58 protein-coding genes and 1 pseudogene (1 of these 59 running past the window's edge) are annotated in these 55,106 nt (G+C 68.3%); 41 read left to right on the forward strand and 18 right to left on the reverse strand.

Annotated features, from left to right (window positions below; all coding sequences use genetic code 11):
• Positions 1 to 202 (reverse strand): annotated as a pseudogene (locus ACWDTP_RS00005) (hypothetical protein); the annotation flags it as partial.
• A gap of 23 nt (positions 203 to 225) precedes the next feature.
• Here ACWDTP_RS00005 and hisN point away from each other — a divergent pair.
• From hisN to ACWDTP_RS00025, 4 genes are all read left to right on the forward strand, one after another.
• Positions 226 to 1,008 (forward strand): histidinol-phosphatase, encoded by a 783-nt coding sequence (gene hisN, locus ACWDTP_RS00010; RefSeq protein ID WP_450015283.1) that lies wholly within the window; start codon positions 226 to 228, stop codon positions 1,006 to 1,008.
• 99 nt (positions 1,009 to 1,107) lie between these two features.
• Positions 1,108 to 2,514 carry an acyl-CoA dehydrogenase family protein gene (locus ACWDTP_RS00015; RefSeq protein ID WP_450015285.1) on the forward strand — a complete coding sequence of 469 codons (1,407 nt, stop codon included), beginning with the start codon at positions 1,108 to 1,110 and terminating at the stop codon, positions 2,512 to 2,514.
• A 39-nt stretch (positions 2,515 to 2,553) separates the two neighbouring features.
• The gene (locus tag ACWDTP_RS00020; RefSeq protein ID WP_450015287.1) at positions 2,554 to 3,771 is read left to right on the forward strand and encodes an acyl-CoA dehydrogenase family protein; all 1,218 of its coding nucleotides are present in this window, start codon (positions 2,554 to 2,556) and stop codon (positions 3,769 to 3,771) included.
• Between the two features lie 103 nt (positions 3,772 to 3,874).
• Entirely contained in the window at positions 3,875 to 4,873 is a 999-nt protein-coding gene (locus tag ACWDTP_RS00025) for an oxidoreductase (protein ID WP_450015288.1), read from the forward strand.
• 89 nt (positions 4,874 to 4,962) lie between these two features.
• On the opposite strand, the gene ACWDTP_RS00030 is transcribed toward ACWDTP_RS00025, so the two are convergent.
• Positions 4,963 to 5,940 (reverse strand): esterase family protein, encoded by a 978-nt coding sequence (locus tag ACWDTP_RS00030; RefSeq protein ID WP_450015290.1) that lies wholly within the window; start codon positions 5,938 to 5,940, stop codon positions 4,963 to 4,965.
• A gap of 447 nt (positions 5,941 to 6,387) precedes the next feature.
• On the opposite strand from ACWDTP_RS00030, the gene ACWDTP_RS00035 reads away from it, so the two are divergent.
• The 9 genes from ACWDTP_RS00035 to ACWDTP_RS00075 all read left to right on the forward strand — a co-directional run bounded on the left by ACWDTP_RS00035 (position 6,388) and on the right by ACWDTP_RS00075 (position 15,017).
• The gene (locus tag ACWDTP_RS00035; protein ID WP_450015292.1) at positions 6,388 to 7,563 is read left to right on the forward strand and encodes an acyl-CoA dehydrogenase family protein; all 1,176 of its coding nucleotides are present in this window, start codon (positions 6,388 to 6,390) and stop codon (positions 7,561 to 7,563) included.
• 19 nt (positions 7,564 to 7,582) lie between these two features.
• Positions 7,583 to 8,170 carry a GrpB family protein gene (locus ACWDTP_RS00040; protein ID WP_450015294.1) on the forward strand — a complete coding sequence of 196 codons (588 nt, stop codon included), beginning with the start codon at positions 7,583 to 7,585 and terminating at the stop codon, positions 8,168 to 8,170.
• An 84-nt stretch (positions 8,171 to 8,254) separates the two neighbouring features.
• Entirely contained in the window at positions 8,255 to 9,355 is a 1,101-nt protein-coding gene (locus ACWDTP_RS00045) for a homogentisate 1,2-dioxygenase (RefSeq protein ID WP_450015296.1), read from the forward strand.
• On the forward strand, positions 9,355 to 10,545 hold the full coding sequence (locus tag ACWDTP_RS00050) for an alpha/beta fold hydrolase (RefSeq protein ID WP_450015298.1): 1,191 nt from the start codon (positions 9,355 to 9,357) through the stop codon (positions 10,543 to 10,545). Before ACWDTP_RS00045 ends, ACWDTP_RS00050 begins: the two co-directional genes overlap by 1 nt.
• 88 nt (positions 10,546 to 10,633) lie before the next feature.
• Entirely contained in the window at positions 10,634 to 11,836 is a 1,203-nt protein-coding gene (locus ACWDTP_RS00055; RefSeq protein WP_450015300.1) for a CaiB/BaiF CoA transferase family protein, read from the forward strand.
• Positions 11,833 to 12,450, forward strand: coding sequence for a TetR/AcrR family transcriptional regulator (locus ACWDTP_RS00060; RefSeq protein ID WP_450015302.1), 618 nt, complete (start codon positions 11,833 to 11,835; stop codon positions 12,448 to 12,450). The genes ACWDTP_RS00055 and ACWDTP_RS00060 overlap by 4 nt, the downstream gene beginning before the upstream one ends.
• A gap of 19 nt (positions 12,451 to 12,469) precedes the next feature.
• The gene (locus tag ACWDTP_RS00065; protein WP_450015304.1) at positions 12,470 to 13,714 is read left to right on the forward strand and encodes an acyl-CoA dehydrogenase family protein; all 1,245 of its coding nucleotides are present in this window, start codon (positions 12,470 to 12,472) and stop codon (positions 13,712 to 13,714) included.
• Positions 13,711 to 14,676 (forward strand): phosphotransferase family protein, encoded by a 966-nt coding sequence (locus ACWDTP_RS00070; protein WP_450015306.1) that lies wholly within the window; start codon positions 13,711 to 13,713, stop codon positions 14,674 to 14,676. Before ACWDTP_RS00065 ends, ACWDTP_RS00070 begins: the two co-directional genes overlap by 4 nt.
• A complete protein-coding gene (locus ACWDTP_RS00075) occupies positions 14,673 to 15,017 on the forward strand; it encodes a DUF6285 domain-containing protein (RefSeq protein WP_450015307.1) in 345 nt (114 codons plus the stop codon). Before ACWDTP_RS00070 ends, ACWDTP_RS00075 begins: the two co-directional genes overlap by 4 nt.
• A gap of 5 nt (positions 15,018 to 15,022) precedes the next feature.
• Here ACWDTP_RS00075 and ACWDTP_RS00080 read toward each other — a convergent pair whose 3' ends face one another.
• Positions 15,023 to 15,592 carry a helix-turn-helix domain-containing protein gene (locus ACWDTP_RS00080; protein ID WP_450015309.1) on the reverse strand — a complete coding sequence of 190 codons (570 nt, stop codon included), beginning with the start codon at positions 15,590 to 15,592 and terminating at the stop codon, positions 15,023 to 15,025.
• 188 nt (positions 15,593 to 15,780) lie between these two features.
• Between ACWDTP_RS00080 and ACWDTP_RS00085 the strand changes: the two genes are divergently transcribed.
• Genes ACWDTP_RS00085 through ACWDTP_RS00095 form a run of 3 tightly spaced genes read left to right on the forward strand, consistent with a single transcriptional unit; the run spans position 15,781 to position 20,077 of the window.
• Positions 15,781 to 16,950: an FAD-dependent monooxygenase gene (locus ACWDTP_RS00085; protein ID WP_450015311.1), complete on the forward strand. Its 1,170-nt coding sequence runs from the start codon at positions 15,781 to 15,783 to the stop codon at positions 16,948 to 16,950.
• A gap of 1 nt (position 16,951) precedes the next feature.
• Positions 16,952 to 18,607, forward strand: a complete 1,656-nt coding sequence (locus ACWDTP_RS00090) for an amidohydrolase (protein WP_450015313.1) — start codon at positions 16,952 to 16,954, stop codon at positions 18,605 to 18,607.
• 45 nt (positions 18,608 to 18,652) lie between these two features.
• Positions 18,653 to 20,077 carry a purine-cytosine permease family protein gene (locus ACWDTP_RS00095; RefSeq protein WP_450015315.1) on the forward strand — a complete coding sequence of 475 codons (1,425 nt, stop codon included), beginning with the start codon at positions 18,653 to 18,655 and terminating at the stop codon, positions 20,075 to 20,077.
• Positions 20,078 to 20,084: 7 nt separating this feature from the next.
• Here ACWDTP_RS00095 and ACWDTP_RS00100 read toward each other — a convergent pair whose 3' ends face one another.
• Positions 20,085 to 20,714 carry a class I SAM-dependent methyltransferase gene (locus ACWDTP_RS00100; RefSeq protein WP_450015317.1) on the reverse strand — a complete coding sequence of 210 codons (630 nt, stop codon included), beginning with the start codon at positions 20,712 to 20,714 and terminating at the stop codon, positions 20,085 to 20,087.
• A gap of 61 nt (positions 20,715 to 20,775) precedes the next feature.
• On the opposite strand from ACWDTP_RS00100, the gene ACWDTP_RS00105 reads away from it, so the two are divergent.
• From ACWDTP_RS00105 to nuoN, 17 genes are all read left to right on the forward strand, one after another.
• Positions 20,776 to 21,186 carry a nuclear transport factor 2 family protein gene (locus ACWDTP_RS00105; RefSeq protein ID WP_450015319.1) on the forward strand — a complete coding sequence of 137 codons (411 nt, stop codon included), beginning with the start codon at positions 20,776 to 20,778 and terminating at the stop codon, positions 21,184 to 21,186.
• Entirely contained in the window at positions 21,183 to 21,308 is a 126-nt protein-coding gene (locus tag ACWDTP_RS00110; protein ID WP_450015321.1) for a hypothetical protein, read from the forward strand. The genes ACWDTP_RS00105 and ACWDTP_RS00110 overlap by 4 nt, the downstream gene beginning before the upstream one ends.
• A gap of 64 nt (positions 21,309 to 21,372) precedes the next feature.
• Complete coding sequence (locus tag ACWDTP_RS00115; RefSeq protein ID WP_450015323.1) at positions 21,373 to 21,771, forward strand: Rv3143 family two-component system response regulator; 399 nt, start codon at positions 21,373 to 21,375, stop codon at positions 21,769 to 21,771.
• Between the two features lie 174 nt (positions 21,772 to 21,945).
• Entirely contained in the window at positions 21,946 to 22,314 is a 369-nt protein-coding gene (locus ACWDTP_RS00120; RefSeq protein WP_450015325.1) for an NADH-quinone oxidoreductase subunit A, read from the forward strand.
• Positions 22,305 to 22,859, forward strand: coding sequence for a NuoB/complex I 20 kDa subunit family protein (locus tag ACWDTP_RS00125; protein WP_450015327.1), 555 nt, complete (start codon positions 22,305 to 22,307; stop codon positions 22,857 to 22,859). Before ACWDTP_RS00120 ends, ACWDTP_RS00125 begins: the two co-directional genes overlap by 10 nt.
• Entirely contained in the window at positions 22,856 to 23,551 is a 696-nt protein-coding gene (locus ACWDTP_RS00130; RefSeq protein WP_450015329.1) for an NADH-quinone oxidoreductase subunit C, read from the forward strand. The genes ACWDTP_RS00125 and ACWDTP_RS00130 overlap by 4 nt, the downstream gene beginning before the upstream one ends.
• Positions 23,551 to 24,888, forward strand: coding sequence for an NADH dehydrogenase (quinone) subunit D (nuoD, locus tag ACWDTP_RS00135; protein WP_450015331.1), 1,338 nt, complete (start codon positions 23,551 to 23,553; stop codon positions 24,886 to 24,888). Before ACWDTP_RS00130 ends, nuoD begins: the two co-directional genes overlap by 1 nt.
• A 10-nt stretch (positions 24,889 to 24,898) precedes the next feature.
• Complete coding sequence (nuoE, locus tag ACWDTP_RS00140; RefSeq protein WP_450015333.1) at positions 24,899 to 25,807, forward strand: NADH-quinone oxidoreductase subunit NuoE; 909 nt, start codon at positions 24,899 to 24,901, stop codon at positions 25,805 to 25,807.
• Positions 25,804 to 27,153, forward strand: coding sequence for an NADH-quinone oxidoreductase subunit NuoF (gene nuoF / locus ACWDTP_RS00145; protein ID WP_450015335.1), 1,350 nt, complete (start codon positions 25,804 to 25,806; stop codon positions 27,151 to 27,153). Before nuoE ends, nuoF begins: the two co-directional genes overlap by 4 nt.
• A 92-nt stretch (positions 27,154 to 27,245) precedes the next feature.
• Positions 27,246 to 29,636: an NADH-quinone oxidoreductase subunit G gene (locus ACWDTP_RS00150; RefSeq protein ID WP_450015337.1), complete on the forward strand. Its 2,391-nt coding sequence runs from the start codon at positions 27,246 to 27,248 to the stop codon at positions 29,634 to 29,636.
• Positions 29,633 to 30,856, forward strand: a complete 1,224-nt coding sequence (nuoH, locus tag ACWDTP_RS00155) for an NADH-quinone oxidoreductase subunit NuoH (protein WP_450015339.1) — start codon at positions 29,633 to 29,635, stop codon at positions 30,854 to 30,856. The genes ACWDTP_RS00150 and nuoH overlap by 4 nt, the downstream gene beginning before the upstream one ends.
• The gene (gene nuoI, locus ACWDTP_RS00160) at positions 30,849 to 31,373 is read left to right on the forward strand and encodes an NADH-quinone oxidoreductase subunit NuoI (protein ID WP_450015341.1); all 525 of its coding nucleotides are present in this window, start codon (positions 30,849 to 30,851) and stop codon (positions 31,371 to 31,373) included. The genes nuoH and nuoI overlap by 8 nt, the downstream gene beginning before the upstream one ends.
• Positions 31,370 to 32,137, forward strand: coding sequence for an NADH-quinone oxidoreductase subunit J (locus ACWDTP_RS00165; protein ID WP_450015343.1), 768 nt, complete (start codon positions 31,370 to 31,372; stop codon positions 32,135 to 32,137). Before nuoI ends, ACWDTP_RS00165 begins: the two co-directional genes overlap by 4 nt.
• A complete protein-coding gene (nuoK, locus tag ACWDTP_RS00170) occupies positions 32,127 to 32,426 on the forward strand; it encodes an NADH-quinone oxidoreductase subunit NuoK (protein WP_450015345.1) in 300 nt (99 codons plus the stop codon). The genes ACWDTP_RS00165 and nuoK overlap by 11 nt, the downstream gene beginning before the upstream one ends.
• A 10-nt stretch (positions 32,427 to 32,436) precedes the next feature.
• Positions 32,437 to 34,347, forward strand: a complete 1,911-nt coding sequence (gene nuoL / locus ACWDTP_RS00175) for an NADH-quinone oxidoreductase subunit L (protein WP_450015347.1) — start codon at positions 32,437 to 32,439, stop codon at positions 34,345 to 34,347.
• Positions 34,341 to 35,930 (forward strand): NADH-quinone oxidoreductase subunit M, encoded by a 1,590-nt coding sequence (locus ACWDTP_RS00180; protein WP_450015349.1) that lies wholly within the window; start codon positions 34,341 to 34,343, stop codon positions 35,928 to 35,930. Before nuoL ends, ACWDTP_RS00180 begins: the two co-directional genes overlap by 7 nt.
• Positions 35,930 to 37,495 (forward strand): NADH-quinone oxidoreductase subunit NuoN, encoded by a 1,566-nt coding sequence (nuoN, locus tag ACWDTP_RS00185; protein WP_450015350.1) that lies wholly within the window; start codon positions 35,930 to 35,932, stop codon positions 37,493 to 37,495. The genes ACWDTP_RS00180 and nuoN overlap by 1 nt, the downstream gene beginning before the upstream one ends.
• Before the next feature lie 73 nt (positions 37,496 to 37,568).
• Here the strand turns inward: nuoN and ACWDTP_RS00190 are convergent, their stop codons facing one another.
• From ACWDTP_RS00190 to ACWDTP_RS00200, 3 genes are read right to left on the reverse strand one after another with little or no spacing between them, the layout of a single operon-like run.
• On the reverse strand, positions 37,569 to 38,612 hold the full coding sequence (locus ACWDTP_RS00190) for a zinc-dependent alcohol dehydrogenase family protein (RefSeq protein WP_450015352.1): 1,044 nt from the start codon (positions 38,610 to 38,612) through the stop codon (positions 37,569 to 37,571).
• A gap of 46 nt (positions 38,613 to 38,658) precedes the next feature.
• Positions 38,659 to 39,348 carry a PIG-L deacetylase family protein gene (locus tag ACWDTP_RS00195; protein WP_450015354.1) on the reverse strand — a complete coding sequence of 230 codons (690 nt, stop codon included), beginning with the start codon at positions 39,346 to 39,348 and terminating at the stop codon, positions 38,659 to 38,661.
• 33 nt (positions 39,349 to 39,381) lie between these two features.
• Positions 39,382 to 39,987: a TetR/AcrR family transcriptional regulator gene (locus ACWDTP_RS00200; protein ID WP_450015356.1), complete on the reverse strand. Its 606-nt coding sequence runs from the start codon at positions 39,985 to 39,987 to the stop codon at positions 39,382 to 39,384.
• A gap of 45 nt (positions 39,988 to 40,032) precedes the next feature.
• On the opposite strand from ACWDTP_RS00200, the gene ACWDTP_RS00205 reads away from it, so the two are divergent.
• On the forward strand, positions 40,033 to 41,172 hold the full coding sequence (locus ACWDTP_RS00205) for a phosphotransferase family protein (protein WP_450015358.1): 1,140 nt from the start codon (positions 40,033 to 40,035) through the stop codon (positions 41,170 to 41,172).
• A 1-nt stretch (position 41,173) separates the two neighbouring features.
• A complete protein-coding gene (locus tag ACWDTP_RS00210) occupies positions 41,174 to 42,289 on the forward strand; it encodes a hypothetical protein (protein ID WP_450015360.1) in 1,116 nt (371 codons plus the stop codon).
• Between the two features lie 97 nt (positions 42,290 to 42,386).
• Here ACWDTP_RS00210 and ACWDTP_RS00215 read toward each other — a convergent pair whose 3' ends face one another.
• Positions 42,387 to 42,749 (reverse strand): DUF4345 domain-containing protein, encoded by a 363-nt coding sequence (locus ACWDTP_RS00215; protein ID WP_450015362.1) that lies wholly within the window; start codon positions 42,747 to 42,749, stop codon positions 42,387 to 42,389.
• A 35-nt stretch (positions 42,750 to 42,784) separates the two neighbouring features.
• Between ACWDTP_RS00215 and ACWDTP_RS00220 the strand changes: the two genes are divergently transcribed.
• Positions 42,785 to 43,540 carry a helix-turn-helix domain-containing protein gene (locus ACWDTP_RS00220; RefSeq protein WP_450015364.1) on the forward strand — a complete coding sequence of 252 codons (756 nt, stop codon included), beginning with the start codon at positions 42,785 to 42,787 and terminating at the stop codon, positions 43,538 to 43,540.
• A gap of 123 nt (positions 43,541 to 43,663) precedes the next feature.
• Here the strand turns inward: ACWDTP_RS00220 and ACWDTP_RS00225 are convergent, their stop codons facing one another.
• Both ACWDTP_RS00225 and ACWDTP_RS00230 read right to left on the reverse strand, forming a co-directional pair.
• On the reverse strand, positions 43,664 to 45,181 hold the full coding sequence (locus ACWDTP_RS00225) for a flavin-containing monooxygenase (RefSeq protein WP_450015366.1): 1,518 nt from the start codon (positions 45,179 to 45,181) through the stop codon (positions 43,664 to 43,666).
• Between the two features lie 44 nt (positions 45,182 to 45,225).
• Positions 45,226 to 46,197: a TIGR03617 family F420-dependent LLM class oxidoreductase gene (locus ACWDTP_RS00230; RefSeq protein ID WP_450015557.1), complete on the reverse strand. Its 972-nt coding sequence runs from the start codon at positions 46,195 to 46,197 to the stop codon at positions 45,226 to 45,228.
• Positions 46,198 to 46,225: 28 nt separating this feature from the next.
• Here ACWDTP_RS00230 and ACWDTP_RS00235 point away from each other — a divergent pair, with 28 nt between their 5' ends.
• Positions 46,226 to 47,578, forward strand: a complete 1,353-nt coding sequence (locus tag ACWDTP_RS00235; RefSeq protein ID WP_450015368.1) for a flavin monoamine oxidase family protein — start codon at positions 46,226 to 46,228, stop codon at positions 47,576 to 47,578.
• Here ACWDTP_RS00235 and ACWDTP_RS00240 read toward each other — a convergent pair.
• Together ACWDTP_RS00240 and ACWDTP_RS00245 are read right to left on the reverse strand one after the other, a co-directional pair.
• Complete coding sequence (locus ACWDTP_RS00240) at positions 47,571 to 48,494, reverse strand: alpha/beta fold hydrolase (protein WP_450015370.1); 924 nt, start codon at positions 48,492 to 48,494, stop codon at positions 47,571 to 47,573. The genes ACWDTP_RS00235 and ACWDTP_RS00240 overlap by 8 nt on opposite strands.
• 51 nt (positions 48,495 to 48,545) lie before the next feature.
• Complete coding sequence (locus ACWDTP_RS00245) at positions 48,546 to 49,634, reverse strand: NAD(P)-dependent alcohol dehydrogenase (RefSeq protein WP_450015372.1); 1,089 nt, start codon at positions 49,632 to 49,634, stop codon at positions 48,546 to 48,548.
• A gap of 133 nt (positions 49,635 to 49,767) precedes the next feature.
• Here ACWDTP_RS00245 and ACWDTP_RS00250 point away from each other — a divergent pair, with 133 nt between their 5' ends.
• Positions 49,768 to 50,739 carry an NADPH:quinone oxidoreductase family protein gene (locus ACWDTP_RS00250; RefSeq protein ID WP_450015374.1) on the forward strand — a complete coding sequence of 324 codons (972 nt, stop codon included), beginning with the start codon at positions 49,768 to 49,770 and terminating at the stop codon, positions 50,737 to 50,739.
• Here ACWDTP_RS00250 and ACWDTP_RS00255 read toward each other — a convergent pair whose 3' ends face one another.
• The gene (locus ACWDTP_RS00255) at positions 50,740 to 51,603 is read right to left on the reverse strand and encodes an SAM-dependent methyltransferase (RefSeq protein ID WP_450015376.1); all 864 of its coding nucleotides are present in this window, start codon (positions 51,601 to 51,603) and stop codon (positions 50,740 to 50,742) included. It abuts the gene before it with no gap.
• 99 nt (positions 51,604 to 51,702) lie between these two features.
• Between ACWDTP_RS00255 and ACWDTP_RS00260 the strand changes: the two genes are divergently transcribed.
• Positions 51,703 to 52,257, forward strand: a complete 555-nt coding sequence (locus ACWDTP_RS00260; RefSeq protein ID WP_450015378.1) for a TetR/AcrR family transcriptional regulator — start codon at positions 51,703 to 51,705, stop codon at positions 52,255 to 52,257.
• A 4-nt stretch (positions 52,258 to 52,261) separates the two neighbouring features.
• Here the strand turns inward: ACWDTP_RS00260 and ACWDTP_RS00265 are convergent, their stop codons facing one another.
• Entirely contained in the window at positions 52,262 to 52,462 is a 201-nt protein-coding gene (locus tag ACWDTP_RS00265) for a hypothetical protein (protein ID WP_450015380.1), read from the reverse strand.
• Here ACWDTP_RS00265 and ACWDTP_RS00270 point away from each other — a divergent pair.
• Both ACWDTP_RS00270 and ACWDTP_RS00275 read left to right on the forward strand, forming a co-directional pair.
• The gene (locus tag ACWDTP_RS00270) at positions 52,425 to 52,715 is read left to right on the forward strand and encodes an SDR family oxidoreductase (RefSeq protein ID WP_450015381.1); all 291 of its coding nucleotides are present in this window, start codon (positions 52,425 to 52,427) and stop codon (positions 52,713 to 52,715) included. The genes ACWDTP_RS00265 and ACWDTP_RS00270 overlap by 38 nt on opposite strands.
• A gap of 156 nt (positions 52,716 to 52,871) precedes the next feature.
• Complete coding sequence (locus ACWDTP_RS00275) at positions 52,872 to 53,294, forward strand: nitroreductase family deazaflavin-dependent oxidoreductase (RefSeq protein WP_450015383.1); 423 nt, start codon at positions 52,872 to 52,874, stop codon at positions 53,292 to 53,294.
• 52 nt (positions 53,295 to 53,346) lie between these two features.
• Here ACWDTP_RS00275 and ACWDTP_RS00280 read toward each other — a convergent pair whose 3' ends face one another.
• From ACWDTP_RS00280 to ACWDTP_RS00295, 4 genes are all read right to left on the reverse strand, one after another.
• Entirely contained in the window at positions 53,347 to 53,562 is a 216-nt protein-coding gene (locus tag ACWDTP_RS00280) for a CsbD family protein (RefSeq protein ID WP_450015385.1), read from the reverse strand.
• A gap of 89 nt (positions 53,563 to 53,651) precedes the next feature.
• Positions 53,652 to 54,206: a hypothetical protein gene (locus ACWDTP_RS00285; RefSeq protein ID WP_450015387.1), complete on the reverse strand. Its 555-nt coding sequence runs from the start codon at positions 54,204 to 54,206 to the stop codon at positions 53,652 to 53,654.
• Entirely contained in the window at positions 54,203 to 54,967 is a 765-nt protein-coding gene (locus tag ACWDTP_RS00290) for a hypothetical protein (RefSeq protein WP_450015389.1), read from the reverse strand. The genes ACWDTP_RS00285 and ACWDTP_RS00290 overlap by 4 nt, the downstream gene beginning before the upstream one ends.
• Before the next feature lie 2 nt (positions 54,968 to 54,969).
• Positions 54,970 to 55,106, reverse strand: partial view of a DUF2273 domain-containing protein gene (locus ACWDTP_RS00295; RefSeq protein WP_450015391.1) — the 3' portion only. The gene runs 46 nt beyond the window's last position; 137 of the gene's 183 nt are visible here — the last part of the coding sequence; its start codon lies beyond the right edge, outside the window; the stop codon is at positions 54,970 to 54,972.

The raw sequence follows: 55,106 nt of genomic DNA on the forward strand, positions 1-55,106 counted from the left end.
GTTCGTTGACCGTCGGCCCGTTGATCACGCCCGTGATGGTGACGAACTGCTCCCCCTCCACATCGGGCCGCGGGCTCACGCCGGTCACCAGGAGCGTGCCGTGGACCACGTCGTTGCCGACGCCGCGGCGCCGCATGATCCGCGGGGCCAGCACCAACACCAGGGCGCCCACCATCAACAGAAGTATGCCGAGTTCCCACACCCTGTCATGGTAGGACTGCTGCCATGACGACCCACGCAGAAGACTTGACATTGGCACTGGCGCTGGCCGATCAGGCCGACGCGTTGACCATGGACCGGTTCGGGGCGATGGATCTGCGGGTCGAGACCAAACCAGACCTCACCCCGGTCACCGACGCCGACCGCGGCACCGAGGAGGCGCTGCGCTCCGCGCTGGCGAAAGCCCGCCCCGGCGACTCGGTGTTCGGTGAAGAGTTCGGCGGGACAACGGCTTCCAGCGGCAGACAGTGGATCATCGACCCGATCGATGGAACCAAGAACTTCGTCCGAGGGGTGCCGGTGTGGTGCACGCTGATCGCGCTGCTCGAGGACGGCGAGCCGGTGGTCGGCGTGGTGAGCGCACCCGCGCTGGCGCGGCGCTGGTGGGCCGGGCTGGGCCAGGGCTCCTACGGCTCGTTCGGTGCGGCGACCCGCAGGCTCGCGGTGTCGGGGGTGGGCGATCTGGCGTCGGCCAGCCTGTCGTACTCCGATCTGACCACCGGGTGGGAGGACCGTCGGGAACGCTTCGTGGAGCTGACCGACGCGGTGTGGCGGGTCCGCGCCTACGGCGACTTCTGGTCCTACTGCATGGTTGCCGAGGGCGCCGTCGACATCGCCTGCGAGCCCGAGGTGAAGGTGTGGGACATCGCGCCCCTCGACATCCTGGTCCGTGAGGCCGGGGGCCGGTTCACCAGCATCGACGGCACGGCCGGACCGCACGGCGGGAGCGCGCTCGCCACCAACGGCCGGCTCCACGAAACCGTGCTGACCAGGCTTTCCGCCGGCTGAGCCGGGCTAGGACGGATGTGAAGTTGATTACACCCGCTGCTGATCTTACTCCGGAGTAAGATACGGTCAGATCGTCGCCACGACCAACAGAGGCAGCTGATGACCAACACTTTGCCGTCCAAGAATGGCTCCGAAAACCGTCCCTCGCGCCCCGGCCGGGAAAGCGCCGTGGGCCTGCACAAGCACAAGCGGTCAGCGACCGATATCGGGTTGGCGCTGATCACCCCGATCGTCGGCCAGGAGTTCCTGGATCGCTACGGCCTGCGTGACCCGCTCAATCGCGGCCTGAAATACGGTGTCAAGCAAGTCTTTTCGACCGCGGGCGCGGCCACCCGGCAGTTCCAGCGGGTCCAGGGCCTCGGTAAGGCCCCGACCCGCCTGAAGGCCAGCGGTGCCGACTACTTCGACCTGACCCTCGACGACGACCAGAAGATGATCGTCGAGACCGTCAACGAGTTCGCCGAGGAGATCCTGCGGCCGGCCGCCCATGACGCCGACGCCGCCGCGGCCCACCCCGCCGACCTGATCGCCAAGGCCGCCGAGCTGGGTATCACCGCGGTCAACGTCCCCGAGGATTTCGACGGCATCGCCGAACACCGCAGCACCGTCACGAATGCGCTGGTCGCCGAGGCCCTGGCGTACGGCGACATGGGTCTGGCGTTGCCGATCCTGGCGCCCGGCGGGGTCGCGTCGGCGCTGACCCACTGGGGCAGCGCCGATCAGCAGGCCACCTATCTCAAAGAATTCGCGAGCGAGAACGTCCCGCAGGGTTGTGTGGCGATCGCCGAACCGCACGCGCTGTTCGACCCCACGGCACTCAAGACCACCGCGGTACGCACCCCGAGCGGCTACCGGCTGTCCGGGGTGAAATCGCTGGTGCCCGCCGCCGCCGATGCCGAACTGTTCATCGTGGCGGCACAGCTCAACGGCAGGCCGGCGCTGTTCATCGTCGAGGCTTCGTCGCAGGGACTGACCGTCAAGGCCGACCCGTCCATGGGTGTCCGCGCGGCCGCGCTCGGCCAGGTCGAACTCGACAATGTGGCGGTTGCGCTGCACGCCCGGCTCGGCGAAGACGTCACCGACCAGGAGCACGCGCAGAACTATTCGGAGGCCATCGCGCTGTCCCGGCTCGGCTGGGCCGCGCTGGCCGTGGGCACCTCACACGCGGTGCTCGACTACGTCATCCCCTACATCAAGGAGCGCGAGGCGTTCGGCGAGCCCATCGCCCACCGGCAGTCGGTCGCGTTCATGGCCGCCAACATCGCCATCGAACTGGACGGTCTGCGGCTGATCACCTGGCGCGGCGCGGCGCGCGCCGAACAGGGTCTGCCGTTCACCCGTGAGGCCGCGCTGGCCCGCAGGCTCGGCACCGACAAGGGCATGCAGATCGGCCTGGACGGCGTGCAGCTGCTGGGCGGTCACGGCTACACCAAGGAACACCCGGTGGAGCGCTGGTACCGCGATCTGCGGGCCATCGGCGTCGCCGAGGGTGTCGTAGTCATCTAGTCCAGCGGTCAATCCTTTATCCGAGCTGAAAGACTAATCATGGCAATCAATCTGGAAATGCCCCGCAAGCTCGCGGCGGTCATCGAGAAGGGCCACCAGGGCGCCGCCGAGATGCTCCGCCCGATCTCGCGCAAATACGACCTGGCCGAGCACGCCTACCCCGTCGAGCTCGACACACTGGCCAACCTGTTCGAAGGCATCTCGGGCGCCAAGACCATCTCGTTCGCGGGCGCGGAGGCGTTCGCCGGCGCGGCCGACGACGGCAAGAAGGCAAACGTCAACGGCGGCAACATGTCGGCGCTGCTGAACGCGCTGGAGATCAGCTGGGGCGACGTCGCGCTCATGCTGTCGGTCCCCCGCCAGGGCCTCGGCAACGCCGCGATCTCCTCGGTGGCCACCCCCGAACAGCTCGAACGGCTCGGCAAGGACGTGTGGGCCGCGATGGCCATCACCGAGCCCAGCTTCGGCAGCGACTCGGCGGCCGTGTCGACGACCGCCGTGCTCGACGGCGACGAGTACGTGATCAACGGCGAGAAGATCTTCGTCACCGCGGGTTCGCGGGCCACCCACATCGTGGTGTGGGCGACGCTGGACAAGTCGCTGGGCCGGGCGGCGATCAAATCGTTCATCGTGCCCCGCGAGCATCCCGGCGTCACCGTGGAACGCCTCGAGCACAAGCTCGGCATCAAGGCCTCCGACACCGCGGTGATCCGGTTCGACAACGCCCGCATCCCCAAGGACAACCTGCTGGGCGATCCGGAGATCCACGTGGAGAAGGGTTTTGCCGGGGTCATGGAGACCTTCGACAACACCCGGCCGATCGTGGCCGCCATGGCCGTCGGCATCGCCCGCGCCGCCCTGGAGGACCTGCGCACGATCCTCACCGAGGCGGGCGTCGAGATCTCCTACGACAAGCCGGCGCACGCGCAGAGCGCCCCTGCGGCGGAGTTCCTGCGCATGGAGGCCGACTGGGAGGCCGGCTACCTGCTCACGGTGCGTTCGGCGTGGCAGGCCGACAATCGGATTCCCAACTCCAAGGAAGCCTCGATGGGTAAGGCCAAGGCCGCCAGGGTGGCCAGCGACATCACCCTGAAGGCGGTCGAGATGGCCGGAACCGTGGGCTACTCGGAGCAGACACTGCTGGAGAAGTGGGCCAGGGACTCGAAGATCCTCGACATCTTCGAGGGCACCCAGCAGATCCAGCAGCTGGTGGTGGCGCGGCGCCTGCTCGGCCTGTCCTCGGCCCAGCTGAAGTAGCGCGCTTCCTGCCGCGAGTTCTCTCGCCGAGCAGACGCCGAGGTACCCCGGAATGCCCGTTCCGGGGTGCTTTGGCGTCTGCTCGCGCAACTAGGGTGAGCGGGTGGATACCTTTCGGGCGCTGGTGGCGCGACAGCACGACGACCGCATCGAGGCGACGGTCGAGACCCTCGACGAATCGGCGCTCCCGCCCGGTGACGTGACCATCCGGGTGCTGTACTCCAGCGTCAACTTCAAGGACGCGCTCGCGGTGACTCCCAAAGGCGGCGTGGTGCGCGACTATCCGATCGTCCCCGGCATCGACCTGACCGGTGAGGTGGTCACCTCGCAGTCATCCGAGTTCGCGGCCGGCGACCTGGTGCTGGCGCACGGCTATCAAATCGGCACCGGACACCACGGCGGCTACGCCGAATACGCTCGGCTGCCCGCCGATCAGCTGGTCGCGCTGGGTGCCCTGACCCCGAGGGAGGGCGCGGCGATCGGCACGGCCGGTTTCACCGCGGCGATGAGCGTGCAGGCCCTGCTCGACCGGGGCACCACACCCCATGACGGTCCGGTGGTGGTGACCGGCGCGACCGGCGGTGTCGGCTCGGTGAGCGTGGACCTGCTGGCCGCGGCCGGATTCGAGGTGGTGGCCTCCACCGGCAAGGCCGACCGGGCCGATCAGCTGCGGTCGCTGGGCGCGGCCGAGGTGATCGGCAGGCTGCCCGCCGATCCCGACGCCAAACCCCGGCCCCTGGCCAAGGCGCAGTGGGCCGGGGCGGTGGACTGCGTGGGTGGAGCGACGCTCGCCGACGTGCTCAGCACGCTGCGCTACGGCGCCGCGGTGGCCGCCAGCGGGCTCACCGGAGGCGTCGCACTCAACACCACGGTGATGCCGTTCATCCTGCGCGGCGTCGCGCTGCTGGGCATCGACTCGGTGCAGCTGCCGATCGCGCCCCGCCGGGCGCTGTGGGATCGGCTGGGCGGTCCGCTCAAACCACGCCACCTCGACGACATCACCCATGAGGTCGACGTCAAGGACGTGGCGGGCGTGCTCGACGAGGTGCGGGCGGGCCGGTACTCCGGGCGGGCGGTGGTGAAGGTCGCCGGCGGCTTCTAAACACCGCGACCTCGTTTCGCGAGCAGACACAAAACTGCCCCAAATCCGAGGATTTGGGGCAGTTTTGTGTCTGCTCGCGGGGAGAACTCTTAGCCGAGCACCCGCTGCAGGTCGGGGATCATGGCCTGCAGCTCCCGGCCCCAGTACGCCCAGTTGTGCGTGCCGTTGTCCGGGAAGTTGAACACACCGTTGGTACCGCCCGCGGCGAGGTAGTTGTCGCGGAAGGTGATGTTCGTCTTGATGGTCAGACCCTCGAGGAAGGTGGCAGGCAGGTCGCCGCCGCCGAGCTCGTCGGGCTGGCCGTTACCGCAGTAGATCCAGATACGCGTGCCGTTGGCGACGATCTTGGGAATCTGCACCATCGGGTCGTTGCGCTTCCAGGCGCTGTTCGGATCCTCGGTCTTGCCCCACATGTCGTCGGCCTTGAAGCCACCGGCGTCGCCCATCGAGATGTTGATCAGGAACGGCCACCAGCCCTCGGACGGGTTCAGGAAGCCCGACATCGATCCGGCGTAGATGAACTGCTCGGGGTGGTAGACCGACAGCGTCAGCGCGGCGGAGCCGGCCATCGACAGACCGACGGCGGCGCTTCCGGTGGGCTTGACGCCCCGGTTGGCCTGCAGCCACTGCGGCAGCTCGCTGGTCAGGAAGGTCTCCCACTTGTAGGTGACCGTCGGACCCTTGTTGCGGGCCGGTGCGTACCAGTCGGAGTAGAAGCTCGACTGTCCGCCGACCGGCATGACCGCCGACAGACCGGAGTCGAGGAACCACTCGAACGCCGGGGTGTTGATGTCCCAGCCGTTGAAGTCGTCCTGCGCCCGCAGGCCGTCGAGCAGGTAGACGGCGGGCGAGCCGTCGCCACCGCTCTGGAACTGGATCTTGATGTCGCGGCCCATCGACGGCGACGGGACCATCAGGTACTCGACCGGCAGGCCCGGACGGGAGAAGGCTCCCGCGGTTGCCGATCCGCCGGCTACGGCGATCAAGCCAGGCAGCAACACGGCTGCCATAGCCGCGACCGATATCCGGCGCGCCCAACGGCCACGAATCTTGTCAATGAAGGTCATACTGCGAGTCCATCCGTCTTCCGGTCAATTGCGCCAAGGGCGCGATCAGAAATCATCAAGCGACCCGCGGCGATTCGTTTCGCCGCGTGGTCGCGCCCGCTCGACAGAGCCCGGTGCCTCAGAGAGCGGACCGAGAGAATTCAGTTGTTGCGCCTTGAGTAAATCATGGCGCTGCAATAAGAGAAAACTCGCCGCGCGCCGAACGGCCACATACTCGCCGGGAATAAATAGTGGGGACGCCGTCGTTCAGCGACCCCGCGCAGACCCTTTAGCTGCGAAAACAGCCTCCGCGACACGATAGCGCAGCCCGCCCGTCCGATGCCCGACGTCATTGTCTGTTCACAATCGGTGTCCAGAGGGTTATCCGATCGTCGCCAACCGGCCGCCGCAATGGTCCGGCGCCGCCGAGATACTTTCCATACAAAAAAGTATGTTAGTTTTCCGGGCATGACCTCCCCCAGCACCGTGGAATCGGCCATCGGCGCCGAGTTCGTGTCCCGTCTGGCCGAACGGGCCGCCGAAGCCGAGGAACTGCGTCGGCTCCCCGACGCGACGCTGGCCGACCTGACCCGGTCCGGCTTCACCGACCTCCTCGTGCCCGCGCGGTACGGGGGCCAGGAGGCCGATTTCCCGGCGATCCTCGATCCCGTCCGGCGGATGGCGCACGGCTGCGCGTCGAGCGCGTGGGCGATCGGCTTCTACGCACTGCACAACTGGATGCTGGCGCTGTTCGACGAAAGGGCCCAGGCCGAGGCGTATGCCACCCGCCCGTTCCTCGCCCCGGCCCCGCTCGCTCCCACCGGACGCGGCGTCCCCGCCGACGGCGGCGTGCGGTTGAGCGGCCGATGGTCTTGGGCGACCGGCGTCATGCATGCGAACTGGATCATGGTCGGCGCGCTGTGCGGCGCCGAGGACGATCCGGCCGGGATCTACCCGGCCCTGGCCCTGCTCCCCGCCGACGTGATCGGCGTCGACGACGTCTGGCACACCGACGGCATGCGGGCCACCGGCTCCAACGACGTCGTCGTCACCGACGTCTTCGTCCCCGAACACCGACTGGTCCGGGTTCTCGACATCTACTCCGGCACCGCGCCCGGGGCCCGGCTGCACACCCGCGCCACCTACCGCTGGCCGATGGTGCCCGCCCTGGCCCTGTTGGCCGCGATGCCCGCCCTCGGAAGCGCCGAGCGCGCCGCCGACGTCTACGCGCAGCGCCTCGCCGAACGGGTGATCGCCTACGAGGGGGTCAGCCAGAAGGACAAGCCGGCCGCCCAGGCCCACCTCGGCGAGGCCCGAGTCCGGCTGCGGGCCCTGCACGGCCTGCTCGCCGACACCGTCGGTCAGATCGAGCGGGTGCTCGGCGCGGGCGATCCGGTGTCACGCGAGGAGCGCGGGCAGGCTCGGCTGGCCGCCGCCCACATCGTCCACGAATCGCAGGCGGTGATCGCACTGCTGCTGGGCGCGTCGGGAGCCAGCGCGCATTTCCTGACAAACCCGCTGCAGCGGATCAAGCGCGACGTCGACGTGTTGTCGGGTCACGTCATCTTCGATTACGACACCAGCCGCGAGCTCGCGGGCGCACTGTCGATCGGCCTGAAGATCTCGCCGATCGCGATGGTCTGACGCCACTAACCTGGGGCGGATGCCGACCCCGGACCAGATCACCCGGCACCACGACCCCGATCCCGACGTCAGCCCCTGGGTCGACGGGCCGCCCCCGCCCGAGGTCGTCGAGCTCGTGCCGTACGACCCGCGGTGGCCGGCGCGCTACCGCGCCCTGGCCGAGGCCATCCGGGCCGCACTGGGACCTCGTGCGCTGGACCTCGACCATGTGGGTTCGACGTCGGTGCCCGGCCTGGCCGCCAAAGATGTCATCGATATCGATCTCACCGTGGCCGATCCCCGCGCCGAGGCGGCATACCTGCCGCCCCTGCGGGCCATCGGCTACCGCCTGACCATTCGCGAACCCGGTTGGCACCAGCACCGTTGCCTGCGCCTGGACGATCCGAGGGTGAACCTGCACGTCTTCGGCCCCGACTGCCCCGAAACGATCCGGCACCGGCTGTTCCGGGACTGGTTGCGCGGCCACCCCGAGGACCGGATCCGCTATGAGGACGCCAAACGTTCGGCGCTGCCGGGTGGCGGGCACGTCATGGACTACAACTTCCGCAAACAGCCGGTCGTCCGCGAGATCTACGACCGGATATTCCGGGCCGACGGTCTGCTGTAACGGGGTCTTGTCAGCGTCAATAATCAAAAGTAACGTCACTTTCAGTTTTTGGTTCCCCTCCCCGACACCGCCAAGGAGCCCGGCATGGAATCCTTCGTCCACTTACGCAAAGGCAGAACCCCGAAACGGGTGCACGCCGACCTCGGCGAGATCGGCGGTCTCAAGGACGACGAACTCGGCCGTGGCGGCTTCGTCGGCCGCACCGCCAACATGTACCGGCGCAACGATCCGACCGCGTACCGCACGGTCGGACCGCTGCGTCCCACCGATGTGCTGTCCTCGGAACTCAAACCCGCCGACGCCACCGACCCCGACGCCGGTCCGCTGCTGATGTTCGCCAACGCCGACTGCCGGGTGCTGTTGAGCCGGCGCGCCGCGCAGATGCCGTTCTTCGTCCGTTACGTCGACGGTGATCTGCTGCTGTTCGTGCACAAGGGTTCCGGCCTCCTGGAAACCGAATTCGGCCCGCTGCGCTACCGCGAGGGTGACTGGGTGTACCTGCCCAAGGCCTGCACCTGGCGCCAGATCCCCGACAGCGAGAGCACGTGGCTGATGATCCAGGCCACCGATGACTTCCGGGTGCCTCCGCCGGGCACCCTCGGCCGGCATTTCCCGTTCGATCCGGCGCAGGTCACCATCCCGGAGCCGGCCGCCATCGACGATGACGGCAGGGACGAGTACGAGGTCAGGCTGATCCACGAAGGAGGTCCGACTTCGCTTTTCTACCAACATCATCCACTGGACGTGGAGGGCTGGCGAGGCGACAATTTCCCGTTCACCTTCAATATCGAGGACTACACCGTTATCACCTCCGAGAGCGTGCACCTGCCGCCGACGGTGCACCTGTTCATGCAGGCCACCGGCGTCTACGTGATGAACTTCCTGCCCAAACCCGCCGAAGGCGTCCCGGGGACCGAACGCACACCGTGGTATCACCGCAACGTCGATTACGACGAGATCGCGTTCTTCCACGCCGGGTCGCTCTACGGGATTCCGATGCCCCCTGGGCTGGTTTCCCATGCGCCGCAAGGGGTTCACCACGGCGCACCGGAAAAGGCGCGCGAACGCGCCCGCCGCAAATTCGACGAGTACGACCGGGTCGACTGGTCGGTAATCGCCATCGACACCCGCCGCCGGCTCACCCCCTCCGCCGAAATTCTCGCCAACGACCTGGGGCAGCACTGATGACCACTGTCGACCAACCCGTCAAGCACTCCTATGACCGCATCCCGTATCTGGTGGCCTACCAGAACAACTCGGCGGTGCGCGATGTGTACGGCGGAGTCGCGGAGCTGGTGGTGCTGGAGAGCTACCTGTTGCGGCCCCAGGAAAAGCCTTCGGACACGGTCCTGGTGTTCATGCACCCGATCGGCGGCGGCGCCTATCTGCCGATGATCAACGCGCTGGCCCGCGCCGGGCACCATGTCATCTACTGCAACAGCCGGTTCCGTGGCACCGATTCGGCGCTGCTGATGGAGAAGGTGGTCGAGGATCTCGGCGAGTGCATCAAAGACGCCAAGAACCGGCTCGGCTACGACAAGGTGGTCCTGGCCGGGTGGAGCGGCGGCGGCTCACTGTCGGTGTTCTACCAGCAACAGGCGCAGAACCCGACCGTGAGGTCCAGCCCGTCCGGTGACGGCCCCGACCTCACCACGCTTGGCCTGATCCCGGCCGATGCGGTGCTGCTGCTCGCCGCGCACATCAGCAGGCACGGCACCATGACCGAGTGGATGGACGCCTCGATTCTCGACGAAAACGACCCGTCCAAACGCGACCCCGAGCTGGATCTGTACAACCCGGCCAACCCGAACCAGCCGCCGTACACGCCGGAGTTCCTCGACCGCTACCACCAGGCCCAGATCGCCCGCAACCGGCGGATCACCAAGTGGGTCAAGCAGAAACTCGCCGAACTCTCCGCCCAGGGCAGACCCGATGACGAGTTCGGGTTCGTCGTGCACGGCACCATGGCCGACCCGCGCTGGCTGGATCCGACGGTCGATCCCAACGAACGCACCCCCGGGCAGTGCTATCTGGGCGATCCTCAGGTGGTGAATATGAGCCCCGTGGGTCTGGCCCGGTTCTGCACGCTGCGCAGCTGGCTGTCGCAGTGGAGCTATGACGACGCCAACGGCGACGCGGTCAAGGCCGGTCCCGATATCGCGGTGCCCACGCTGGTGATCGGCAACCTGGCCGACGACGCCTGCACGCCGAGTCACACCCGCCGGCTGTTCGAGGCGATCGGGCATCCGGACAAGGAGATGTACGAGATTTCCGGCGCCAACCACTACTACTCGGGGCCGGATCAGCGCGGCACGCTGCGACAGGCCGTCGGGATCTGCACGGATTGGCTGCACCGTCACGGATTCTCGCTATGAGACGTCTCTGCCGAGCAGACACAAACTCGCCCCTTTGGCGGCAAAACCGGGCCAGTTTGTGTCTGCTCGCGATAGAAAGGGGCCGGAGATGAGCACCGGGGCGCTGGACGGCATCAGGGTGCTCGAGCTGGGCACCCTGATCTCGGGGCCGTTCGCGGGCAGGCTGCTCGGCGATATGGGTGCCGAGGTCCTCAAGATCGAGCTGCCCGCCACCCCGGATCCGCTGCGCACCTGGGGACAGGCCGAACTTGACGGGCACCACTTCTTCTGGACCGTGCACGCCCGCAACAAGAAAGCCGTCACCCTGGACCTGCGCGCCGAACGCGGCCGGGAACTGTTCCTGGAGCTGATCGAACGCTCCGATGTGATCGTGGAGAACTTCCGGCCCGGCACGCTGGAAAAGTGGAACCTCGGCTATGACGTGCTGCGCGAACACAATAAGGGCATCATCCTGGTTCGGGTGTCCGGCTACGGCCAGACCGGGCCCGACGCGGGCAAGGCCGGCTACGCCTCGGTCGCCGAGGCCACCAGCGGGCTGCGGCACATGAACGGTTTTCCCGGTGGCCCTCCCCCGCGGCTGGCCCTGTCGCTCGGCGACAGCCTGGCCGGGATGTTCGCCGCCCAAGGGGCGCTGGCCGCGCTGTACCGGCGCAGCGTCACCGGCGAGGGTCAGGTGGTCGACACGGCGCTCACCGAGAGTTGCCTGGCCATCCAGGAATCCACCATTCCCGATTACGATGTGGGCGGTGTGGTGCGCGGGCCGTCGGGCACCCGGCTGGAGGGCATCGCACCGTCGAACATCTATCAGAGCGCCAACGGCAGCTGGGTGGTGATCGCGGCCAATCAGGACAGCGTGTTCGGCCGGCTGTGCGCCGCGATGGGCCGCCCCGAACTCGCCGGCGACGATCGCTTCGTCAATCACGTTGCCCGCGGCCGCAATCAGGATGAACTGGACAAACTGATCGGCGACTGGGCCGCGCAGCGCCAACCCGACGAGATCATCGAGACGCTGTCGCAGGCCGGGGTGATCGCCGGGCCGATCAACACCGTCGCCGAGGTGGTCACCGACCCGCAACTGCAGGCTCGCGGCATGATCGCCGATCACTTCGACGAGCGGATCGGACGCGCCGTCAAGGGCCCCGGCGTCGTTCCGGTGCTTTCCGAATCCCCCGGCAGCGTCCGTACCGCCGGATCGGCCCGTCCGGGACAGCACAATGCGGAGATCTACACCGGTCTGCTCGGATTGTCCGCCGACGAGGTCGAAACCCTGCGCGCCGAGGGGGTGCTGTGACGGCCGCGTCGGACACGCTCACCCCCAAGGGCAGGCAGACCCGCGCCGCGATTGAACTCGCCGCCCGGAAATTGTTCGCCGAGCGTGGTTTTCACGGAACCACCTTGGCCGACATCACCTCGGCGGCCGGAAAATCCTCTGCGGTGTTCTACCGGTATTTCGACGACAAGGAGGACCTGTTGGCCGCGCTGGCAGAGTCCTTCCTGCATGACATCGTGGCACCGTCCGGGACGCGGGTGCCACTTCCGCAGTCACCCGAAGATGACGAGTACTTCACCACCGTGGTTACCGGCTACTGGAATCTGTTCAAGCAGAACATCGGGATCATGATAGCCGTGGCCCAACTCGGCGCCACCCAGCGACGGTTCGCCGAGGTGCAGAACGAGTTCCGGCGTTTCGGCATCGACATCGTGGCCGCCTCGATCCGCCGGGCCCAGGCGCAGGGGCACGCGCAGGATCTCGACGTCGAGCACACCGCCACCGCCATCGCGCTGCTGTTCGAGAACTTCACCGTGGTGATGGTCGGCGGCCCCGGTGTCGGCGGGCCGATCAGCGACGCGGATGCCGTCGCGACGCTGTCCACCATCTGGAAGAAGACCCTGTACGGCCGTTGACGTCAGAAAGAGGATCACCGTGGATTTCTCGCTACCACAACACCTACCGGACCTGCTCGCCGAGATGGACGAATTCATCGAAGCACAGATCAAACCACTTGAGCGCGAACATATCCAGTACTTCGACCAGCGGCGGGAATACGCCCGCACCGACTGGGACAACGGCGGCACCCCGGCCAGGGCATGGGAGGACCTGCTCGACGAGATGCGCAGGCGGGCCGATGCGGCGGGCTGGTTGCGCTACGGGCTGCCTGCCAGGTTCGGTGGCCGCGACGGCACCAACATCGACATGGCGGTCATCCGCGAACATCTGGCGCACAAGGGTCTCGGCCTGCACAACGATCTGCAGGACGAGTCGTCGATCGTCGGGAATTTCCCCCAGGTCATCATGATGGACCGCTTCGGCACTGAGACGCAGAAACGGGAATGGACCGAGGCGCTGATCACCGGCAGCCGTTCGATGGCATTCGGACTCACCGAGCCGGCACACGGCTCGGACGCCACCTGGATGGAGACGACCGCGGTGCCCGACGGCGACGGCTGGCTGATCAACGGCGCCAAACGCTGGAACACCGGGGTGCACCGCGCCACCCACGATCTCGTCTTCGCACGGACGTCCGGGACGGCCGGGCAGGCTCAGGGCATCACGGCGTTTCTGGTGCCCACCGATGCCCCCGGCTTCAGCGTGCCGTTCTACTGGTGGACCTTCAACATGCCCACCGACCACGGTGAGGTGGTGCTCGACAATGTCCGGGTCCCCGGCGACGCGGTGCTCGGCGATGTCGACAGCGGTCTGGAGGTCGGACAGACCTTCTTGCACGAGAACCGGATTCGGCAGGCGGCCAGCAGCCTCGGCGCGGCCCAGTATTGCATCGACCGGGCTGTCGGGTACGCCAATGAGCGGGTCGTGTTCGGCAAGCCGCTGGCGGTCAACCAGGCCGTGCAATGGCCATTGGTGGAGCTGCAGACCGAGGCCCAGATGGTGCGATTGCTGGTGCGCTATGCCGCCACCCAGCTGGACCGTAACCACCACATGGAGGTCTCCGACAAGGTCTCGATGGCCAACTACCGGGCCAACCGGCTGGTCTGCGAGGCCGCCGACCGGGCCATGCAGGTGCACGGCGGCATCGGCTACAGCCGCCACGAACCGTTCGAGCACATCTACCGCCACCATCGCCGGTACCGAATCACCGAGGGGGCCGAGGAGATCCAGATGCGCCGGGTCGCGCAGCGGCTGTTCGGGTTCGGCAAGGCCAAGCGGTGACCGACGCGGCCGCGTTGGCGCGGGTGCTGGCCCCCGTCCTGGGTTCCGGTGTCACCGTCGAGAACCTGCGTGAGCTGACCGGTGGGGCCAGCCGGACCACATGGGCGTTCGACGCCGCCACCGGCTCCGCCCGCCGCGCCCTGATCCTGCGCACCGGGCCACCCGACGAGCTACACGCGAGCATGCGGCTCGAAGCCGGCGCGCAGCGCGCCGCGGCGGCCGCGGGCGCGCCGGTCCCCCATATCCTGATCGCCGACAATTCGGCCGCCGCCCTGGGCAATCCGTTTCTGATCTGTGATTTCATCGCTGGCGAGACCATCGTCCGACGGATTGCGCGACGGCTCGACGATGACGGCCGGGCCCACCTGCTGACCCGGTGCGCGCAGGCGCTGGCCGCGATCCACCGCGCCGATCCGCCCGACGATCCCGCCCCGGCCCGCCAGGATCAACTGGCCGAGTGGCGCCGCCAGCTCGACGAGATCGGGGACACCACAGCGACATTCGAGTGGGCGTTCCGCTGGCTGGCCGCGCACCGGCCCGCACCCTCGCCGGACCGGCTGGTCCACGGAGACTTCCGGATGGGCAATCTGATCGTCGACGGCAGCGATCTGGCGGCGGTGCTGGACTGGGAACTCGTCCACATCGGCGAGGTGTACGAGGACCTGGCCTGGTTCTGCATCCGCGCCTGGCGGTTCGGCGCCCCACCGAGCCGCGGGGCCGGCGGGCTGGGCGCCGTCGAGGACTTCGTCGCCGCCTATGAGGCCGCGGGCGGGGCTACCGTCGACCGCGGCGCCATCCACTGGTGGCTGGTGCTGGCCACGCTGCGCTGGGGGATCATCTGCCGGTACCAGGCCGAGCGCCACCTCAGCGGGCAGACCCGGTCGGTGGAGCTGGCCACCATCGGACGGCGGGTCGCCGAAACCGAGTGGGACCTGCTGGAGCTGTTGGAGGGCGCATCATGACCGGGCACTACGGGCGGCCCACCGCCGCCGAGCTGGTCGCTGCGGTGGCCGAATTCCTCGACACCGAGGTGCGCGAGAGCGAGGCCGTCGGCTCCTCGGTCAGTTTCCATGCCAGGGTCGCGGCCAACGCGCTGCGGATGGTCGAACGCGAGCTGCTCATCGGCGCCCCGGCCGCCGTCGGCCAGGCACTGACCGCCGTCGGGTTCGACACCGAGGACGCGTTGGCGGCCGCGATCCGGGCCGGCGAACTCGACGACCGACCCGAGGACGTCACCGCGTGCCTGCGCACGCTGGTGCGGCACCGGCTGACGGTCGCACACCCGGGGTATGAGGTCCAATAGCGCCGTCAGTACACCGGCGGTGACGTCACCCACAATGCCGTCGCCGGATCGGGCCCGGGATTGCGGTAGGAATGCGGGGATTTCGGATCGAGCATGAGCGCATCGCCGGCATCGAGGTGATGGCGCTCGGCGCCGACGCCGACATCGAGTTGCCCGGTCAGCACGACCACGCACTCCTCGTCGGCGGCGTGCGCATAGGGCTCCTTGCCCGATCCCTCACCCGCACCGATCACCGAATAGACGATCTGCATGGTCTTGGCGCTGGCCGGGGTCAGCAGGTAGTCCTCGTGGGATCCGGCCGGATGCGACATTCGCTTGCGCTCGCCGGCCCGCACCACACTGCCGACGGTCTCGGCCCCGACGAACAACGACGACAGGTTGGTCCCCAGCGCCTCGGCGATCCGGCTCAGAGACGCCATCGACGGATTCGCCACGCCCCGCTCGACCTGGGAGACGAAGCTCTCGGACACGCCGGCAGCGGTTGCCAGCTGCCGCAAGGTGACATCACCCGCCCGGCGGATCTGCCGGATACGCGCACCCAGAGCGGGTTCGCGTGCCGGATTCGCCTTCTTCACTGCCCCGCCTCCCGTCGCCTGCGTCAGCCACGAACTTAGCCCGCTACCGCCGTGCGGATCCGGCAGGCGTCCCGCAGTGGCTTCGAAAAACTCTCTGTTGCCAACGGCCGCGCGGGTCCCTATATTTCAACGAACTGAAGTCTTACTTCAGTTTCTACATAGTGATCACAGCGACGATGGGGAACAGAATGTCGGTGAAAGGCCATGTCGAGATCGCCGGGGCCGGTTTGGCCGGCCTGACCGCCGGGGCCGCGCTCGCGTCAAGGGGTTGGTCGGTCCGCATCCATGAGAAGGGCCGTGAGCTGCGCGAAATCGGCGCCGGCATCTATCTGTGGGAAAACGCGCTGCGCGCACTCGAAGTGATCGGCGCCTACGACGAGGTAGCCGCGGCCGGCGAACGCATCAGCAGTCCCGAACTGCGCGATCACCGGCATCGCCTGCTGCAGCGCGAATGGCTTCGCGACGGCAGGCTCTACACGATCCCCCGACGGACGCTGCACACCGCGCTGGTGAACGCGGCCCGCCAGGTCGGGGTGGAGATCGAAACGAACTCGTCGGTCGCCGGCGCGGCTCCACAAGGTGTACTGGAACTGGCCGACGGCACGTCGCTGTCCGCGGATCTGGTGATCGGCGCCGACGGTGTGCACTCGCGGGTACGGGAGGCTCTGGGGCTGACCCATCGAATGGTGAATCTGCGCGACGGGTGCGGACGCCACCTCATTGCGCGCACTGCCGAGGACCCGGTCAATGTCGTCATGGAGGAATGGAACGGTGGCCGCCGGATCGGCGTGGTGCCGTCGTCGGCGGAGTGGACCTATATCTTCCTGTGCGGTCCCGAATTCGATACCGCGAGCACCGAGCAACAGCCGTTCAACCGGGACACCTGGGTACGTTCCTTCCCGCATTTCCGCTCCCAGCTGGAACGGATCCCCGATATGCCAGAGGGCCGCTGGGCGGCCTTCTACGACATCACCACAACCGGCTGGTACCGAGGCCGCGCGGCGATCATCGGCGATGCCGCACACGCCATGTCGCCCAACTTGGGCCAGGCCGCGTGCATGGCCATGGTCAACGGCGTGGCGCTCGCCCAGGCGTTGGACCGCTATGACCTCGACACGGCCCTACAGGTCTGGGAACACGCCGAACGGCCGGTGACCAGACGCGTGCAGCGCTACTCGCGGGTGTACGGGAAAATCGGCACTCGCTGGCCGGGCCGCCTGCTCGACGCGCGTTCGGCACTGATCTGGTCGCTGGCCAAGGCACGGCCGGTACAACGCCGGATCCAGTTCGCAGCCAACTACTTTCCCGACCTCGACAGCGGACCCGGCATGGCCGAGACGGTACGGAGGTCCCGTTGAGATGACGACGCCCGCGGAACCATTCGTCATCACCGGCCGGATCACCACGGTCAGCGGAACCTCGGATGCGCAGGCGATCCTGGTGCGCGACGGCCGCATCGCCGAGGTCGGCGATGCCGGCCTGGCCACCAGGGCCGCACGGTCGGGCATCCCGGTCCGCGATGCGGGGCCGGGACTCGTCCTGCCGGGTTTCGTCGACCCGCATATGCATCTCCAGCATTTCGCGGTGGGAACCGGGCGGGGCGTGGACTGCCGGGTGCCCACCGTACGCACCATCGACGACGTCCTGGACGCCCTGCGCACTGGATTGACCGATATCGACGACGGTGATTGGCTGGTCGGCTACGGCAACCTGTTCTTCGACCAGAAGATCGCCGAACGCAGGCACCCGACCCGCACCGAACTCGACGCCGTCAGTGCCACCACACCGATCGCCCTGCACTTGGGCGGGCACGCGACCGTGCTGAACACCGTGGCGTTGCGGCTGGCCGAGGTGGAGCGGTTCATGGCGGGCGCCGCAGGAGGCTGGGGCGCACCGGTGGTTGAGCTCGACAGCTACGGCACACCAACAGGATTGGTCGCCGAGATCGATCCGATGCTGCCCATCCCGGCCTTGGCGCCCGAACGGATCGAGCAGTACATCGAGTCGGCGTACCACGACCGGTTCACCCGATTCGGCGTCACCACGTTCGGCGAGATGACGGAATCCGTCGAAGCCGCCGAATCGCTGGATCGACTCATCCACAGTGACCGCCTGCGTGCCCGCGGCGTCTTCTACGCCATGGTTCCCGCGGCGATGCCGCTGCCGGAGGCCGCCGAATGGGTTGCCGGCCATACCGACAACGCCGGTTCACACCGGCTGCGCGCCGGCGGGGTGAAGATGTTCGCCGACGGCGGATATTCGTCCCGCAACGCGGCCAGCCGGACACCGTACGTGCGCGACCACTCACCCCATGCCGGTTACCGCGGTCGGCTCAACCTCACATTCCCGCGCCTGCGGGAAGCGATCGACGTCACCCGGTCCAAGGATGTGCAATTGGCGGTGCACACCAACGGCACTCGCGCGCAGGACGAAGTGCTGGCCGCGATCAAGGACGCCGGGGACCCGATTGGGCACCGATCGATCCGGGTGGAACATCTCGGAAACGTTCTCGGCTGCGCCGACGACGTGACGGCATGGCGGACCGCCAACGTCATTCCGGTGCTGCAGCCCGCCTTCCTGCACAATTTCGTCGGCGATTACGTACCGATGCTGCTCGGCGATGCCGGGATGACCGGCCGGCTTGCGCTACGCACCATTCTCGATGAAGGAGTCGTTCCCGCCGCCAGCTCGGATGTGACACTCGGGGCCGAAGCCGAACAGTCCAATCCGTTGTTCGGCATCTGGTGCTGCTTGGCCAGGCAGAGCTACTGGGGCCGGCAGGTCGAACCCGAACAGCGGATCAGTTTCTCGGAGGCGTTGCGCCTGTTCACTTTGGAAGGCGCTCGCGCGCTCGGCCTCCAGGACGAGGTCGGCTCGCTGGAGCCGGGCAAGCGCGCCGATATGGTCGTGCTCGACCGAGACCCGCGCTCGGATCCCGACGAACTGCGCAGGGCCGTGGTCGATGCGGTGTACCTCGACGGTGTCGAGGTACACCGCCAACCCCAAAATCCCTGACCGATAACCATCCCGACAACGCTGTGCCCTGCAAAGGAGTGACCGATGACCTCACCATCACCTGACGGTGCCGGAATCAGCGGCATCGAGACCCGCTCGATCGACTGGATACCGCTCTCCGAGCGCCATGGCAAAGCCTGGCACCAGGGCCCGTTCTGGTTCAACGGCGGGTTCGTCCTGCCGTCGATGCTGATCGGATTCATCGGCCCCGGGCTCGGGCTGGGACTCGGCTGGTCGTTGCTGGCCGTGGTCACCGGCATGGCGTTCGGCACCGTGTTCATGGCGCTGCACGCCAATCAGGGGCCGCGCCTGGGTCTGCCGCAGATGATCCAGTCCCGGGCCCAGTTCGGCGCGCGGGGCGCGATCTTCCCGATGCTCGTCGCGGTGTGTATCTACGTCGGGTACAACGTTTTCCAGTTCATCCTCGTCGGTGAGGCCATCTCGGTGATGCTGCCGGGCGGAAAGATCTGGTACGTGGTGTGCGCGGTGGTGGCCACGGCGATCGCGATCATCGGGCATGACCTGCTGCACACCGTGCAGCGCTGGTCCAGCTATGTCATCCTGGTCATGTTCGCGATCTTCACCGTCGTGGCGATCATCCACCTGCCCACCGAATACGTGGCCAGGGACGGATTTCAGGTAAATGCGTTCCTACTCCAGTTCGCGGCTGCCGGCGGATACCAGATCAGCTACGCCATCTATGTTTCGGATTACTCACGCTATCTGCCTCAGCGTATTTCGGACCGCGCACTCATCGGGTGGACCTTCGTCGGCGGAACGGCGGGGGCCGCGTGGCTGGCCTGCCTGGGCACCCTGCTGAGTTCCTACATCCCCGATGCGGATCCGATCGCGGGCATCCATTCGACGGGTAATGCACTGTTCGCGGGGTTCGGGGTGCTGTGCGTGCTTGCGACGCTGCCACCACTGATCGGCACCAGCGCGGTGAACGGCTACGGCGCCATGCTCACCGGCGCGACCATCATCGACGGCATCCGTCACGTCCAGCCCGGAAGGAAACTGCGGGTGGTCGGCCTGCTGCTGGCCGGTGCGGCAGCGCTGCTGCTCAGCGTCGCCATGCCGGCCAACTACCTCGACGCGTTCACCACCTTCATCCACATCATGGGCTACTGCCTGGTGCCGTGGACCGCGGTCAACCTGATGGACTTCTATGTGGTGCGCCGCGGACGCTACAACATCGCCGACATCCTCAATCCGAGCGGACGCTACGGACAGTGGGCCTGGCGCGGCCTGACCGCGTACTTCGCCGGGTTCGTCGCGATGGTGCCGTTCTTCTCGCTGAGCTTCTATGAAGGGCCGGTAGCACGGGTCCTCGGCGGCGCCGACTTCTCCTTCGTCATCGGGCTGATCGTCTCCGGACTGGTCTACCTCGCCCTGTGCGGCAGAGATGCCGGTGGGCCATTGATGTCGGCCGCGGCGCGGCACCCGGGTGCGGTACCCACCCATCCCTAGCCGCCGCTCAGATCCGCCGGGCCCGGGCCAGCCAGGCCGGCTGGTCGACCGTGGTGCCGACGGGAAGCCCGACCCGTTCGACGTTGGCCGGGCCCACCACACCCCGGTAGGTCGTGGTGTCGAGGGCCTCCAGCGCCCATCCGTCGGTGAACGCCCCGCGGATGTCGGCCTCGCTGACCTCGGGCCCGAAACCGTCCCCGGCATCCGAGAGCGCCAGCACATGCACCGTCCCGCCGGGCACACACGCCGCGTGCAGGCTCGCGACGTACCTGGCCCGGTCGGCGTCGTCGAAGATGTGGAACAGCGCGCTGTCGACGATTGTTTCGTAGTGCGGGCCGTCCCCCAGCCGCATGGCATCGCCGACCGCGAATCGGGCGTCGACCGCGCGTTCGGCGGCATTCTCGGTGGCCTGGGCGATGGCGTGGGGCGAGAAATCGATGCCGAGTACGTCGTAGCCGAGGCGGGTCAGCAGCATCGTGTGTTCTCCGGTGCCGCAACCCACGTCGAGCACCTTGCCGCGGATCGATCCGCCACGCTCCAACTCGACGATGGCCGGCTGCGGCTCACCGATCACCCACGGGGCGGTCCTGGACTCGTAGGCTTCATCGAACAGGGAGAGTGCGGGTGTGTTGTCCATGTGCCCCAGTGTCCGGCCTCAAGGTCACTTGAGGTCAAGCCCCGTTCCCGGAGGAGGGCCGATGCCGGTGACCGACGCCGACGCGCACGATGAGATCGCCAACCGGCTGTTCGAGGCCATCGAACGCGGCGACAAGGCGCGCATCGCCGCCATGTGGGCCGCCGACGTCCTGGTCTGGCATTCCGGGGACACCCGCGACAACGCGCGGGCCCGGGCGCTGCGGGTCATCGACTGGTTCATCGATGCCACCGGCGAACGGCACTATCAGGTGCTCGACCGGCGGTTCTTCGACGGCGGGTTCGTCCAGCAACACGTCCTGCGGGCCACCGGCGGCAATGGCGCGTCGATCTCGCTGCGGGTCTGCATCGTCATCAAGGTGGGCGCCGACGGCCTGATCACCCGCATCGACGAATATTTCGACCCCAGAGACATCGAACCGCTGCTCACCGCACCCGACGTGGCGGAACGGTGACCGATCCGCACCGCGGCCCGGCGGCCGTGACCGGCGGGTTCGCCGAGGTCAGCGGCGACCCGCTCGGGATGGTCGGACCGGCAGCAGCACCGTCGGCCACCCTGGTGTTCATCCGGGACTGAAGCGGCCCAACCGAATTCACCGAGTTGTCCGGCCGGCGCTGTCGCACGCAGTAGCATCGGCACCATGTCCGGCCCCGCGCCGCTGCGCATTCTGGTGTACAGCGACAATCCCCGCACCCGCGAACAGGTGCGGCTCGCACTGGGCAAACGCGTGCACCCGGAACTACCCGAGCTCAGCTACGTCGAGATCGCCACCGCACCCATGGTGATCTCGCAGATGGACGCCGGCGGGTTCGATCTGGCAATCCTCGACGGTGAGGCGGCCCCGGCCGGCGGCATGGGCGTGGCCAAACAGCTCAAGGACGAGGTCGACGACTGCCCGCCGCTCCTGGTGCTCACCGGACGTCCCGACGACGCCTGGTTGGCCAACTGGTCACGCGCCGAGGCGGCGGTACCGCACCCGATCGATCCGATCCGGCTCGGCGACGCGGTGGTGTCGCTGCTGCGCACGCCGGTTCAGTAATCTCTCAGCCAATTTCACTGTAGCCGTTAGCTATTGACGGCATGGCTGTACGCGAAGCGTCGTGCTGCTCCAATACGAAACGATACTAACCAAAATGAGTGGCGCAGGCCCCAAACCTCGCTAGGCTGTGGGTTAGCTCACATGGACAGCCACCGAGGGAGCGACCAAGCGGCAATGAATCTGTACACGCCCATCCTGGTTCTCGGAGCGATCGCGGCCGTTTTCGCCGTGGGATCGGTGGGTATCGCGCTCCTGATCGGCCCACGCCGCTACAACCGGTCCAAGCTGGAAGCCTACGAATGCGGTATCGAGCCGTTGCCGCCCGGATCGGCCGGTGCCACCGGGCAGCGGATGCCGATCCGCTACTACCTGATCGCGATGTTGTTCATCGTGTTCGACATCGAGATCGTCTTCCTCTACCCGTGGGCGGTGGCGTTCGACAGCCTGGGCCTGTTCGCGCTGGTGGAGATGTTGCTGTTCATGCTGACGGTGTTCGTGGCATACGCCTATGTGTGGCGGCGAGGGGGCCTGAATTGGGATTAGAGGAACGGCTGCCGGGCGGGATCCTGCTCTCGACGGTCGAGACGGTCGCCGGATACGTGCGCAAGGGGTCGTTGTGGCCCGCGACATTCGGCCTGGCCTGCTGCGCGATCGAGATGATGTCAACGGCGGGACCGCGCTTCGACATCGCCCGCTTCGGCATGGAACGGTTCTCGGCGACCCCGCGGCAGGCCGACCTGATGATCGTGGCCGGCCGGGTCAGCCAGAAGATGGCGCCGGTCCTGCGCCAGATCTACGACCAGATGGCCGAACCGAAATGGGTTTTGGCGATGGGCGTCTGCGCCTCGTCGGGCGGCATGTTCAACAACTATGCGGTGGTCCAGGGCGTCGACCACGTGGTGCCGGTCGACATCTACCTGCCGGGGTGCCCACCCCGCCCGGAGATGCTGCTGCACGCAATCCTCAAGCTGCACGACAAGATTCAGCAGATGCCGCTCGGCGTCAACCGCGCCGAGGCGGTCCGGGAAGCCGAACAGGCCGCACTCTCGGTCACCCCGACCATCGAACTCAAGGGGCTGCTGCGGTGACGCCGACCAACGGGACCACCAACGGAACCGGCGACACGCCCGAGGTGATCGGGGTGCGTCACGGAATGTTCGGCGCCGCCGGATCCGGCGACACCTCCGGGTACGGCCGTCTGGTCCGCCCGGTGGCGCTGCCCGGCAGCTCACCGCGGCCGTACGGCGGCTACTTCGACGATGTGGTCGACCGGCTCGCCGAAGTCCTTGGCGAGGAGCGCTACGCCGTCTCGGTCGAACGGGTCGTGGTCTACCGCGACGAATTGACCCTGGAGATCAGCCGGGTCCAGCTGCCCGCGGTGGCCAGCGTGCTGCGCGACGACCCGGCGCTGCGATTCGAACTCTGCCTCGGGGTGAGCGGCGTGCACTACCCCGACGACGACGGTCGCGAGTTGCACGCGGTGTACCCGCTGATGTCGATCACGCACAACCGGCGGATCAGGTTGGAGGCGGCGGCACCCGATGCCGATCCGCACATCCCGTCGTTGTATGCGGTCTATCCCACCGCCGACTGGCACGAACGGGAGACCTACGACTTCTTCGGCATCGTCTTCGACGGCCACCCCGCCCTGACCCGCATCGAGATGCCCGACGACTGGGTGGGCCATCCGCAGCGCAAAGACTATCCGCTGGGCGGAATTCCGGTGGAGTACCACGGCGCCCAGATCCCGCCGCCCGATCAGCGGAGGTCCTACAACTGATGAGCACATCGACCATCCCACCCGACGGCGGTGAAACCGTCGTCGTCGTCGGCGGCGCGGACTGGGACCAGGTGGTGGCCGCGGCCCGGTCGAGCGCGGCCGCCCAGGCCGGCGAGCGGATCGTGGTCAACATGGGGCCGCAGCACCCGTCCACGCACGGCGTGCTGCGGCTGATCCTGGAGATCGAGGGCGAGATCATCACCGAAGCCCGCTGCGGTATCGGCTACCTGCACACCGGGATCGAGAAGAACCTGGAGTTCCGGAACTGGACCCAGGGCGTCACCTTCGTCACCCGGATGGATTACCTTTCGCCGTTCTTCAACGAGACCGCCTACTGCCTCGGGGTCGAGAAGCTGCTCGGGGTCACCGACGATATCCCCGAGCGCGCCAGCGTGATCCGGGTCCTGCTGATGGAGCTCAACCGGATCTCGTCGCATCTGGTGGCACTGGCCACCGGCGGTATGGAACTGGGCGCGATGAGCGCGATGTTCTACGGCTTCCGGGAGCGCGAGGAGATCCTGCGGGTCTTCGAAGCGATCACCGGGCTGCGGATGAACCATGCCTACATCCGGCCCGGCGGGTTGGCCGCCGACCTGCCCGAGGACGGGCTCGCCCAGATCCGGGGACTGCTCGAGCTGCTGCCGAACCGGCTGCGCGACCTGGAGGATCTGCTCAACGAGAACTACATCTGGAAGGCCCGCACGGTCGATGTCGGCTATCTGGATCTCACCGGATGCATCGCGCTGGGTATCACCGGTCCGGTGCTGCGCTCCACCGGCCTGCCCCATGACCTTCGCAAGTCGCAGCCCTACTGCGGCTACGAGACCTACGATTTCGACGTCATCACCGATGACCGCTGTGACTCCTACGGCCGGTATCTGATCCGGGTCAAGGAGATGCGGGAATCCCTCAAGATCGTCGAACAGTGCGCCGACCGGCTCGAGCGGCTCGGCCCCGGCCCGGTGATGATCGCCGACAAAAAACTCGCCTGGCCGGCCGATCTCAAGCTCGGGCCGGACGGGCTTGGCAACTCCCCCGAACACATCGCCAAGATCATGGGCCGCTCGATGGAAGGCCTGATCCACCACTTCAAGCTCGTCACCGAAGGCATTCGGGTGCCGGCCGGACAGGTCTACGTCGCGGTCGAGTCCCCCCGCGGCGAACTCGGCGTGCACATGGTCTCCGACGGCGGCACGCGGCCGTTCCGGGTGCACTACCGCGACCCGTCGTTCACCAATCTGCAAGCGGTGGCGGCCATGTGCGAGGGCGGAATGGTGGCCGACGCGATCGCCGCGGTGGCGTCGATCGACCCGGTGATGGGCGGGGTAGACAGATGATGAGCTTCTTGTGCGAAGAGAGAAGGTCCAGGTGAGCGAAGTCTTCCTGGAACTGGGGCAACGCCCCGATGAAGCGGGCCCGCCGATCAACGGGCCCGCGGCGTATCCGGACGAGGTGACGACCCGGCTGCGGGCCGAGGCAGAGCAGATCACCGCGCGCTATCCCGATGCCCGCTCGGCCCTGTTGCCGCTGCTGCATCTGGTGCAGGCCGAGGACGGTTGCCTGACGCCGGCCGGGATCGGCTTCTGCGCAAAGCTGCTGGGCCTGACCGATGCTGAGGTCGCGGCGGTGGCGACGTTCTACTCGATGTACCGGCGCACCCCGACCGGCGACTACCTGGTCGGGGTCTGCACCAATACGCTGTGCGCGATCATGGGCGGCGACGCGATCCTGGATGCGCTGCAGGATCATCTGGACATCCATGCCGGGGAGACCACCGACTCCGCTGGCGGAGAGGCCACGGTCACCCTCGAGCACATCGAGTGCAATGCCGCCTGCGACTACGCGCCGGTGGTGATGGTCAATTGGGAGTTCTACGATAACCAGACTCCCTCGTCGGCACGGGATCTGGTGGACGGGCTGCGCAGCGGAACGCCACCCGCACCGACCCGGGGGGCTCCGCTGTGTACCTTCCGCGAAACCGCCAGAACCCTGGCCGGGCTGGGCGATCCGCGCACCCCGGGTGGCGCGCCCGGCGAAGCCACCCTGGCCGGGTTGCGGCGGGCGCACGAGAACGGCATGTCCGCCCCGGATTCGCCGGCCGGTGGGTCGGCGCCGTCGGGTGGGCCGGCCCAGGGCAGCCAGCCCGCCGCCATCGATTCCAGCCGGGACCAGCCCGCACCGGGCCCGTCGGCCACGGTGCCCACCAAACCGGGCACCCCCGAAACCGACCCGGGCGCAATGGAGTCGAAGCCATGACGCCCCTGACACCGGTACTGAGCAGGTTCTGGGATGAGCCCGAGCCGTGGACGCTGGACACCTACCGCCGCCACGACGGCTACCGGGGCCTGCAGCGGGCGTTGTCCATGAGCCCCGACGATGTGATTGCGCAGGTGAAGGATTCGGGTCTGCGCGGGCGCGGCGGCGCGGGCTTCCCCACCGGGACGAAATGGTCGTTCATCCCGCAGGAGCGAAGCCCGCGGAGCGACCAGAAAGCCCAGGGCGAGGACGGCGCGGGCGCCAAGCCGCACTATCTCGTGGTCAACGCCGACGAGTCGGAACCCGGCACCTGCAAAGACATCCCGCTGCTGCTGACCACGCCGCACTTCCTGATCGAGGGCGTCATCATCGCCGCCTACGCGATCCGCGCGCGCCACGCGTTCATCTATGTGCGCGGTGAGGTGGTACCGGTGCTGCGCCGGTTGCAGGCCGCGGTGGCCGACGCGTACCAGGCCGGATATCTGGGCACCGACATCCTGGGCTCGGGATTCGACCTCGATGTGATCGTGCACGCCGGTGCGGGCGCCTACATCTGCGGCGAGGAGACCGCGCTGCTGGACTCCCTGGAGGGGCGTCGTGGGCAGCCCCGGCTGCGCCCGCCGTTCCCCGCGGTCGCCGGTCTGTACGCCTGCCCGACCGTGGTCAACAACGTCGAATCCATCGCCAGTGTGCCGCCGATCATGGTCAACGGGGTGGACTGGTTCCGTTCGATGGGATCGGAGAAGTCCCCCGGTTTCACGTTGTATTCGCTGTCCGGCCACGTCAACCGGCCCGGCCAGTACGAGGCGCCGCTGGGCATCACGCTGCGGGAGCTGCTCGATTACGCGGGCGGGGTGCGTACCGGGCACACCCTCAAGTTCTGGACCCCTGGCGGATCCTCGACCCCGCTGCTGACCGGCGAACACCTCGACGTGCCTTTGGATTACGAGGGTATGGCCTCGGTGGGCTCGATGCTGGGCACCAAAGCCCTGCAGATCTTCGACGAGACGACCTGTGTGGTGCGGGCGGTGCGACGCTGGACGGAGTTCTACGCCCACGAATCCTGCGGGAAGTGCACACCGTGTCGTGAGGGCACCTATTGGCTGGCCCAGATCTACGCCCGGCTGGAATCCGGTTCTGGCACCCAGGCCGATATCGACAAGTTGCTCGATATCGCCGACGGGATCTTCGGAAAGTCGTTCTGCGCCCTGGGTGACGGCGCGGCCAGCCCGATCATGTCCTCGATCAGGTACTTCCGCGACGAATACGTGGCGCACCTGTCCGGCGGCTGCCCGTTCGATCCGCACGCCTCGACGCTGATGGCCGCCGAAGGGGTGGGTGCGTAGATGCTTCTCACCGCGAGCAGACGCGCAGGTACCCGGTTTACGGGCATTTCGGGTACCTACGCGTCTGCTCGCGCAAGAAAAGGGGGACGTGCATGACGCTGGCCGAACCGACCAAGGACACCCCACCGCTGGAGATGGTGTCGCTGACCGTCGACGGCGATCAGGTCACGGTTCCCAAGGGCACGCTGGTGATCCGCGCCGCCGAGTTGATGGGCATCCAGATCCCCCGGTTCTGCGACCACCCGCTGCTCGACCCGGTCGGTGCGTGCCGGCAGTGCCTGGTCGAGGTCGAGGGCCAGCGCAAGCCGATGGCCTCCTGCACCACGACGGTCACCCCGGACATGGTGGTGCGCACCCAGTTCAGTTCCGAGGCGGCCGACAAGGCCCAGCGCGGCGTGATGGAACTGCTGCTGATCAACCACCCGCTGGACTGCCCGATCTGCGACAAGGGCGGCGAATGCCCGCTGCAGAACCAGGCCATGTCCAACGGCCGCCCGGAGACCCGGTTCGACGACGTCAAACGCACCTACCCCAAACCGATTAACATCTCCGCTCAGGTGCTGCTGGACCGCGAACGCTGCGTGCTGTGTGCCCGCTGCACCCGGTTCTCGTCCCAGATCGCCGGCGACCCGTTCATCGAGTTGCTGGAACGCGGTGCGCTGCAACAGGTCGGAATCGCTCCGGACGAGCCGTTCCAGTCCTACTTCTCCGGCAACACCGTGCAGATCTGTCCGGTGGGTGCGCTCACCGGCACGGCATACCGGTTCCGGGCCCGCCCGTTCGACCTGGTGTCCAGCCCCAGCGTCTGCGAGCACTGCGCGTCCGGCTGCGCCCAGCGCACCGACCACCGGCGCGGAAAAGTCCTGCGCCGGTTGGCCGGTGACGATCCCGAGGTCAACGAGGAATGGAACTGCGACAAGGGGCGGTGGGCGTTCACCTACCCGACCGTCGGCGACCGGATCACCACACCCCTGGTCCGCGACGACGACGGCACCCTGCGCCCGGCGTCCTGGTCGGAGGCGCTGACCGTCGCCGGTGCCGGGCTGCTGGCCGCGGGCAGCGGGACCGGTGTGCTGGTGGGTGGCCGGTGCACCGTACAGGACGCCTACGCCTACGCGAAGTTCTCCCGAATGGTGCTCAACACCAACGACATCGACTTCCGCGCCCGTGCGCACTCGGCGGAGGAGGCCGACTTCCTCGCCGCACACGTGGCCGGACGGCCGACGGCGCTGCGCTACGCCGAGCTCGAACACACCCCGACCGTGCTGCTGGCGGGCTTCGAGCCCGAAGAGGAATCGCCGATCGTGTTCCTGCGGCTGCGCAAGGCGGCCCGCAAGAACGGTGTGCGGGTGCTCGCGGTGGCGCCGTTCGCCACCCGCGGCCTGACCAAGATGGCCGGCACCCTGATCGCCACCGCCCCCGGTGCCGAAGCGGCCGCCCTCGACGGGCTGGCCACCCACGAGGCGTTGCAGCGGCCGGGTGCGGTGATCCTCGTCGGCGAACGGCTGGCCGGATCACCCGGTGCCCTTTCGGCGGCCGCGAGGCTGGCCGCGACGACGGGCGCACGGCTGGCCTGGATTCCGCGCCGGGCCGGCGAGCGGGGCGCCGTTGAGGCCGGGGCCCTGCCCAACCTGCTGCCCGGCGGCCGCCCGGTCACCGATCCGGCCGCCAGGGAGCAGACCGCCGAGGCCTGGCACTCCGGGGAGCTGCCCGACACCCCCGGCCGCGACACCGACGGCATCGTGGCCGCCGCCGGAGCGGGCCGGCTCGCGGCGCTCGTGGTGGGCGGGGTCGACGTCGCCGACCTCCCCGACCCCGACGCCGCACTCGCCGCACTGGCCATGACACCGTTCGTGGTCAGCCTGGAGCTGCGCCAAAGCCCCGTCACCGAACTGGCCGACGTGGTGTTCCCGGTGGCGCCCGTGGTGGAGAAGGCCGGCGCATTCCTCAACTGGGAGAGCAGGGTTCGGCCGTTCCAGCCGTCGCTGAACACCAATGCGATCCCGGATCTGCGCGTGCTGCACTACCTGGCCGACGAGATCGGCATCGATCTGGGCCTGCCGACCGCCGAGGCCGCCGACACCGAGATGAACCTTCTCGGCACCTGGACCGGGCAACGCCCGCCCGCGCCGTCGGCCGCGCCGGTGACGCCGGTGGCCCCTGGCACCGGCCAGGCCGTGCTCGCCAGCTGGCGCATGCTGCTCGACACCGGCAGGCTGCAGGATGGTGAACCCCACCTGGCCGGAACCGCGCCCGTCCCCGTGGTGCGGATGTCGGCCGCCACCGCCGCCGAGATCGGTGCCGCCGACGGCGATCCGGTCACCGTGAGCGCCGACCGTGGCGCGATCATCCTGCCGCTCGCCGTGACCGAGATGGTCGACCGGGTGGTCTGGGTACCGATGAACTCGCCCGGTTCGGCGGTGCACGGCCAACTCGGCGTCGGCGTCGGCGCCGTGGTGTCGATCGGGAGGGCCGACGTGTGACCTATCCCGATCCGACCCTGTTCGGGCACGACCCGTGGTGGCTCATCCTGGCCAAGGCGCTGGGGGTCTTCGTATTCCTGCTGCTGACCGTGTTGGCGGCGATCCTGATCGAGCGCAAAGTGCTGGGGCGCATGCAGATGCGGCCCGGCCCCAACCGGGTCGGCCCGTGGGGTCTGCTGCAGTCGCTGGCCGACGGAGTCAAGCTCGCACTCAAGGAGGGCCTGACCCCTGCCGGCGTGGACAAACCGATCTACCTGCTCGCCCCGGTGATCGCGGTGGTACCGGCATTCATGGCGTTCGCGGTGATCCCGATGGGCGGTGCGGTGTCGGTGTTCGGCCACCGCACCGCACTGCAGTTGACCGACCTCCCGGTCGCGGTGCTCTACGTTCTTGCCGTCACCTCGATCGGTGTCTACGGCATCGTGCTGGCCGGCTGGGCGTCCGGATCCACCTATCCGCTGCTCGGCGGGCTGCGTTCGAGCGCGCAGGTGATCTCCTACGAGATCGCCATGGCCCTGTCGTTCGCTGCGGTGTTCCTCTATGCGGGCACCATGTCCACCTCGGGCATCGTCGCCGCACAAGACCGCACCTGGTACGTGTTCCTGCTGTTGCCGTCCTTCCTGGTGTATGTGACCTCGATGGTGGGCGAAACCAACCGTGCGCCTTTCGATCTGCCGGAGGCCGAAGGGGAGCTGGTCGGCGGATTCCACACCGAATACTCGTCGCTGAAATTCGCGATGTTCATGCTCGCCGAGTACGTCAACATGACCACGGTCTCGGCGCTGGCCACCACGATGTTCCTGGGCGGCTGGCATGCGCCGTTCCCGTTCAACCTGATCGACGGCGCCAACGGCGGCTGGTGGCCGCTGTTGTGGTTCACCGCCAAGGTGTGGAGCTTCATGTTCCTATACATGTGGCTGCGGGCCACCCTCCCCCGACTGCGCTACGACCAGTTCATGGCCATGGGCTGGAAGATCCTGATCCCGGTGTCACTGGTGTGGATCATGGTCGTCGCGATCACCCACAGCCTGCGCGAGCACGGATATCAAAGCTGGGCAACCGGATTGATCAGCGTGGCCGCCGTCGTCGTCATCGCGCTGGCCCTGGCGTTGTGGCAGTCGCTGCGAAAACGCACCGTACGATCCGCGCCGGAACAGAGCGCGGGCGCCTACCCGGTGCCCGAGCTGCCGAACGTCATCAAGGAGACCGCTGATGCCTAAGTTCCTGGAGGCCCTCGCCGGATTCGCCGTCACCTTCGGCTCGATGTTCAAAAAACCGGTCACCGAGCTCTATCCGGAGAAGCCGGGCCCGGTGGCGCCGCGCTACCACGGCCGTCACCAACTCAACCGCTACCCGGATGGCCTGGAGAAATGCATCGGCTGTGAGCTCTGCGCATGGGCCTGCCCGGCGGACGCCATCTTCGTCGAAGGCGCCGACAACACTGCGGAGGAACGCTTCTCACCGGGTGAACGCTACGGCCAGGTGTACCAGATCAACTATCTGCGATGCATCGGCTGTGGGCTGTGCATCGAGGCCTGCCCCACCCGGGCCCTGACGATGACCAACGATTACGAGATGGCCGACGACAACCGGGCCGACCTGATCTGGGGTAAGGACAAGTTGCTCGCGCCGCTGCAGCCGGGCATGCAGCCGCCGCCGCACGAGATGGCGCCGGGCAGCACCGACGACGACTACTACCTCGGCAACATCTCCCCGATCGGCCAGGCCGGTCGATGAGCCCCGAGATAGCGCTGCTCGCCGCGGAAGCCTCCGCGCGGACGTCCACCTCGGAGGCGGTGATGTTCTGGATCCTCGGAACGGTCGCCGTGCTCGGCGCGATCGGCGTGGTCGCCGCGCCCAAGGCGGTGTATTCCGCGGTGTTTCTGGCCTGCACCATGATCGTGCTCGCGGTGCTCTACATCGCCCAGGACGCCCTGTTCCTCGGTGTGGTGCAGGTGGTGGTCTACACCGGCGCGGTGATGATGCTGTTCCTGTTCGTGCTGATGCTGATCGGCGTCGACCTGTCCGAATCGTTCGTCGAAACGCTGCGCGGACAACGCATCGCCGCGCTGATCGCGGGTGTGGGCTTCGGTGTCCTGATGATCGCCGGGATCGGCAACGTGTCGGTGGCCGGGTTCACCGGGCTGGCCGAGGCCAACAGCGGGGGCAATGTGGAAGGTCTGGCGGCGCTGATCTTCACCCGCTACCTGTGGGCGTTCGAGCTGACCAGCACCCTGCTGATCACCGCGGCACTGGGCGCCATGGTGCTGGCGCACCGAGAACGGTTCGAACGCCGAAAGACTCAGCGCGAACTCGCGATCGAACGGTTCCAGGCGGGCGGGCATCCGACCCCGCTGCCCAATCCCGGTGTGTACGCGCGCCACAACGCCGTCGACATCCCGGCCCGGCTGCCCGACGGTTCGGAGGCGGCATTGTCGGTGAGCACGATCCTGCCGCGTCGCGCAGTCGCCACCAACGGGAGGGAGCACAGTGAACCCTGACAATTACCTGTACTTGTCGGCGCTGCTGTTCACCATCGGCGCCGCCGGGGTGTTGTTGCGCCGCAACGCCATCGTCATGTTCATGTGCGTGGAATTGATGCTCAACGCCGCCAACCTGGCGTTCGTGGCGTTCTCCCGGATGCACGGTCAGCTCGACGGTCAGGTGGTGGCGTTCTTCACCATGGTCGTCGCCGCCTGCGAGGTGGTGGTCGGGCTGGCCATCATCATGACCATCTTCCGCACCCACCATTCGGCCTCGGTCGACGACGCCAGCCTGCTGAAACACTGAGGGCGCCACGATGACACCGATATGGCTTCTGATCGCCCTACCGGCCGCCGGCGCGGCGATCCTGCTGCTCGGCGGCCGACGCTGCGACCCGTGGGGCCACCTGCTCGGCTGTGTGGCGTCGCTGGGTTCCTTCGTCGTCGGGGTGATCCTGTTCGCCGAGATGCTGGGCCGCGGCGGGGCGGACCGCGCGGTCGGGGAAACCTTGTTCTCCTGGGTGCCGGTGGCCGGTCTGCAGGTCGACTTCGGCCTGCAACTCGACCAGTTGTCGGTGTGTTTCGTGCTGTTGATCACCGGTGTCGGTTCACTGATCCACATCTATTCGGTCGGCTATATGGCGCACGATCCCGACCGGAGAAGGTTTTTCGCCTATCTGAACCTGTTCCTGGCGGCCATGCTGCTGCTGGTGCTGGCCGACAACTACCTGGGCCTCTACGCCGGGTGGGAGGGTGTGGGCCTGGCCTCCTACCTGCTGATCGGCTTCTGGTCGCATAAGCCGTCGGCGGCCACCGCGGCCAAGAAGGCGTTCGTCGTCAACCGGGTCGGCGATATGGGCCTGGCGATCGCGCTGATGATCATGTTCGCCTCGATCGGGTCGATCTCGTTCGCCGGGGTGTTCTCCGCGGCCCCGGCGGTGAGCGAAACCACGCTGACCGCGATCGGCCTGCTGCTGTTGCTCGGGGCGTGCGGTAAATCCGCGCAGGTGCCGCTGCAATCGTGGCTGGGGGACGCGATGGAGGGCCCGACGCCGGTGTCAGCGCTGATCCACGCGGCCACCATGGTGACCGCGGGCGTCTACCTGATCGTGCGGTCGGGACCGATCTTCGATCTGGCACCCACCGCGCAGACCGGCGTCGTCGTCGTCGGCGCGGTGACGTTGCTGTTCGGGGCGATCATCGGCTGCGCGAAGGACGACATCAAGAAGGCGCTCGCGGCCAGCACGATGAGCCAGATCGGCTATATGGTGCTGGCCGCCGGGCTCGGTCCGGCAGGCTACGCCTTCGCGATCATGCACCTGCTGACCCACGGCTTCTTCAAGGCCGGCCTGTTCCTTGGCGCCGGTTCGGTCATGCACGCGATGGACGACGAAGTGAACATGCGCCGCTACGGCGGTCTGCGCAAGGTGCTGCCCATCACGTTCGCCACCTTCGGCCTCGGCTATCTCGCGATCATCGGCATACCGCCGCTCGCCGGCTTCTTCTCCAAGGACGGGATCATCGAGGCCGCCCTTGGCGCGGGCGGTGCGCGCGGGGTGATCCTTGGCGGCGCAACCATTCTGGGAGCCGGGATCACCGCGTTCTACATGACCCGGGTGATGCTGATGACGTTCTTCGGTGAGCGGCGCTGGGACGCTGACGCTGGGGCGAGCGAAGCGACGGGGAAGGCTGGGGCGCATCCCCACGAATCGCCTGCCGTGATGACCTGGCCGATGATCCTGCTGGCGGTCGGATCGGTGGTCTCGGGCGGCGCCCTGGCGATCGGCGGCACCCTGTCGCACTGGCTGGAACCCGTGGTCGGGGCGCACGAGGCCCACCACGCGGTCCCGGCCTGGGTGGTCACCATCCTGGTGCTGGCGGTCGTCGCGGCCGGTATCGCGGTGGCGTACCGGATGTATGCGCATCGGCCGGTCCCGGCCGATGTGCCCGACGGGTCGGCGCTGACTGTCGCCGCCCGCCGGGATCTCTATGGCGATGCGTTCAACGAGGCGGTGTTCATGCGGGGTGGCCAAACCTTGACCGCGGCTCTGGTGACGGCGGACGACAAGGGCGTCGACGGCGCCGCGAGCGGGTTGGCGGCGCTGGTGAGCCGGACGTCGGATGGTCTGCGGCAGTTGCAGACCGGCTTCGCCCGGTCCTACGCACTGTCCATGCTCGGCGGCGCCGCCCTGATGGTGGCGGCGATCCTGGCGGTGCGACTGTGGTGAATTCGTTTCCGTGGCTGACGGCACTGTGGGCGATCCCGATCGTCGGGGCCGCGGTGGTGATCCTGCTGCCTGCCGCGCAGCGGGTGCTGGCCAAGTGGCTGGCCCTGGTCGTCTCGCTGGCGGCGCTGGGTCTGACCGCAGTGATCGGCGTCGGCTTCGAACCGTCCGGTGAGCAGTATCAGTTCGTCGAATCGCACCGGTGGATACCGTCTTTCGGCACCGGCTACATCCTCGGCGTGGACGGTATCGCGCTGGCGCTGGTGGTGCTCACCGCGGTGCTGGTGCCGCTGCTCATCGTCGCCGGATGGAACGATGCGGCCGGCCAGTCCGGGCTGGCCGGCCGGTCCGTGCAGGCCTACCTGGCGCTGATCCTGGCCGTCGAGGGCATGGTGTTCATGTCCCTGGTGGCCCTCGATGTGCTGCTGTTCTACGTGTTCTTCGAGGCCATGCTGATCCCGATGTACTTTCTCATCGGAGGCTTCGGCGGCGAGAACCGCTCACGCGCGGCGGTGAAGTTCCTGTTGTACAACCTGTTCGGCGGGCTCGTCATGCTGGCGGCGGTGATCGGGCTGTACGTGGTGACCGCGGGCAGTGACGCGTTCGAATCGGGCACCTTCGATTTCCGGGCCATCGTGGGCGCGGTATCGTCGGGCGAACTGGTCGGCAGCCCGGCGGTGATGAACTTCCTGTTCCTCGGCTTCATGTTCGCCTTCGCCGTCAAGGCGCCGCTGTGGCCGTTCCACCGCTGGCTGCCCGACGCCGCGGTGGAGGCCACCCCGGCCAGCGCGGTGCTGATGATGGCGGTGATGGACAAGGTCGGCACGTTCGGCATGTTGCGCTACTGCCTGCAACTGTTCCCCGACGCGTCGACCTACTTCCGCCCCGTCGTCATCACCCTCGCGGTGATCGGCATCGTCTACGGCGCTGTGCTCGCGATCGGCCAGACCGATGTGATGCGGTTGATCGCCTACACGTCGATATCGCACTTCGGGTTCATCATCCTTGGCATCTTCGTGATGACCAGCCAGGGCCAGTCGGGTTCGACGCTGTACATGATCAATCACGGCATCTCCACGGCCGCACTGTTTCTCATCGCCGGTTTCCTGGTCTCGCGGCGCGGCTCGCGGCTGATCAACGCCTACGGCGGCGTGCAGAAGGTGGCGCCGGTGCTGGCCGGAACCTTCCTGGTGGCCGGGTTGGCCACGCTGTCGCTACCCGGCCTGGCGCCGTTCATCAGCGAATTCCTGGTGCTGATCGGCACATTCACCCGCTACCCGGTGCTCGCGGTGTTCGCCGCGACGGCGCTGGTGCTCTCGGCGGTGTACATCCTGTGGACCTATCAGCGGATGATGACCGGACCGGTGCACCAGGACTTGAGTGACGGCGAGAACCGGGTGCGCGATCTGGTACCCCGCGAACTCGTCGTGGTGACACCGTTGATCGCGCTGTTGCTGGTGTTGGGCATCTTTCCGAAGGTGGCCCTCGACGTGATCAATCCCGCCGTGGAGCACACCCTGACCACGATCGGGCAGACCGATCCGCCACCGGGTATCGCACCGACGATCGCCGAGGGGGTGCGCTGATGGTCACTCCCAGCGTCGAATACGGGCTGCTGTCGCCCATGCTGATCGTCTTCGGGGTGGCCGTCGCCGGTGTTCTGGTCGAGGCGTTCGCGCCCCGCCGGGTTCGCTACCCGACCCAGCTGATCCTCACGCTCGGCGGCCTGACCGCCGCGGCCGTGGCGGCCGTGCTGGTGGCCAGGGATCTGCACGGAACGCCGGGCCGGTCCGCGGTGCTCGGCGCGGTCGTGCTGGACGCGCCCGCCCTGTTCCTGCAGGCCACCGTCGCGTTGATCGGCATTCTCGGCATCCTGCTGATCGCCGAACGGCAGAAGGCCGGCGAATCATCGGGCGGCGCCAAGGGTTTGGACGGGTTCACACCGCAGGCATCGGCGGTCGCAGGCAGCGCCGCCCAGCAGCTGGCGACCAGGACCGGCGTGATGCAGACCGAGGTGTTCCCGCTCACCATGTTCGCGATCGGCGGCATGCTGCTCTTTCCGGCCGCCGACGATCTGCTGACCATGTTCATCGCGCTCGAAGTGCTGTCGCTGCCGCTGTATCTGCTGTGCGGGCTCGCCCGCAGGCAGCGGCTGCTGTCCCAGGAAGCCGCACTGAAATACTTTCTGCTCGGCGCGTTCTCGTCGGCGTTCTTCCTGTACGGCGCGGCGATGCTGTACGGATACTCGGGTTCGCTCGCCCTGGACGGTATCGCCGACGCCGTCGCGGCCGGCTCGGGGAGCACCCCGCTGGCACTGATCGGGATCGGCCTGTTGTTGGTCGGGGTGTTGTTCAAAGTCGGTGCGGTGCCGTTCCACTCGTGGATTCCCGACGTGTATCAGGGCGCGCCCACCGCGATCACCGCATTCATGGCCGCGGCCACCAAGATCGCCGCCTTCGGCGCGATGCTGCGCATCTTCTACGTCGCGCTGCCTCAGCTGCGCGACGACTGGCGACCGGTGCTGTGGGCCGTCGCGATCCTGACCATGGTGGTGGGCACCATCTCCGCGGTCACCCAGAACGATGTGAAGCGGATGCTGGCGTACTCGGCGGTGGCGCACTCCGGGTTCATCCTGACCGGCGTCATCGCCGCCAACCCCGCCGGGGTGTCCTCGACCCTGTTCTATCTGTTCGCCTACGGTTTCAGCACCCTCGGCGCGTTCGCGGTGGTCGGTATGGTTCGCAACATCACCGGCGACGAGGAGACCCGGCTGGCCCAGTGGGCCGGCCTCGGGCGACGCTATCCGATTGTCGGCGTGGTGTTTTCACTGTTCCTGCTGGCGTTCGCGGGGATCCCGCTGACCAGCGGCTTCGTCAGCAAGTTCGCGGTGTTCAAGGCCGCGGGCGAGGGCGGCGCGATCCCACTGGTCATCGTCGGTGTGATCGCCAGCGCCGTCGCCGCCTACTTCTATGTGCGGGTGATCGTGTTGATGTTCTTCACCGATCCGCCCGCGGACGCGCCGGAGGTGGTGGTGCCGAGCTGGCTGACCACCGCCGTCGTCACCGTCACCGCGGCCGTCACGTTCGCGCTCGGCGCCCTGCCGCAGCCGCTGCTGGACCTGGCCAACCACGCCGACACGTTCCTGCGCTGAGACTCTCCTTGCGCGAGCAGACGCGTAGGTACCCGAAAATCGCCGCCGGAGGGTACGCACGCGTCTGCTCGCGCTACGGGGTGGCGGGTTCGATGATCGTCATGCCGGCATCGGCGGGAACATCCATACCGGCCAGGGCCGCACCCGCGTCGTCGAGTCCCACCCGGCGCCGCACCAGCCGCTCGGGCTGCAACGCGCCGGTCGCGATGAGGTCGAGCATCGCCGGATAGTCGACGGCCGGCATACCGTGCGATCCGAGGATCGCGAGTTCCTGGGCGATCACCCGGTCCATCGGGAACGCGGTGCGCGCGGCGTCGCCGAGCAACAGGCCCACCTGGACATGCCTGCCCCGCCGCCGCAGCGAGGACACCGAGGCGGCCGCTATCGCGGGGTGGCCGACGGCGTCGATCCCGAGGTGCGCTCCGCCGCCGGTGCGCCGCGTGACTTCGGTTGCCACATCGTCGATCTCGCTCACGTTCACCAGCTCATCGGCGCCGGCGTCGTGCGCCGCCGTCAGCGCGGCGGCGCTGCGGTCGACGGCGATCACGTTGGCCCCGAACGCTTTCGCGATCATCACCGCGGACAGACCGACGCCGCCGCAGCCGTGCACCGCGACCCACTGCCCGGACCGCACCGCACCGTGGGTCACCAGGGCCCGGAACGCGGTGGCGAACCGGCACCCGAGGGAGGCCGCCGCGACGAACGTGACGGCATCGGGCAGCCGCACCAGGTTGAACTCGGCCCGCGGCACCGCCACCCGCTGCGCGAACGTGCCCGGCAGGGTGAATCCGGGTTGACGCTGGTCGGGACACACCTGCGCATCGCCGGACCGGCAGAATTCGCAGCGTCCGCACCCCAGCACGAACGGCGTCGTCACCCGGTCCCCGACCCGCCAGCCGTCGACGCCCGCACCCACCGCCGTGATGATGCCGGCGAACTCGTGGCCGGGAATGATCGGCAGCTCCACCGGATCGTGCCCGCGCCAGGCGTGCCAGTCCGACCGGCACAGCCCGGTCGCCGCAACCTCGACGATCACCCCGTCGTCGGGGCATACGGGGTCAAGGACGTCGACGACCGCAGGCAGGGCACCCACCTCGGAGTAGACAACAGCGCGCACTGTCCGATCGTAGGCCCGCACGTCGGCACCGCTCGCGGCGGCGCGTTCAGCGGTGCCGTTTCAGGATGAATTCGGCTATCCGACCCCCCAATTCGGGATTCTCCGGCGTCGACATCTCGACCTGTTGACGGGCCTGCTCGACGACGGGGGTGTGCGGGTCGAGCACCTCGAGGTAGACCTCATGCGCGGCCAGCGATCTCACCGCGACGTCGAGATATTCGTCGATGACCTCGCCGTGGGTGGGTTCGGGTCCGTTCTCGAAGAGCCATCGCGGTGGGTCGGCGAGGCTGTCGTATGCCGCCGCGACCGCCTGCGAGAACTCGATGTGGTCGCGTTGGTTCGGCGCGTCGGGCGACCAGCTCGGGCCGCTGTAGATGGTGACGACGATATCGGGGGCGATGGCCGTCATGGTGTCGGCGATCCTGGCCCGCAATTCGGGGCAGTCGCGGATGTTGCTGTCCGGAAAATCCCAGAACACCACGTCGTCCACACCGACGATGGCGGCCGAACGGCGCTGTTCGGCTTCCCGGATCGGACCTGCCTGCTCGGGCGGCATGCCCGCGATGCCGACCTCACCGCGGGACGCGAGCGCGTAATACACCGATCTTCCCGCCGCAGTCCACTTGGCGACCGCCGAACCGATCCCGTACTCGGGGTCGTCGGGATGTGGGACCAACACCAGCGCGGTGCGCCAATCGGTGGGGAACGGCTGCACCGGTTCGTCGTTCGCGTTCACCAGCCCAGTGTCGGACCTGAACACCGGTTCATGTCAACCCGCCCTGACCCCATGCACGACGATGGCCGCGGTCTGGTCCACCCAGTCCTCGCCGAGGTCGCGGTCCGGCCACAGCAGTAACCGCAGCATGGTCGCCCCGCCGACGATCTCGACGAGTCGGTCCGGATCGACATCCGCATACACCTCACCGCGGGCGATGCCGTCGACAATCCGCTCCCGCACCGCGGCAAACACCCCGGTGAAGCGGTCCATCACCCGCGCGTTCAGTTCCGCATCGGCGGTCATATCAGCCACCAGACCGGGGAGGGCGGCCCGCACCACCGGGCTGGTGAACACGTCACGGGCCGCGCCGATCATGGCGCGCACATCGGCGGCGATATCACCGGCAGGAGGGGTCAGTGCGGTCGGCGCGGCGGGGAACGCCGCCTCGTGGACCAGTTCGGCCTTACTCGACCACCGGCGGTACAGCGCGGTCTTGGTGGTCTGGGCCCGCTCGGCGACCGCGGCCATCGTGACATTCGAATAGCCGAATTCCACAAGCAGATCCGCGGTCGCGCGCATCACCGCCCCGTCGATCCGGGGATCTCGCGGACGTCCCGATCCGCCGCTCTTGCCAAGCGGTGAAGGCTCTGCTTTCATAACGCTACCAACAGTATCGTAATTGCGCCGGTAAGGATGAATCGCATGGCCGACGAACCAGCTGTCGAAGACGTCAGCCGTCTGCAACATTCGAGTCGCGACGTCAGCACCCTGCCGGTGGCCCTCGCCGACTGGCTCTCGACCGTGCTACCGGCGGGGGCGAATCCCGGGGTCACCGTCGAGAGCGGGGTGGACGCCAACGGCATGTCCTCGGAAACCATCCTGCTGACCGCCGATTGGGACGAGGACGGGACCCGGGTCAGCCGGCGCCTGGTGGCGCGCGTCGCACCGACTGAGGCCGATGTCCCGGTCTTCGACTCGTACCGGCTGGCCCACCAGTTCGAGTTGATGCGGCAGGTCGCCGACCTCACCACCGTCCCGGTCCCCAGGGTGCGCTGGCTGGAACCCACCGGATCGGTGCTCGGCACCCCGTTCTTCCTGATGGACCGGGTGGACGGGGTGGTACCGCCCGACGTCATGCCCTACACGTTCGGCAACAACTGGTTCTTCGACGCACCGGCCGAAAAGCGCAGGGAACTCCAGGACAGCACGGTCGCGGTACTGGCCAAACTGCACGCGATACCCGACGCCGAGCAGACCTTCGGATTCCTCACCGAGGTCGACCCGCCGGGCGACACCCCGCTGCGCAGGCACTTCGGCTGGCTCAAGGACTGGTACGAGTTCTGCGTACCGGACATCGGCCGCTCGCCGTTGGTGGAGCAGGCGCTGGCCTGGCTCGACGAGCACTTCCCCGAGGATGTCGCGGCCGCCGAACCGGTCCTGGCCTGGGGCGACTCCCGGATCGGCAATGTGCTCTACGAGGACTTCCGGCCGGCGGCGGTACTGGATTGGGAGATGGCGACCGTCGGCCCCCGTGAGCTGGACGTATCGTGGATCATCTTCGCGCACATGGTGTTCCAGGAGCTGGCCGGTTTGGCCGGGCTGCCGGGGCTGCCCGATGTGATGCGCGAGCAGGATGTGCGGGCCACCTACCGAGAGCTGACCGGAGCCGAACTCGGCGATCTGCGCTGGTTCTACATCTACTCGGGCGTGATCTGGTGTTGTGTGTTCATGCGCACCGGCGCGCGGCGGGTCCGGTTCGGCGAGATGGACAAACCCGAAGACGTGGAGACGTTGTTCTACCACGCCGCCCTGCTGCGTCGACTGATCTCGGAAGGAGCCTGAAATGCTCGGCCCCATGGACGAATTCCCGGTGCACCAGGTGCCCCAGCCCATCGCGTGGCCGGGATCCTCGGACCGGAACTTCTACGACCGTTCGTATTTCAACGCCCACGACCGTACCGGGGACATCTTCGTCATCACCGGGATCGGTTACTACCCCAACCTCGGGGTCAAGGACGCCTATCTTCTGGTGCGCCAAGGTGATCGGCAAACGGCCGTGCACCTGTCCGATGCGATCGACCAGGACCGGCTCAACCAGCACGTCATGGGCTACCGGGTCGAGGTCGACCAACCGCTACAGAAGCTCCGGATCACCCTCGACGAGACCGACGGCATCGCCGCCGATCTGACCTGGGACGGGCTGTTCGGTGTGGTCCAGGAGCAGCCCCACCTGATGCGCCAGGGCAACCGGGTCACCCTAGACGCTCAGCGGTTCGCCCAACTGGGTTCGTGGAGCGGGCATCTGGAGATCGACGGGCAGCGCGTCGACGTCGACCCGGCAACCTGGATCGGGTCGCGCGACCGGTCGTGGGGCATCCGGCCGGTCGGCGAGGCCGAACCCGCCGGACGGCCCGCAGACCCACCGTTCGAGGGTATGTGGTGGCTGTATGTGCCGATCGCGTTCGACGAGTTCTCGATCGTCCTGATCATCCAGGAGGCACCCGACGGGTTCCGTTCGCTCAACGACTGCACCAGGATCTGGAAGGACGGCCGCGTCGAGCAACTCGGTTGGCCGCGGGTCAGGATCCACTACCGCTCCGGCACCCGGATCCCGACCGGGGCCACCATCGACGCGACGGCGTTGGACGGCACGGCGGTGCGGTTTGACGTGGAATCCAAACTGCCCGTGCCGATTCACGTCGGCGGCGGGTACGGCGGCGACGTCGACTGGCTGCACGGCATGTGGAAGGGCGATAAGTTCACCGAGCGGCTCACCTACGATATGACCGACCCGGCGATCATCGGCCGGGCCGGGTTCGGCGTCATCGACCACGTCGGCCGCGCGGTCTGCACCGAGGGCGACGGCGCACCGGTGGAGGGCTGGGGCCTGTTCGAGCACGGCGCGCTCGGGCGCCACGACCCGTCCGGCTTCGCCGACTGGCTCACCGTCGCCCCCTGACCCATTTTTCCTCGCCGAGCAGACGCGTCGGTACCCCGGAAAGCGCGTTCCCGGGTACCCACGCGTCTGCTCGCGGGAGAAACTGGGCGCGGGGATCTCAGGCGGCCCAGAACAACGCGCCGGCGCCAACGGCCTCGACCAGGCAGTAGAACCAGTTGGGATAGAACGACGTCCGGCCGTCGATCGCCGCGGAAACGATACGGCCGAACGCCATTCCGGCCAGCGCCGCGCCCACCGTGATCAGCACACCGGTTCGCACCGACGGCGTCACCGCGGCATAGCCCAGCACACCGGCGACCGCGAGACCGAACCCGCCGTACACCGCCCGCACCTCGGCGCGGGATGTGGCGGTGCCGATGCTGAACCCGAACGGGCGCAGGATCGACCCGGGCGCGGCGAGCGCATACAAGCCCATTCCGACAAAGAACACACCGACGACGACGGTGACTGCGGTGCTCACGGTAGCCTCCTGTTCACACTGTTCAGGAGTCCAGCATGCCGACCGAACCCACGCCGCCGCTTCCACAAACCTGCTGCCCGACGGTGTGGCTGTGGCCAGGGCAGGCGCTCTACGCCGGCCCGGGACTCGGTTTGGAACCGCACTCCGGGTCGGTGTGGTGCCTGGCCGTCGGGGTCGACGCCCCGCTGACGGTGACGGCGCAGGGCACCAGCACCGTGGCCCGCAGCGTGCTGATTCCGCCACGGCTCACCCACCAGCTGTCGATGCGGGGCGCGATGGTGTCGTGCTACCTCGACCCCGGTTCGCAGCGCAGTGCCTCATGCCGGCAGCGGTTCCCCGAGTTCCACGCGGGCATCGGGGTGGGGCACTGCGCCGAACACCTGCTGATCACCATGCCCCGCGACGACGACGCCGCCCGGCGCTGGCTGGACGCGGCCGCGCCGGACACGCCGCACCGGATCGATCCGCGGATCGAACTGGTGGCCAAGCAGATTCGCGAAGACCCTGCCGCGGTGACCTCGGCGCGGAAGCTCGCCGCGGCGGCCGGATTGTCCGAATCCCGGTTCCTGCACCTGTTCCGGCGCGAGGCCGGGACCAGCCTGCGGCGCTACCGGATGTGGAGCCGGCTGATGCTGGCCGGTAGCGCAGTGGCGGCCGGGCACAATCTGACCACCGCGGCCGCCGATGCCGGGTTCGCCAGCCCGTCACACCTGGCGGACCGGTTCAAGACCACGTTCGGGCTGTCAGCGACACAGCTGCTGACCACGGGCCTGCACATCCGCACACCGTGAATCCCCTCCGCGAGCAGACGCGCCGGTACCCCGGAAAGCGCGTTCCCGGGTACCGTTGTGTCTGCTCGCGGGGGAGGCTGCACATCCGCACACCGTGACGAGCGTGCGCGACATGCCGAAGAATTACGGCGTGTCGGCCAGCAGACCCGCACGCTCGCGGTGCTGGGGGTGGCCGGGGGCCCGGCCGAACACCATGGACTCCTCGATCCGGTCGAACCGGTGGTCGATGACGTCGAGCACATAGTTGTGCCGCACGTGCCACGGCCGTTTGGTGCCCGATCGGGGCAACGCATGTTCGGAGCGCTGGATGTAGCCCGCCTGCAGATCCCAGGTGCGCTTCTCCGGCATCGGCGCCGCACCCTTGTGCGGGTAGGCGTGGGTGTAGCCGCGGGATCCCATATACGCCAACAACTTCGCGACCGCCCGCGCCGTCATGTCGGCGCGCAACGTCCAGGACGCATTGGTGTAGCCGATGCACCAGGCCATATTCGGTACATCCTCGAGCAGGAATTCCTTGTAGACGAACCGCTCGGTCGCTTTCACCTCGCTGCCGTCGATGCGCAGCGTGACCCCGCCGAGCGCCTGCAGTTGCAGGCCGGTGGCGGTGACGATGACGTCGGCGTCCAGGCGCGCACCGGAGGTCAGCACCAGGCCGTCGGCGTCGACGTGGTCGATGTGACCGGTGACCACATCGGCCCGGCCGTCGCCGATCTCGGTGAACAGATCGCCGTCGAGCACCAGGCACATCCGTTGATCCCACGGGTTGTAGCGCGGCTTGAAGTGCACGTCGACGGGATAGCCGGCGGGCAGCGCGGCGGCGGTGCGGCTGCGGATCAGCCGGCGGCTGAAATTCGGCGCCTTGCGGCACACGAAGTAGGTCAACACATGGATCAGCGCATTGCGGAACCGGACCACCTGGTGGGACAGCTTGCGCGGCAGGACCTTCCGAACGCCCTGCACCATCGGGTCGATGCGCGCCATCGACATCATGTAGGTGGGCGAGCGCTGCAGCATCGTGACATGCCCGGCGTCGCGTGCCAACGCCGGGATCAGGCTGATCGCGGTGGCCCCGCTGCCGATCACCACGACGCGTTTACCGGTGTAGTCCAGCGATTCGGGCCAGAACTGCGGGTGCACCACGTCGCCGCGGAAGGTCTCGATGCCGGGAAATTCCGGGGTATACGGCTCGTCGTAGCTGTAGTAGCCGGTCCCGAAGAACACGAACCGGGCCCGGTAGCTCGCGGCGTGCCCGTCCTGCTCGACATGCACGGTCCAGGTGTCGGTGCCCGAATCCCAATCCGCCGACCGCACAAGGGTGTTGAACCGTATGTGGCGGTCGATGCCGTGTTTGCGGGCGGTCTCGGCGAGGTACTCGCGGATGTCCGCGCCGTCGGCGACGTTCTCCGGCCGGGTCCACGGCTCGTACGGGAAGCTCAGCGTGAAGATGTCACTGTCGGACCGGATGCCCGGGTAGCGGAACAGGTCCCAGGTGCCACCGATCCTGGCCCGGCGTTCCAGGATGGTGTAGCTCAGCCCCGGGTTCTTCTCGTGGATGCGGTACGCGGCGCCCAGGCCCGAAATGCCCGCGCCGATGATCAGCACATCGGAGTAGTCCGGGCGATCCGGCCCGTTGGCACCCATCGCGAACCTCCCTTGGTCCCGCCGCCTACCACCACATTAGGTGCTCAGACGGTCAGCGCGTCAACGATCTGGACAAGCGAGTCCACCGCGATCGGGCCGGGCTGGTACAGGCAGATCCGGCCCGAGACCCCGCCGACCCGGTCGACGATGTGGGCGGCGATATCGGCCGGACTGCCGCAGGCCGCGATGGTGTGCAGCACATCGTCGTCGATCAGCGAACCCATCTCCCGCCACCGGCCCTGCTTGGACAGCGCGTTGAGCTCGGGTTGTAACTCGCCCCAACCGTGCAGGTCGAGGACGGGGCGGTAGGCCGGGGTGGATCCGTAGAACGCGAGCAGCCGCCGGGCCGCCTCGTGATCGTCCCCGACCGAGACGATGATCTCCGGGACGACACCGAAATCGGCGGCAGCGCGGCCGGCCGCGGCCAGCCCGTCGTGCACCGCTGGCATCGTCACCTCGTGCAGGAACCGTTTCGAGCCGAACGGCATGACGAGCAGGCCGTCGGCCAGTTCCGCGGTGGCCCGGGTCAGCCTCGGCCCCAGCGCGCCGACGTAGATCGGTGGCGGGCCGTGCGGACCCACCTGCGGGCTGAACGTCGGCGTCATCAGGGTGTGCCGGTAGAACTCGCCCCGAAAGTCCAGCCGCTCCCCGGTCCGCCAGGCCTCGAAGATGGCCCGCAACGCCCCGATCAGCTCGCTCATCCGCGCGACGGGCCGGTCGAATTCGGTACCGAACCGCTTCTCGATCTGGGTGCGGATCTGGGTGCCGAGTCCCAGCGTGAACCGCCCGCCGGAGAGCAGCTGATGATCGATCGCCTGATGCGCCAGGTGAATGGGGTTGCGCGGAAACGCGATCGCCACATTGGTCATCAGGTCCAGGCCACCGACGGTGGACGCCAGGGTGAGCGGCGCGAACACGTCGTGCGGGCCCTCGAAGGTGAAAACACCGCTGGCTCCGGCTTCCTTCAACGCCTGAGCCCGCTGGATCGCATCCATCGGCCCGAACAACGCCGTCATGACCTTCACACCGTGAGAGCCTAGTCACATGAGCATCCCAACCAGCACCGATGTCGTTGTGGTGGGGGCCGGCTTCGCCGGGCTGTCGGCCGCCCGTGACCTGGTTCAGCTCGGACACGAGGTGGTGGTGCTCGAGGGCCGCGACCGGGTCGGAGGGCGCTCCTCGACCACCACGATCGCCGGGGTGCCGGTCGATCTGGGCGCCACCTTCGTCGGCCCGACGCAGGACGCGGTGCTCAAACTGGCCGCCGAGGTCGGCTGCGAGACGGTCCCGACGCACTGCCAGGGCAAGAACCTGATCCAGTGGCACGGCCGGGTCCGGGCCTATCGCAGCACCATCCCGAAGCTGTCGTTGATCGAGCTGCTCGACGTCTCCCGCATCCAATGGCGGTTCGACCGGCTGTCCCGGTTGATCCCGGTGGCCGATCCGTGGACCGCGCCCGCAGCCCATCGCCTCGATCAACGCAGCCTGGAAAGCTGGCTGCGCTCGGTGCACGCGTCGGCCTCGACCCGCAACCTGATGGCGATCATGTCCCGGGTCACCTGGGGCGCCGAACCCGATGCGGTCGGCATGCTGCACGCCGTGCGCTACATCAAGGCCGCGGGCGGGCTGGGCCGGATGCTCGACGTCAAAGGGGGTGCCCAGCAGGACCGATTCCCGGGCGGCACACAGGAAATCGCCCTCCGGATGGCCCGGGACCTGGACCACCGCGTGGTGCTGGACACCCCGGTGCGGCGGATCGCGCGGCACGAGGACGGAACGGTCACGGTGGGCGGCCCGGCCGGCGAGGTGACCGCCCGCGCGGTGATCGTGGCGATCGCCCCGGCCCACCGGGCCGGGATCGACTTCGATCCACCGTTGGCCGCGCAGTACACCGAGCTCGTCGACAATTGGCCGCAGGGCCATCTGAGCAAGGCCTATGCCGCCTACGACCGGCCGTTCTGGCGGGCCGACGGTTGTTCGGGTGAGGCCCTGTCCGACGAGGGGCCGGTGTTCATCACGTTCGACGTCAGCCCCGACGATGACGGCCCCGGCATCCTGCTCGGCTTCACCGACGCCCGCACGTTCGACCCGCTGCCGCCCGCGCAGCGCCGCGAGCGGGCATTGACCGGTTTCGCCACGCTGTTCGGCGACGCCGCCCGTCACCCGATCGACTATGTCGACCATTCCTGGGGCACACAGCGATTCGCTCCGGGCGGGCCGACGGCGGCGGTGCCGCCCGGAGCGTGGACCCGGTACGGATCGGTGCTGCGCGCGCCGGTCGACGGCATCCACTGGGCCGGCACCGAAACCGCCGACGACTGGACCGGATTCCTCGACGGCGCGGTGCGTTCCGGGCAGCGGGCGGCAGCCGAGGTGTCCAAACGGCTGGCTAGCTGATCCGCCGTCGCGGCACCACCGACGCGATCAGACCCCGCAGCTCGGCGTTGACCCGCTCCGGCCGCTCCAGGATCGAGCAGTGCCCGCCCGGCAGCTCGACGAAGCTGGCGAGGTTGGGTGCGTCGGCGGCTATCCGCCGCGAGGCGCCGATCGGCAGCAGCCGGTCCTGCGCGCCGCCGATCACCAGCGTCGGCACGGTCAGGTTGTGCAGGGAGAGGTGTTTGGGACCCATGGTGTCGACCAGCACCCGCGCCCAGGCGCCGCGGCCGGCGGGCGGTGTGGCCGCGAACAGCTGGTGGACGAATCGTGCGATCCACGGGTCGGCGTCCCGGCCCACCGCCAGGTAGGCCACGAGCCGCCGGTTGGGTTCGTCGGCCAGCCGCGGCACCGGCAGCGAGCCCAGCGATTTGAGGATGGCCCCGGCGGCGCGGATCCGTGTCGACGACAGCGGTGCGGGTACCGGGGCCAGTCTGACATCGCGCAGCAGGTCACCGGTGGTCGTATTGATCAGCGCCACCCCGTCCGCGCGGGTCCGGACCCGGCCGGGATAGCGCTGCGACCACGCCGAGATCGCGATGCCGCCCATCGAGTGCCCGGCGATGACGGCACGCTCACCGGGCCGCAACGTCGCGTCGAGCACCGCGTCCAGGTCGGCGGCAAGATGGTTGAGACTGTAGCTGTGACGTGTGCGCGGAGTTTCGCTGCGGCCGTGCCCGCGATGGTCGTAGGCGATGACGCGATGGTCGCGGGCGAGGTCGGCGATCTGATGCGCCCATACCTGGATCGCGCAGGTGATGCCGTGCGCCAGCACCACCGGATACCCGTCATCGGGCCCAAAGACCTGGGCATTCAGTTTGACACCGTCGGCGGACCGGACCTCGACGGGGCGTCCCGGAGGAAGTGCTGGGAGGGGCATCGTTGCTCCGATCGTCGGCGTCATTACCCGGAAAAGCCTGACCTGTCCAGCCTACCGCGCGTTAACCAGCACGGGTTTCACAACCTCGCCAGACTTTGCTGCCGACCAGGCCTGACCGAAATCACCGAACGGATAGGCGGTGATCAGTCTGTCCAGTGGCAGCTCGCCGCTGCGGTGCAGGCCCACCAGCCGTGGGATGAAGGTGTGCGGTTCGCTGTCCCCCTCGACCACGCCGCGCACCGTGAGTCCCCTACCCATGATGAGCGCGACGGGCAGCTCGGCCGTGAGCGCGCCCAGGCCCACCAGGGCCAGGGTGCCGCGAGCCCGCAGCACCCCGGTCGCCGTCGCGATGACCTCCGGCCGGGCTGTGGTGTCCACCGCGGCCCCCACTCCCCCGGTCAGCTCCATCACCGCGGCCGCGACATCGCCGGCCGCCGGGTCCACCGTCGCGGTGGCGCCCAGTTCGGTTGCCAGCGTGCGTCGTTGCGCGATCGGGTCGACCGCGACGATGCTGCGACAGCCGGCGATCCGGGCGCCCATCACCGCCGACAGCCCGACGGCGCCGGCCCCGAACACCACGACCGGGTCCTGCGGTCGCGGCCGCAGCACGGTGAGCACGGCACCGACACCGGTCTGCACACTGCAACCCAGCGGTGCGGCCAGCGCCGGGTCGATCGGCTCGGGCAGCACGACGGCATTGCGGTCATCGGCGATCGCGTGGGTGGCGAAGCTGGACTGTCCGAAGAATCCAGCCGCGATCGGATTGCCGGCAAGGCGCAGTGCACTCGATTCGTCCGGTCGGCCGCCGCGCATGTTGAGGTCGGTGGCGTGCTCGCAGTACGCGGGGCGGCCCGCGCCGCAGTCGGCACAGCGCCCGCAGCTGGCGAAGGTGAGCACAACCTGATCACCGATCCGGCGCCGGGACTGCGGTCCGACCGCGACGATCCGTCCGGCGCCCTCGTGGCCGAACACCATCGGCAGCTTGCGGAACCGTGCGGCCACGCTCAGATCGGTGTGGCAGATCCCCACGGCGTCGATCTCGACCAGGACCTCGGCGCCGACCGGCTCGCGGATCTGCACGTCGGCGAGTTGCGGGTCGCCGCCGGCGTCGACCAGGACCGCGGCCCGCGCGTTGAGCATCCGGTGATGGTAAACGACGAACTTGACACCTGTCACAATCGGGCGGAGGTTGCCCCGCACCGCCCCGTGCCGCGGGCACCGACGGGTGACGCAGAATTGGCGGACAACACTGCCAACGGGAGGAAAGGCCGCAATGCGCGCAGCACAGATAGCCCGACTCGACGGTCCCGACGCGGTCCGGGTGGTCGATGTGGACGAACCGTCCGGCGGTGACGACGTCGTCATCGACGTGCACGCCGCCGGTGTCGCATTCCCCGATGCGTTGTTGACGCGCGGCCTCTATCAGTACAAGCCGGATCTGCCGTTCACCCCGGGCGCCGAGCTCGCCGGCGTGGTGCGCAGCGCACCGTCCGGCGCGCACGTCCGCGCCGGCGACCGCGTGCTGGGCCTGACCATGCTGTCCGGCGGGATGGCCGAGGTGGTCGCCCTGCCCGCCGACCGCGTGTTCAAGCTGCCCGACGCGGTGTCGTTCGAGGCCGGCGCGGGCATCCTGTTCAACGATCTGACCGTGCAGTTCGCCCTGCGCACCCGGGGCAGGCTGGCCGAGGGCGAGACCGTGTTGGTGCACGGTGCCGCGGGCGGCATCGGCACGTCGGCGTTGCGGCTGGCTCCGGCGTTGGGCGCGTCGCGCACCATCGCCGTGGTGTCGACCGAGGAGAAAGCCGAAAGCGCGAGGGCCGCAGGCGCATCCGACGTCGTGCTGGCGCAGGGATTCCGGGATGCGGTCAGCGAACTCACCGGCGGACGCGGCGTGGATGTGATCGTCGACCCGGTCGGCGGCGACCGGTTCACCGATTCGGTGCGCTCCCTGGCGGTGGGTGGGCGGCTGCTGGTGGTCGGATTCACCGGAGGGGACATCCCGACCGTGAAGGTCAACCGGCTGCTGCTCAACAACGTCGATGTGGTCGGCGCCGGCTGGGGCGCGTGGACGTTCTCTCATCCGGGCTACCTGGCCGAGCAGTGGGCGGAGTTGGAGCCGCTGCTCGCCTCCGGTGCGGTCGCGGCACCGCGGCCCGATGTGTATCCGTTGAAGCGGGCCGCCGAAGCCATTGCCGCACTGGAGAATCGGACCGCCATGGGCAAGGTGGTGCTGCGGCTGCGGTGATCAGCTCCTGGTCGCGATGACCGTCCCGCCGCCCGGGTCGGCCCTCGGCGCGCGTGGATAGTCCCTGATCAGTTCGGACGTCGGCTGGAACGTCGTCGTCCAACCGATACCCTCCAGCCACTCGCGGGCGTCCTCACCCAGGCCGCGTTCGATGTTCGGCACGCCCCGGTACAGGTCTTCGGCGCCGTCGACCGACCGCAGCGTCTTCCGGTAGCCGTCGCGGGGCATGACCGGGAATCCGTACCGGCTGCCGGGCGCCGACAACTCGGTCAGCGCTCGCACACCCGCGCGGGCCGTGTCCACCGGCAGGGTCATCAATGCGTGGTCCACCCAGTGGGTGGCGATGCCGGGTTGAAATCCGCTGTCCACCAATGCGTTGGGCCATTCGTCGGCGCTCAGGTCGGCCGGGATGACGTGCCGGGCGCACACCGGTTTCGCACCCGTTCGGGCCAGTACCGGTTCCTTGAAGGCAAAGAGCGCGGGCAGGTCGATCTCGAAGAGCTGCACCGGCCGAGGCCACGGCAGGCGGAATGCGTGGGTGTCGAGCCCCGCCCCGAGCAGCACAATCTGGGTGCGTCCCTCAGCGGCTGCCCGCAGCAGACCGTCGTCGGTGATCCGCACGCCGAATGTGCGGTTCTCGTACATCACCTCGGCCAGGCGCCGTACCGATGCCCAGGTTTCGGCGGATCCGGCGGGCGCCGTCGGGTCGAGGTAGGCACGTTCGGCGGCCTCGACGAACAGCCGCGCGTAGGGATCGCTGTAGAGCCGGTCGTCGCGTTCGGTCTCCCGCGCCCGGATCACCGCGACGCCAACGGCAGTCAGCGGCGCGCCGGCGAGCGTTTCGGGCAGTGGTTGCGCGCTCATCCGTCGCCTCCTGCTTCATTACTTGACGGCCGGTAAGTATTGCCGGCCACGCTAGACTCATTGCCGACCGGTCGTCAAGTAATGGATAGGAGTTCATCCGTGGCAGGTCGCCGCACCGACACCCGAGACAGGATCCGTGCGGTCGCACTGGATCTGTTCTCGTCGCACGGCTACGACCAGACCTCCATCCGGCAGATCGCCGAACAGCTCGAAATCACCAAGGCCGCTATCTACTACCACTTTTCGGCTAAGGAAGACATCGTGGTGAGTCTGTCCGACGATCTGCGCACCGGTGTCGACGAAATTCTGGCATGGGCCGCGGCCCAGCCGTCCGGCAAGCGGACCGGACGGGAGATCCTGCGCCGTTACGGGGCGGTGCTGCACGGTACCGGCCGGGCGATGACCCGGTTCATGAACGAGAACTACGCCGCCTTCAGTCGACTCGGCATCGGGACCGATCTGCGCTACCAATTCCGGGCGGTAGCCGACGCGATGACGGCACCCGACCACGATCCGATCGCGCAGTTTCACGCCAGGCAGGCGCTGCTCACGATGTCGTGGAGTGTGGCGATGATGGGCGACCTCGCGCTGACCGACGACGAGTGCAATGAGGCGGCCCTGACCATCGCGCTCGGGATCTACAACCGCAGCTGATCGACTACGGCCGCGGCGGCCAGGCCTGAAGCGCGATGGCCGCGACCCGGTCGAGCATCGCGCGCGGGATGCGGTCGCACGCCGCCTGCGCGATGCCGTTGAGCGTGGTCATGACGTACTGGGCGAGGGCGTTCGCATCGGTGTCGGCGGGCAGCAGTTCCGCGGCGATGTCGGCTTGGATCCCGGCGGCCAGGCTGTCGTTCACCGCCACCCTCGCCAAACAGCTTGCCCCACGCGGTATCACGGTCAACGCGGTCGGTCCGGGCAGCACCGACACGGATATGAACGCGGCCCGGCTGGCGACCCCCGAGGGGCGCTCGGCGGTCGCCGCACAATCACCGTTCAACCGGGTCGCGCAGCCCGATGACATCGCCGACATCGTCGCGTTCCTGGCGTCGGAGGATTCGCGGTGGGTCACCGGACAATGGCTCGACGCCAGCGGCGGGTCGATGCTCTGACGCCGGCCGTCGACGTCGCCCTCAACCGGGGACGAGCGTGCGCAAAATGCCGACGAATCGCGGCGCGCCCACCGACAGACACGCACGGTCGCGGTGCAAGAGCGGTGCAAGGGCGGGCGAAGGAATAGACGCGGGCCGGTCGGTGTTGCGCCCGGCGTGACTGAACATGCCGAACTGAGCCCCACCGACTGGGTCCGCGAGCAGACTGAACGCATCCTGAACCAGGGCACCACCGACGGGGTCGAGGTGCTCGACCGTCCGGTCGTGCTGTTCACGACCACCGGCGCCAAGTCGGGGGTCAAGCGGTACGTGCCGCTCATGCGGGTCGAGGAGAACGGCAAGTACGCCATGGTGGCGTCCAAGGGCGGTGACCCCAAGCACCCGCTGTGGTACTTCAACGTCAAGGCCAACCCTTCGGTGACCGCGCAGGACGGCGACAAGGTCGTCTCCCTGACCGCACGCGAACTCGAGGGCGCCGAGCGCGAGCACTGGTGGAAGCTGGCCGTCGAGGCTTACCCGCCCTACGCCGAGTACCAGACCAAGACCGACCGGTTGATCCCGGTCTTCGTACTGGAGTAGCCGACGGGTCAGGGCCGGGACGGGAGCTGGTCCCGGCCCGGCCCCGCCGTGATCAGGCGTCGTCGCGGGTCAACTTGTCCTTGACCGAATCGACGCCTTCCTTCACCTTGTCGGCGGCGTCGGTGACCTTCTGCTTGGCGCCGGCCACACCCTGGTCGGCCTGCCCCTCGGCTTTGAGATCGTCATCGTCGGTGGCCGCCCCGGCCGCCTCTTTAGCGCGCCCCTTGAGGTCCTCGGCCTTGTTGCGCGCGTCGTCTGCGATACCCATGTACTCGATCCTCTCGTCGGGGGCGTATCCGCCCGTCCTGTTCCTGGAACCGCCGCACGGTGACGGCGATGCCCAAGTTCTCGACCGGCTCAGCCGGGCTGCGGGCTGACCCGTTCCTGACGCATCTCGTCGACCAGAAGTTGGACGTCGACGTCGGCCCCGGATGCGCGTCGCAGATCCTCACCGCAGCGGCGGGCGAACTGCCGGATCAGCGTGGGTGGGGTGCCGGGAGCGACCCGCAGCGCGATCCGGACCACCGGCCGCCCACCCTCGAACCGGGTCGTCGCCCGCGCCCGTTCGACCGCGGTGTGCCTGCCGAGGTCGTCGGCGGCGGTGGCGGCCAGCCGGTCCAGGTCGATCTTGCCGTCGCCGGCGGCGAGCGTGCGAACCGCCGTCGGGCGAACATGCGCCAGCAGCAGCCACACCCCGATCAGCAACACCAGCACCCCGGCCAGCCCGAGCGCCCACGGCCACCACGACCAATCGGGCGCCTGGGCGAGGGTCCGCGGGTCGAGCCGCGCGGCGCCGTCGCGGACCTGCCGCATATTGATGCCGTAGCCGATCAGCCAGACCGCGCCGGCCAGCAGCGCGATGCCCAGCAGCGCGGTCAGCAGCCGGTCGAGGAATCTCAACGTCGATGTCACCGGCCCCCTCCGTCCGATTCCAGCGCGTCGGTTTCGCTGTCGCGCCAGCGCTGCACCGATCCCCGGGGAACCCAGACCCCGTCACCGACCGGCAGGTAGCTGCGGCGCCGCGGTTTGAGCGCCACCACCAGCAGGGTCAGCCCGATCAGTGCGGCCGCCACCGCGACCGGCCACGTCCACCAATCCCACTGGGCGTCGTCGGCCCAGCCTGCCGCGGCCGCGATCCACGGCCCACCGTCGACCCATCCCGCCCGGATCGCGACGTCACGAAGCGCGATCGCCCCCACAACGACCAGCGCCAGCGCCACCAGGACGCCGGTGACCGTTGCCCCGGCCATCCGGCGCGGTCCGTGCCGCGTGGCACCCGGCGACGTGCCCACGGTGTCGGAGTCCCCCGCGACGGCCGAGTACGCCTCGGCGACCTGAATCGGGGTGCGATCGCTGTCGACCCGGGCGATCCGGACATCGACCCGGCCCGGGTCCTGGCCCAGCGATGTCCGCAGCTCACGGGTCACCGCCGTGCGCACGTCGTCGAGCACGGTGGCACCGTCGACGGGCCAGCCGGCCGCGATCTCGACATCCACGATCGGCGAGGTGTCCCCCACGATCCCGATCGCAGGCAGCGCGCGGCCCGGCAGCAGACCGCGGCGGTGCACCACCCCCGGCACCGACAGCACCGCATGCTCGACCAGCCGCTCCCGCGCCCGGTCACGCACGACCGTGCGGCCGCGGCCCGCTGTCGCCACCGTTTGCGCGGTCATCGTCAGCTCCGGCCGCGGCGACCGAGCGCAGTCAGGTCGATCGTCCCGTCCAGGTGTGCGCCGATGGCACCGCCCACACCGCCGAGCACCAGCGCCAGCAGAAAGCCGATCAGGCCCCCGGTGACGGTGGCGATCGCCA

The sequence above is a fragment of the Mycobacterium sp. NPDC003449 genome (genome assembly GCF_053588415.1).

What these genes read in the sequence shown, in the direction of transcription:
- ACWDTP_RS00100 (WP_450015317.1), bottom strand. Translation starts at nt 20,714, where the DNA reads ATGGACAACACACCCGCACTCTCCCTGTTCGATGAAGCCTACGAGTCC.
- ACWDTP_RS00225 (WP_450015366.1), bottom strand. Translation starts at nt 45,181, where the DNA reads ATGGGTGCCAACGGGCCGGATCGCCCGGACTACTCCGATGTGCTGATC.
- nuoI (WP_450015341.1), top strand. Translation starts at nt 30,849, where the DNA reads ATGCCTAAGTTCCTGGAGGCCCTCGCCGGATTCGCCGTCACCTTCGGC.
- ACWDTP_RS00245 (WP_450015372.1), bottom strand. Translation starts at nt 49,634, where the DNA reads ATGCTCAACGCGCGGGCCGCGGTCCTGGTCGACGCCGGCGGCGACCCG.
- nuoL (WP_450015347.1), top strand. Translation starts at nt 32,437, where the DNA reads ATGACACCGATATGGCTTCTGATCGCCCTACCGGCCGCCGGCGCGGCG.
- ACWDTP_RS00095 (WP_450015315.1), top strand. Translation starts at nt 18,653, where the DNA reads ATGACCTCACCATCACCTGACGGTGCCGGAATCAGCGGCATCGAGACC.
- ACWDTP_RS00090 (WP_450015313.1), top strand. Translation starts at nt 16,952, where the DNA reads ATGACGACGCCCGCGGAACCATTCGTCATCACCGGCCGGATCACCACG.
- ACWDTP_RS00030 (WP_450015290.1), bottom strand. Translation starts at nt 5,940, where the DNA reads ATGACCTTCATTGACAAGATTCGTGGCCGTTGGGCGCGCCGGATATCG.
- ACWDTP_RS00235 (WP_450015368.1), top strand. Translation starts at nt 46,226, where the DNA reads ATGAGCATCCCAACCAGCACCGATGTCGTTGTGGTGGGGGCCGGCTTC.
- nuoD (WP_450015331.1), top strand. Translation starts at nt 23,551, where the DNA reads ATGAGCACATCGACCATCCCACCCGACGGCGGTGAAACCGTCGTCGTC.
- ACWDTP_RS00240 (WP_450015370.1), bottom strand. Translation starts at nt 48,494, where the DNA reads ATGCCCCTCCCAGCACTTCCTCCGGGACGCCCCGTCGAGGTCCGGTCC.
- ACWDTP_RS00105 (WP_450015319.1), top strand. Translation starts at nt 20,776, where the DNA reads ATGCCGGTGACCGACGCCGACGCGCACGATGAGATCGCCAACCGGCTG.
- ACWDTP_RS00270 (WP_450015381.1), top strand. Translation starts at nt 52,425, where the DNA reads ATGTCGGCTTGGATCCCGGCGGCCAGGCTGTCGTTCACCGCCACCCTC.
- ACWDTP_RS00075 (WP_450015307.1), top strand. Translation starts at nt 14,673, where the DNA reads ATGACCGGGCACTACGGGCGGCCCACCGCCGCCGAGCTGGTCGCTGCG.
- ACWDTP_RS00120 (WP_450015325.1), top strand. Translation starts at nt 21,946, where the DNA reads ATGAATCTGTACACGCCCATCCTGGTTCTCGGAGCGATCGCGGCCGTT.
- ACWDTP_RS00220 (WP_450015364.1), top strand. Translation starts at nt 42,785, where the DNA reads ATGCCGACCGAACCCACGCCGCCGCTTCCACAAACCTGCTGCCCGACG.
- ACWDTP_RS00085 (WP_450015311.1), top strand. Translation starts at nt 15,781, where the DNA reads ATGTCGGTGAAAGGCCATGTCGAGATCGCCGGGGCCGGTTTGGCCGGC.
- ACWDTP_RS00210 (WP_450015360.1), top strand. Translation starts at nt 41,174, where the DNA reads ATGCTCGGCCCCATGGACGAATTCCCGGTGCACCAGGTGCCCCAGCCC.
- nuoF (WP_450015335.1), top strand. Translation starts at nt 25,804, where the DNA reads ATGACGCCCCTGACACCGGTACTGAGCAGGTTCTGGGATGAGCCCGAG.
- hisN (WP_450015283.1), top strand. Translation starts at nt 226, where the DNA reads ATGACGACCCACGCAGAAGACTTGACATTGGCACTGGCGCTGGCCGAT.
- ACWDTP_RS00055 (WP_450015300.1), top strand. Translation starts at nt 10,634, where the DNA reads ATGAGCACCGGGGCGCTGGACGGCATCAGGGTGCTCGAGCTGGGCACC.
- ACWDTP_RS00200 (WP_450015356.1), bottom strand. Translation starts at nt 39,987, where the DNA reads ATGAAAGCAGAGCCTTCACCGCTTGGCAAGAGCGGCGGATCGGGACGT.
- ACWDTP_RS00165 (WP_450015343.1), top strand. Translation starts at nt 31,370, where the DNA reads ATGAGCCCCGAGATAGCGCTGCTCGCCGCGGAAGCCTCCGCGCGGACG.
- ACWDTP_RS00045 (WP_450015296.1), top strand. Translation starts at nt 8,255, where the DNA reads ATGGAATCCTTCGTCCACTTACGCAAAGGCAGAACCCCGAAACGGGTG.
- ACWDTP_RS00020 (WP_450015287.1), top strand. Translation starts at nt 2,554, where the DNA reads ATGGCAATCAATCTGGAAATGCCCCGCAAGCTCGCGGCGGTCATCGAG.
- ACWDTP_RS00255 (WP_450015376.1), bottom strand. Translation starts at nt 51,603, where the DNA reads ATGAGCGCGCAACCACTGCCCGAAACGCTCGCCGGCGCGCCGCTGACT.
- ACWDTP_RS00050 (WP_450015298.1), top strand. Translation starts at nt 9,355, where the DNA reads ATGACCACTGTCGACCAACCCGTCAAGCACTCCTATGACCGCATCCCG.
- ACWDTP_RS00230 (WP_450015557.1), bottom strand. Translation starts at nt 46,197, where the DNA reads ATGACGGCGTTGTTCGGGCCGATGGATGCGATCCAGCGGGCTCAGGCG.
- ACWDTP_RS00035 (WP_450015292.1), top strand. Translation starts at nt 6,388, where the DNA reads ATGACCTCCCCCAGCACCGTGGAATCGGCCATCGGCGCCGAGTTCGTG.
- ACWDTP_RS00015 (WP_450015285.1), top strand. Translation starts at nt 1,108, where the DNA reads ATGACCAACACTTTGCCGTCCAAGAATGGCTCCGAAAACCGTCCCTCG.
- ACWDTP_RS00250 (WP_450015374.1), top strand. Translation starts at nt 49,768, where the DNA reads ATGCGCGCAGCACAGATAGCCCGACTCGACGGTCCCGACGCGGTCCGG.
- ACWDTP_RS00280 (WP_450015385.1), bottom strand. Translation starts at nt 53,562, where the DNA reads ATGGGTATCGCAGACGACGCGCGCAACAAGGCCGAGGACCTCAAGGGG.
- nuoN (WP_450015350.1), top strand. Translation starts at nt 35,930, where the DNA reads ATGGTCACTCCCAGCGTCGAATACGGGCTGCTGTCGCCCATGCTGATC.
- ACWDTP_RS00115 (WP_450015323.1), top strand. Translation starts at nt 21,373, where the DNA reads ATGTCCGGCCCCGCGCCGCTGCGCATTCTGGTGTACAGCGACAATCCC.
- ACWDTP_RS00205 (WP_450015358.1), top strand. Translation starts at nt 40,033, where the DNA reads ATGGCCGACGAACCAGCTGTCGAAGACGTCAGCCGTCTGCAACATTCG.
- ACWDTP_RS00150 (WP_450015337.1), top strand. Translation starts at nt 27,246, where the DNA reads ATGACGCTGGCCGAACCGACCAAGGACACCCCACCGCTGGAGATGGTG.
- ACWDTP_RS00040 (WP_450015294.1), top strand. Translation starts at nt 7,583, where the DNA reads ATGCCGACCCCGGACCAGATCACCCGGCACCACGACCCCGATCCCGAC.
- ACWDTP_RS00290 (WP_450015389.1), bottom strand. Translation starts at nt 54,967, where the DNA reads ATGACCGCGCAAACGGTGGCGACAGCGGGCCGCGGCCGCACGGTCGTG.